49 protein-coding genes, 1 tRNA gene and 4 pseudogenes (2 of these 54 running past the window's edge) are annotated in these 57,671 nt (G+C 64.7%); 34 read left to right on the top strand and 20 right to left on the bottom strand.

All coding sequences use genetic code 11. From position 1 onward, the window contains the following. Both rpoC and rpoB read right to left on the bottom strand, forming a co-directional pair. Window positions 1-2,401: the 5' portion of a DNA-directed RNA polymerase subunit beta' gene (rpoC, locus tag H5J25_RS12765; RefSeq protein ID WP_202091558.1), read on the bottom strand. The gene continues 1,886 nt to the left of window position 1, outside the view; 2,401 of the gene's 4,287 nt are visible here — the first part of the coding sequence; it begins with the start codon at window positions 2,399-2,401; the stop codon falls past the left edge of the window. 155 nt (window positions 2,402-2,556) lie between these two features. After that, a pseudogene (gene rpoB / locus H5J25_RS12760) lies at window positions 2,557-6,710 on the bottom strand (DNA-directed RNA polymerase subunit beta). 400 nt (window positions 6,711-7,110) lie between these two features. Between rpoB and H5J25_RS12755 the strand changes: the two are divergent. From H5J25_RS12755 to H5J25_RS12730, 6 genes are all read left to right on the top strand, one after another. Further along, window positions 7,111-8,256: a hypothetical protein gene (locus tag H5J25_RS12755; RefSeq protein WP_202091556.1), complete on the top strand. Its 1,146-nt coding sequence runs from the start codon at window positions 7,111-7,113 to the stop codon at window positions 8,254-8,256. A 93-nt stretch (window positions 8,257-8,349) separates the two neighbouring features. Then, the gene (locus H5J25_RS12750; protein WP_202091554.1) at window positions 8,350-10,308 is read left to right on the top strand and encodes a CocE/NonD family hydrolase; all 1,959 of its coding nucleotides are present in this window, start codon (window positions 8,350-8,352) and stop codon (window positions 10,306-10,308) included. 59 nt (window positions 10,309-10,367) lie between these two features. Then, window positions 10,368-10,883: a DUF2975 domain-containing protein gene (locus H5J25_RS12745; protein WP_202091552.1), complete on the top strand. Its 516-nt coding sequence runs from the start codon at window positions 10,368-10,370 to the stop codon at window positions 10,881-10,883. Beyond that, complete coding sequence (locus tag H5J25_RS12740; protein ID WP_202091550.1) at window positions 10,883-11,086, top strand: helix-turn-helix domain-containing protein; 204 nt, start codon at window positions 10,883-10,885, stop codon at window positions 11,084-11,086. Before H5J25_RS12745 ends, H5J25_RS12740 begins: the two co-directional genes overlap by 1 nt. A 21-nt stretch (window positions 11,087-11,107) precedes the next feature. Then, entirely contained in the window at window positions 11,108-12,025 is a 918-nt protein-coding gene (locus tag H5J25_RS12735) for a hypothetical protein (protein WP_202091548.1), read from the top strand. After that, window positions 11,944-12,246, top strand: coding sequence for a superinfection immunity protein (locus H5J25_RS12730; protein ID WP_202091546.1), 303 nt, complete (start codon window positions 11,944-11,946; stop codon window positions 12,244-12,246). Before H5J25_RS12735 ends, H5J25_RS12730 begins: the two co-directional genes overlap by 82 nt. Before the next feature lie 171 nt (window positions 12,247-12,417). On the opposite strand, the gene rplL is transcribed toward H5J25_RS12730, so the two are convergent. Both rplL and rplJ read right to left on the bottom strand, forming a co-directional pair. After that, window positions 12,418-12,795: a 50S ribosomal protein L7/L12 gene (rplL, locus tag H5J25_RS12725; RefSeq protein ID WP_202091545.1), complete on the bottom strand. Its 378-nt coding sequence runs from the start codon at window positions 12,793-12,795 to the stop codon at window positions 12,418-12,420. 82 nt (window positions 12,796-12,877) lie between these two features. Continuing rightward, window positions 12,878-13,393 carry a 50S ribosomal protein L10 gene (rplJ, locus tag H5J25_RS12720; RefSeq protein ID WP_202091543.1) on the bottom strand — a complete coding sequence of 172 codons (516 nt, stop codon included), beginning with the start codon at window positions 13,391-13,393 and terminating at the stop codon, window positions 12,878-12,880. Window positions 13,394-13,881: 488 nt separating this feature from the next. Here rplJ and H5J25_RS12715 point away from each other — a divergent pair, with 488 nt between their 5' ends. Beyond that, window positions 13,882-14,892 (top strand): hypothetical protein, encoded by a 1,011-nt coding sequence (locus tag H5J25_RS12715; RefSeq protein ID WP_202091541.1) that lies wholly within the window; start codon window positions 13,882-13,884, stop codon window positions 14,890-14,892. A gap of 77 nt (window positions 14,893-14,969) precedes the next feature. Then, window positions 14,970-15,533, top strand: a complete 564-nt coding sequence (locus H5J25_RS12710) for a DUF1993 domain-containing protein (protein WP_202091539.1) — start codon at window positions 14,970-14,972, stop codon at window positions 15,531-15,533. 137 nt (window positions 15,534-15,670) lie between these two features. Here the strand turns inward: H5J25_RS12710 and rplA are convergent, their stop codons facing one another. The 11 genes and pseudogenes from rplA to H5J25_RS12655 form a co-directional block, all read right to left on the bottom strand. Beyond that, a complete protein-coding gene (gene rplA / locus H5J25_RS12705) occupies window positions 15,671-16,363 on the bottom strand; it encodes a 50S ribosomal protein L1 (protein WP_202091537.1) in 693 nt (230 codons plus the stop codon). A gap of 4 nt (window positions 16,364-16,367) precedes the next feature. Further along, entirely contained in the window at window positions 16,368-16,799 is a 432-nt protein-coding gene (gene rplK, locus H5J25_RS12700) for a 50S ribosomal protein L11 (protein ID WP_202091535.1), read from the bottom strand. A 198-nt stretch (window positions 16,800-16,997) separates the two neighbouring features. Further along, window positions 16,998-17,759, bottom strand: a complete 762-nt coding sequence (locus H5J25_RS12695) for an outer membrane beta-barrel protein (RefSeq protein ID WP_202091533.1) — start codon at window positions 17,757-17,759, stop codon at window positions 16,998-17,000. Window positions 17,760-17,831: 72 nt separating this feature from the next. Beyond that, the gene (locus tag H5J25_RS12690; RefSeq protein WP_202091531.1) at window positions 17,832-18,911 is read right to left on the bottom strand and encodes a helix-turn-helix transcriptional regulator; all 1,080 of its coding nucleotides are present in this window, start codon (window positions 18,909-18,911) and stop codon (window positions 17,832-17,834) included. A gap of 245 nt (window positions 18,912-19,156) precedes the next feature. Beyond that, window positions 19,157-19,888, bottom strand: a complete 732-nt coding sequence (locus H5J25_RS12685) for a DUF2490 domain-containing protein (RefSeq protein WP_202091529.1) — start codon at window positions 19,886-19,888, stop codon at window positions 19,157-19,159. A gap of 165 nt (window positions 19,889-20,053) precedes the next feature. Beyond that, entirely contained in the window at window positions 20,054-20,590 is a 537-nt protein-coding gene (gene nusG, locus H5J25_RS12680) for a transcription termination/antitermination protein NusG (RefSeq protein ID WP_202091527.1), read from the bottom strand. 4 nt (window positions 20,591-20,594) lie between these two features. Continuing rightward, window positions 20,595-20,798: a preprotein translocase subunit SecE gene (gene secE, locus H5J25_RS12675; protein ID WP_202091525.1), complete on the bottom strand. Its 204-nt coding sequence runs from the start codon at window positions 20,796-20,798 to the stop codon at window positions 20,595-20,597. 197 nt (window positions 20,799-20,995) lie between these two features. Next, window positions 20,996-22,951 (bottom strand): acyltransferase family protein, encoded by a 1,956-nt coding sequence (locus H5J25_RS12670; RefSeq protein ID WP_202091523.1) that lies wholly within the window; start codon window positions 22,949-22,951, stop codon window positions 20,996-20,998. A 376-nt stretch (window positions 22,952-23,327) separates the two neighbouring features. Next, window positions 23,328-23,404: transfer RNA gene (locus H5J25_RS12665), tRNA-Trp, on the bottom strand. A 55-nt stretch (window positions 23,405-23,459) separates the two neighbouring features. Next, window positions 23,460-25,817, bottom strand: a complete 2,358-nt coding sequence (locus H5J25_RS12660; RefSeq protein ID WP_202091521.1) for a putative bifunctional diguanylate cyclase/phosphodiesterase — start codon at window positions 25,815-25,817, stop codon at window positions 23,460-23,462. 327 nt (window positions 25,818-26,144) lie between these two features. Then, window positions 26,145-27,909: pseudogene (locus tag H5J25_RS12655) on the bottom strand (fatty acyl-AMP ligase). Window positions 27,910-28,017: 108 nt separating this feature from the next. Between H5J25_RS12655 and H5J25_RS12650 the strand changes: the two are divergent. The 5 genes and pseudogenes from H5J25_RS12650 to H5J25_RS12630 form a co-directional block, all read left to right on the top strand. Next, on the top strand, window positions 28,018-28,560 hold the full coding sequence (locus H5J25_RS12650) for a regulatory protein RecX (RefSeq protein ID WP_202091520.1): 543 nt from the start codon (window positions 28,018-28,020) through the stop codon (window positions 28,558-28,560). 65 nt (window positions 28,561-28,625) lie between these two features. Next, a complete protein-coding gene (locus H5J25_RS12645; RefSeq protein ID WP_202091518.1) occupies window positions 28,626-29,207 on the top strand; it encodes a cold-shock protein in 582 nt (193 codons plus the stop codon). A 2-nt stretch (window positions 29,208-29,209) separates the two neighbouring features. Continuing rightward, window positions 29,210-29,698 carry a DUF192 domain-containing protein gene (locus tag H5J25_RS12640; RefSeq protein WP_202091516.1) on the top strand — a complete coding sequence of 163 codons (489 nt, stop codon included), beginning with the start codon at window positions 29,210-29,212 and terminating at the stop codon, window positions 29,696-29,698. A 68-nt stretch (window positions 29,699-29,766) separates the two neighbouring features. Next, entirely contained in the window at window positions 29,767-30,159 is a 393-nt protein-coding gene (locus H5J25_RS12635; protein ID WP_202091514.1) for an NADH:ubiquinone oxidoreductase subunit NDUFA12, read from the top strand. A 212-nt stretch (window positions 30,160-30,371) separates the two neighbouring features. Further along, window positions 30,372-30,605, top strand: a pseudogene (locus H5J25_RS12630) (DUF2155 domain-containing protein); the annotation flags it as partial. 35 nt (window positions 30,606-30,640) lie between these two features. On the opposite strand, the gene aat reads toward H5J25_RS12630, so the two are convergent. The 3 genes from aat to H5J25_RS12615 form a co-directional block, all read right to left on the bottom strand. Continuing rightward, entirely contained in the window at window positions 30,641-31,405 is a 765-nt protein-coding gene (gene aat / locus H5J25_RS12625) for a leucyl/phenylalanyl-tRNA--protein transferase (protein WP_202091512.1), read from the bottom strand. Further along, window positions 31,405-32,118, bottom strand: coding sequence for a ParA family protein (locus tag H5J25_RS12620; RefSeq protein WP_202091510.1), 714 nt, complete (start codon window positions 32,116-32,118; stop codon window positions 31,405-31,407). The genes aat and H5J25_RS12620 overlap by 1 nt, the downstream gene beginning before the upstream one ends. A 145-nt stretch (window positions 32,119-32,263) precedes the next feature. Next, window positions 32,264-32,653, bottom strand: coding sequence for a hypothetical protein (locus H5J25_RS12615; RefSeq protein ID WP_202091508.1), 390 nt, complete (start codon window positions 32,651-32,653; stop codon window positions 32,264-32,266). 210 nt (window positions 32,654-32,863) lie between these two features. On the opposite strand from H5J25_RS12615, the gene H5J25_RS12610 reads away from it, so the two are divergent. After that, the gene (locus tag H5J25_RS12610; RefSeq protein ID WP_202091506.1) at window positions 32,864-33,265 is read left to right on the top strand and encodes an acyl-CoA thioesterase; all 402 of its coding nucleotides are present in this window, start codon (window positions 32,864-32,866) and stop codon (window positions 33,263-33,265) included. Between the two features lie 71 nt (window positions 33,266-33,336). Here the strand turns inward: H5J25_RS12610 and H5J25_RS12605 are convergent, their stop codons facing one another. Together H5J25_RS12605 and H5J25_RS12600 are read right to left on the bottom strand one after the other, a co-directional pair. Further along, window positions 33,337-34,338, bottom strand: coding sequence for an IS30 family transposase (locus H5J25_RS12605; protein WP_202091504.1), 1,002 nt, complete (start codon window positions 34,336-34,338; stop codon window positions 33,337-33,339). A gap of 152 nt (window positions 34,339-34,490) precedes the next feature. Further along, on the bottom strand, window positions 34,491-34,976 hold the full coding sequence (locus tag H5J25_RS12600) for a DNA-deoxyinosine glycosylase (protein ID WP_202091502.1): 486 nt from the start codon (window positions 34,974-34,976) through the stop codon (window positions 34,491-34,493). 44 nt (window positions 34,977-35,020) lie between these two features. Between H5J25_RS12600 and H5J25_RS12595 the strand changes: the two genes are divergently transcribed. The 20 genes and pseudogenes from H5J25_RS12595 to H5J25_RS12500 form a co-directional block, all read left to right on the top strand. Beyond that, window positions 35,021-35,173 carry a hypothetical protein gene (locus H5J25_RS12595; protein ID WP_202091500.1) on the top strand — a complete coding sequence of 51 codons (153 nt, stop codon included), beginning with the start codon at window positions 35,021-35,023 and terminating at the stop codon, window positions 35,171-35,173. 132 nt (window positions 35,174-35,305) lie between these two features. Continuing rightward, entirely contained in the window at window positions 35,306-36,322 is a 1,017-nt protein-coding gene (locus H5J25_RS12590) for a cysteine synthase A (protein WP_202091498.1), read from the top strand. Further along, a complete protein-coding gene (locus tag H5J25_RS12585) occupies window positions 36,319-36,684 on the top strand; it encodes a hypothetical protein (RefSeq protein ID WP_225883100.1) in 366 nt (121 codons plus the stop codon). The genes H5J25_RS12590 and H5J25_RS12585 overlap by 4 nt, the downstream gene beginning before the upstream one ends. A 474-nt stretch (window positions 36,685-37,158) precedes the next feature. Continuing rightward, the gene (locus H5J25_RS12580) at window positions 37,159-37,659 is read left to right on the top strand and encodes a division/cell wall cluster transcriptional repressor MraZ (protein ID WP_202091495.1); all 501 of its coding nucleotides are present in this window, start codon (window positions 37,159-37,161) and stop codon (window positions 37,657-37,659) included. Then, a complete protein-coding gene (gene rsmH / locus H5J25_RS12575; RefSeq protein WP_225883099.1) occupies window positions 37,656-38,624 on the top strand; it encodes a 16S rRNA (cytosine(1402)-N(4))-methyltransferase RsmH in 969 nt (322 codons plus the stop codon). Before H5J25_RS12580 ends, rsmH begins: the two co-directional genes overlap by 4 nt. Further along, window positions 38,621-39,244 carry a hypothetical protein gene (locus tag H5J25_RS12570; protein ID WP_202091493.1) on the top strand — a complete coding sequence of 208 codons (624 nt, stop codon included), beginning with the start codon at window positions 38,621-38,623 and terminating at the stop codon, window positions 39,242-39,244. The genes rsmH and H5J25_RS12570 overlap by 4 nt, the downstream gene beginning before the upstream one ends. After that, a complete protein-coding gene (locus tag H5J25_RS12565; protein ID WP_202091491.1) occupies window positions 39,241-40,980 on the top strand; it encodes a peptidoglycan D,D-transpeptidase FtsI family protein in 1,740 nt (579 codons plus the stop codon). The genes H5J25_RS12570 and H5J25_RS12565 overlap by 4 nt, the downstream gene beginning before the upstream one ends. Before the next feature lie 10 nt (window positions 40,981-40,990). After that, on the top strand, window positions 40,991-42,406 hold the full coding sequence (locus tag H5J25_RS12560) for a UDP-N-acetylmuramoyl-L-alanyl-D-glutamate--2,6-diaminopimelate ligase (protein ID WP_202091489.1): 1,416 nt from the start codon (window positions 40,991-40,993) through the stop codon (window positions 42,404-42,406). 126 nt (window positions 42,407-42,532) lie between these two features. Continuing rightward, window positions 42,533-43,939, top strand: coding sequence for a UDP-N-acetylmuramoyl-tripeptide--D-alanyl-D-alanine ligase (locus H5J25_RS12555; RefSeq protein ID WP_202091488.1), 1,407 nt, complete (start codon window positions 42,533-42,535; stop codon window positions 43,937-43,939). Continuing rightward, window positions 43,927-44,997 carry a phospho-N-acetylmuramoyl-pentapeptide-transferase gene (gene mraY / locus H5J25_RS12550; protein WP_202091486.1) on the top strand — a complete coding sequence of 357 codons (1,071 nt, stop codon included), beginning with the start codon at window positions 43,927-43,929 and terminating at the stop codon, window positions 44,995-44,997. The genes H5J25_RS12555 and mraY overlap by 13 nt, the downstream gene beginning before the upstream one ends. Then, window positions 44,994-46,376: pseudogene (gene murD / locus H5J25_RS12545) on the top strand (UDP-N-acetylmuramoyl-L-alanine--D-glutamate ligase). Before mraY ends, murD begins: the two are co-directional and overlap by 4 nt. Then, window positions 46,373-47,596: an FtsW/RodA/SpoVE family cell cycle protein gene (locus tag H5J25_RS12540; RefSeq protein WP_202091484.1), complete on the top strand. Its 1,224-nt coding sequence runs from the start codon at window positions 46,373-46,375 to the stop codon at window positions 47,594-47,596. The pseudogene murD and the gene H5J25_RS12540 overlap by 4 nt, the downstream one beginning before the upstream one ends. 10 nt (window positions 47,597-47,606) lie before the next feature. After that, on the top strand, window positions 47,607-48,758 hold the full coding sequence (gene murG, locus H5J25_RS12535; RefSeq protein WP_202091482.1) for an undecaprenyldiphospho-muramoylpentapeptide beta-N-acetylglucosaminyltransferase: 1,152 nt from the start codon (window positions 47,607-47,609) through the stop codon (window positions 48,756-48,758). Window positions 48,759-48,771: 13 nt separating this feature from the next. After that, the gene (gene murC, locus H5J25_RS12530) at window positions 48,772-50,190 is read left to right on the top strand and encodes a UDP-N-acetylmuramate--L-alanine ligase (RefSeq protein ID WP_202091480.1); all 1,419 of its coding nucleotides are present in this window, start codon (window positions 48,772-48,774) and stop codon (window positions 50,188-50,190) included. 196 nt (window positions 50,191-50,386) lie between these two features. Further along, the gene (gene murB / locus H5J25_RS12525; RefSeq protein ID WP_202091478.1) at window positions 50,387-51,295 is read left to right on the top strand and encodes a UDP-N-acetylmuramate dehydrogenase; all 909 of its coding nucleotides are present in this window, start codon (window positions 50,387-50,389) and stop codon (window positions 51,293-51,295) included. A gap of 5 nt (window positions 51,296-51,300) precedes the next feature. Next, window positions 51,301-52,212, top strand: coding sequence for a D-alanine--D-alanine ligase (locus tag H5J25_RS12520; protein WP_404829614.1), 912 nt, complete (start codon window positions 51,301-51,303; stop codon window positions 52,210-52,212). Between the two features lie 148 nt (window positions 52,213-52,360). After that, the gene (locus H5J25_RS12515) at window positions 52,361-53,314 is read left to right on the top strand and encodes a cell division protein FtsQ/DivIB (protein WP_202091474.1); all 954 of its coding nucleotides are present in this window, start codon (window positions 52,361-52,363) and stop codon (window positions 53,312-53,314) included. Window positions 53,315-53,319: 5 nt separating this feature from the next. Then, complete coding sequence (gene ftsA, locus H5J25_RS12510; protein ID WP_202091472.1) at window positions 53,320-54,579, top strand: cell division protein FtsA; 1,260 nt, start codon at window positions 53,320-53,322, stop codon at window positions 54,577-54,579. A 112-nt stretch (window positions 54,580-54,691) separates the two neighbouring features. Continuing rightward, a complete protein-coding gene (ftsZ, locus tag H5J25_RS12505; RefSeq protein ID WP_202091470.1) occupies window positions 54,692-56,191 on the top strand; it encodes a cell division protein FtsZ in 1,500 nt (499 codons plus the stop codon). 272 nt (window positions 56,192-56,463) lie between these two features. Then, a protein-coding gene (locus tag H5J25_RS12500; protein WP_202091468.1) for an SPOR domain-containing protein crosses the window boundary here: on the top strand, window positions 56,464-57,671 show its 5' portion. 955 nt of this gene lie beyond the right edge of the window; only the first 1,208 of its 2,163 coding nucleotides appear in the window; its start codon is at window positions 56,464-56,466; its stop codon lies off the right edge, out of view.

Here is a 57,671-nt window from a genome sequence, read left to right as displayed (position 1 = left end):
CGACCAGACGGCGGGTCAGGTAGCCCGAGTTCGCCGTCTTCAAAGCCGTATCCGCCAGACCCTTACGGGCACCGTGGGTGGAGTTGAAGTATTCGAGGACGGTCAGGCCTTCCTTGAAGTTCGAGATGATCGGCGTTTCGATGATCTCGCCCGACGGCTTGGCCATCAGGCCGCGCATGCCGGCAAGCTGCTTGATCTGCGCCTGCGAACCACGCGCACCGGAATGCGCCATCATGTAGATCGAGTTGATCGGCTTCTCGCGGCCTTCGTTCGGGCCATCGGTGTACTTCTTGACCGACTTGATCTCGTCCATCATCGCGTTCGCCACCTGGTCGCCGCAACGGCTCCAGGCGTCGATCACCTTGTTGTACTTCTCCTGCTGCGTGATCAGGCCGTCCTGATACTGCTGCTCGAAGTCCTTCACGAGCGCCTTGGTCTCGTCGACCAGACCGATCTTCGCGTCCGGGATGATCATGTCGTCCTTGCCGAACGAGATGCCCGCCTTGAACGCGTGCTTGAAGCCGAGCGCCATGATCGCGTCGGCGAACAGCACGGTCTCCTTCTGGCCGGTGTGACGATAGACCTCGTCGATCACGTCGCCCACGTCCTTCTTGGTCAGCAGGCGGTTGACGGTGTCGAACGGAACCTTCGACGACTGCGGCAGGCACTCGCCGAGCAGCATGCGACCGGGGGTGGTCTCATAGCGCTTGAGGTAGGGCTTGCCCGCCTCGTCGGTCTGCGGCACGCGGCTGATGATCTTGGTGTGCAGCGTGACCGCGCCGGCTTCCAGTGCGTGATGAACCTCCTGCATGTCGGAGATCATCATGCCTTCGCCCGGCTCGCCTTCCTTCAGCATCGACAGGTAATACAGGCCCAGCACCATGTCCTGCGACGGCACGATGATCGGCTTGCCGTTCGCCGGCGACAGGATGTTGTTGGTCGACATCATCAGGACGCGCGCTTCCAACTGGGCCTCGAGGCTCAGCGGGACGTGCACGGCCATCTGGTCGCCGTCGAAATCGGCGTTGAACGCCGAGCAGACCAGCGGGTGAAGCTGGATCGCCTTGCCTTCGATCAGAACCGGTTCGAACGCCTGGATGCCCAGACGGTGCAGGGTAGGGGCGCGGTTCAGCATCACGGGATGCTCGCGGATCACCTCGTCCAGGATGTCCCAGACTTCCTTGCGCTCCTTCTCGACCCACTTCTTCGCCTGCTTGAGCGTCATGCTCAGGCCCTTGGCGTCGAGGCGCGCGTAGATGAACGGCTTGAACAGCTCGAGCGCCATCTTCTTCGGCAGGCCGCACTGGTGCAGCTTCAGTTCCGGACCGGTCACGATGACCGAACGGCCCGAATAATCGACGCGCTTGCCGAGAAGGTTCTGGCGGAAGCGGCCCTGCTTGCCCTTCAGCATGTCGGACAGCGACTTCAGCGGACGCTTGTTGGCACCCGTGATCGTGCGACCGCGACGGCCGTTGTCGAACAGCGCATCGACCGCTTCCTGCAACATGCGCTTTTCGTTGCGGACGATGATGTCCGGCGCACGCAGCTCCATCAGGCGCTTCAGGCGGTTGTTGCGGTTGATCACGCGGCGATACAGATCGTTCAGGTCCGACGTCGCGAAGCGGCCGCCATCCAGCGGCACCAGCGGACGCAGTTCCGGCGGGATGACCGGCACGACTTCCAGGATCATCCATTCCGGGCGGTTGCCGGAATCGATGAAGCTTTCCACGACCTTCAGGCGCTTGATGATCTTCTTGGGCTTCAGCTCGGACTTGGTGACCGCCAGTTCTTCCAGCAGCTCCTTGCGCTCGCCCTCCAGATCGAGGTCCTGCAGCATGATGCGCACGGCTTCCGCGCCGATCCCGGCGGTGAAGGCGTCCTCACCATATTCGTCCTGCGCGTCGAGGAGTTCGTCCTCGGTCATCAGCTGGTACTTTTCGAGCGGGGTGATGCCCGGCTCGATCACGATATACGCCTCGAAATACAGCACGCGTTCCAGCTGCTTCAACTGCATGTCGAGCAGCAGGCCAATGCGCGACGGCAGCGACTTCAGGAACCAGATGTGCGCGACCGGCGCGGCCAGCTCGATATGGCCCATACGCTCGCGGCGGACCTTCGACACGGTGACTTCCACGCCGCACTTTTCGCAGACGATGCCCTTGTACTTCATGCGCTTGTACTTGCCGCACAGGCATTCGTAATCCTTGATCGGACCGAAGATGCGCGCGCAGAACAGGCCGTCACGCTCGGGCTTGAACGTGCGATAGTTGATGGTTTCCGGCTTCTTGATCTCGCCGAACGACCACGAACGGATCTTGTCCGGGGACGCGATGCCGATCTGGATCTGGTCGAACGTTTCCGGCTTGGCGACCGGATTGGCGAAGTTGGTCAGTTCGTTCATTCTGATTCTCCAGTTCCCCTGCCGCTTTCGCGAGGGGCCCTTAACTCCCCTCCCGCTTGCGGGAGGGGTTGGGGGAGGGGATGTCTTGGGGGAGTGCCTGACGATCAGACCCTCCCCCGACCCCTCCCGCAAGCGGGAGGGGGGAAGAAAGTGGCTTACTCCGCCGCGATCGCGACGCCGTCGGTGTCGAACTGCTCGACCGTCGTCAGCTCCACGTTCAGGCCCAGCGAGCGCATTTCCTTGACGAGAACGTTGAAGCTCTCCGGAATGCCCGCCTCGAACGTGTCGTCGCCCTTGACGATCGCCTCGTAGACCTTCGTGCGGCCGACCACGTCGTCCGACTTGACCGTCAGCATTTCCTGCAGGGTGTACGCCGCGCCGTAGGCCTGGAGTGCCCAGACCTCCATCTCGCCGAACCGCTGACCGCCGAACTGTGCCTTACCACCCAGCGGCTGCTGCGTGACGAGCGAGTACGGCCCGATCGACCGGGCGTGGATCTTGTCGTCCACGAGGTGATGCAGCTTGAGCATGTAGATGATGCCCACCGTCACCTTGCGGTCGAACTTGTCGCCCGTGCGGCCGTCATACAGGTCCGACTGGCCCGACGTGTCGAGCCCGGCAAGGCTCAGCATGTTGGACACGTCGGCCTCGCGCGCGCCGTCGAACACGGGAGTACCCATCGGCACGCCGGTCTTCAGGTTGGACGCGAGCTCGATGATCTGGTCGCTGCTACGCGCCTCGATCTCCGCCGCATAATGGTCGCCATACACTTCCAGCAGGCGCGACTTGACCGCGTCCGGCATCTCGCCACCCTTGGCGTCCGGATTGGCTTCGCGCCAATCCTCGAGCGCGGTGTGGATCTGCTGCCCGAGGTTGCGGGCAGCCCAGCCGAGATGCGTCTCGAAGATCTGACCGACGTTCATGCGCGACGGCACGCCCAGCGGGTTGAGCACGAGATCGACCGGCGTCCCGTCGGCGAGGAACGGCATGTCCTCCGCCGGCAGGATGCGGCTGATGACGCCCTTGTTGCCGTGACGGCCGGCCATCTTGTCGCCCGGCTGCAGCTTGCGCTTCACCGCGACGAACACCTTGACCATCTTCAGCACGCCTGGCGGCAACTCGTCGCCACGCTCCAGCTTCTCGCGGCGATCCTGGAACTTGTCCACGATCACCTTGACGGCGTCGTCATACTGAACCTTGACCGCTTCCAGATCGCTCTGGACCTTGTCGTCGGCCACCGCGAACTTCCACCATTCGTGGCGATCCACGCTGTCCAGCACGTCGCTGTCGATCACGACGCCCTTTTTCGGGCCATTCTTGGGCACGGCGGTCGCGGTCTGCCCTTCCAGCATCTCGCGCAGCCGGCTCCAGGTCGCACGGTTCAGGATCGAACGTTCGTCGTCCGAATCCTTCTTCAAGCGCTCGATCTCCTCGCGCTCGATCGCCATCGCACGCTCGTCCTTGTCGATGCCGTGGCGGTTAAACACGCGGACCTCGACGACGGTGCCTGCGACGCCCGGCGGCAGGCGCAGCGACGTGTCGCGCACGTCGGACGCCTTTTCACCGAAGATCGCGCGGAGCAGCTTCTCTTCCGGCGTCATCGGGCTTTCGCCCTTCGGCGTGATCTTGCCGGCGAGGATATCGCCCGGCTCGACCTCTGCACCGATATACACGATGCCCGCTTCGTCGAGGTTGCGAAGCGCTTCCTCGCCAACGTTCGGGATGTCGCGCGTGATGTCTTCCGGCCCGAGCTTCGTATCGCGCGCCATGACTTCGAATTCCTCGATATGGATCGAGGTGAAGACGTCGTCCTTCACGATACGCTCGGAAATGAGGATCGAATCCTCATAATTATAGCCATTCCACGGCATGAACGCGACCAGGCTGTTGCGGCCCAGTGCCAGTTCGCCGAACTCCGTCGACGGACCGTCGGCGAGCACGTCGCCCGCACGGATCACGTCGCCCACCTTCACCAGCGGACGCTGGTTGATGCAGGTCGACTGGTTCGAGCGCTGGAACTTCATCAGCGTGTAGATGTCCACGCCCGACTTGCCGGCATCGACCTCACCCGTGGCACGGATGACGATACGCGTCGCATCGACCTGATCGACGATACCCGCACGCTTGGCCGAGATCGCCGCGCCGGAATCCCGGGCGACCGTCTCTTCCATGCCGGTGCCGACGAACGGCGCCTCGGCCTGTACCAACGGCACGGCCTGACGCTGCATGTTCGATCCCATCAGCGCGCGGTTGGCGTCATCGTTTTCCAGGAACGGAATGAGCGATGCCGCGACCGAGACGAGCTGCTTCGGGCTGACGTCCATCAACGTGATGTTGTCCGGGATCGCCATCAGGAATTCGCCCGCCTGACGCGACGAGACGAGGTCCTCGGTGAAGCCGTTGTCGCCCGCCAGATCGGCGTTGGCCTGCGCGATCGTGTGCTTGGCCTCTTCCATCGCCGACAGATACACCACGTCGTCGGTGACCTTGTGGTCCACGACCTTGCGGTACGGCGTCTCGATGAAGCCGTACTTGTTGACGCGGCTGAACGATGCCAGCGAGTTGATCAGACCGATGTTCGGGCCTTCCGGCGTTTCGATCGGGCAGATGCGGCCGTAATGCGTCGGGTGAACGTCGCGGACTTCGAAGCCCGCACGCTCACGCGTCAGACCGCCCGGCCCGAGCGCTGAGACGCGACGCTTGTGCGTCACTTCGGACAGCGGGTTGGTCTGATCCATGAACTGCGACAGCTGCGAGGAGCCGAAGAATTCACGCACCGCGGCAACCGCCGGCTTGGCGTTGATCAGGTCGTTCGGCATCACCGTCGACACGTCGACCGACGACATGCGCTCCTTCACGGCGCGCTCCATGCGGAGCAGGCCGACGCGGTACTGGTTCTCGAGCAATTCGCCCACCGAACGCACGCGGCGGTTGCCGAGATTGTCGATGTCGTCGATCTCGCCCTTGCCGTCCTTCAGGTCGACCAAGGTCTTGATCACGGCGAGGATATCCTCGCTGCGCAGCGTCGTCACGGTATCCTCGGCATCGAGGTCGAGACGCATGTTCAGCTTCACGCGACCGACGGCCGACAGGTCGTACCGGTCCGGATCGAAGAACAGGCCGCTGAACAGCGACTCCGCGGTCTCCAGCGTCGGCGGCTCGCCGGGGCGCATCACGCGGTAGATGTCGGACAGTGCCTGCTCGCGCTCTTCGGCCTTGTCGACCTTCAGCGTGTTGCGGATCCACGCGCCCGTCGCGACGTGATCGATGTCGAGCAGTTCGATCCGGTCGATCCCGGCCTTGTCGAGCAGCTCGAGGTTCTCGGCCGAGACTTCGTCGCCGGCTTCGATATAGATCTGGCCCGTCGTCTCGTTGATCAGGTCGTACGCGCTGTAGCGGCCGAAGATTTCCTCGGTCGGGATCAGCAGGTCGGTCAGGCCGTCCTTCGCCGACTTGTTCGCGGCGCGGGGGAAATCTTCTGGCCCGACGGGAACACGACTTCGCCGGTCTTCGCATCGATGATGTCGAACATCGGCTTCTGGCCACGCCAGTTCTCGGCCTGGAACGGGATGATCCAGCCACCCTGGCCGCGCACGAACGTGACCCGGTTGTAGAAGTGGTTGAGGATTTCCTCGCCGGTCATGCCCAGCGCGTACAGCAATGCCGTCACCGGCAGCTTGCGCTTGCGGTCGATACGGACGTTGACGATGTCCTTGGCGTCGAATTCGAAATCGAGCCACGACCCGCGATACGGGATCACGCGCGCCGCGAACAGATACTTGCCCGATGCGTGCGTCTTGCCGCGGTCATGATCGAACAGGACGCCCGGCGAACGGTGCATCTGGCTGACGATCACGCGTTCCGTGCCGTTGATGATAAAGGTGCCGTTGCCCGTCATCAGGGGCATGTCGCCCATGTAGACGTCCTGCTCCTTGATATCGAGCACCGAGCGGGCATCCGTATCGGCGTCCACCTCGAACACGATCAGGCGCAACGTGACGCGCATCGGCGCCGCATAGGTGATGCCGCGCTGACGGCACTCGTCGGTGTCGAACTTCGGCGGTTCGAGTTCGTAATTGACGAAGTCGAGTTCGGCCGTGCCGGCGAAATCGCGGATCGGGAATACCGACCGCAGCGTCTTTTCCAGCCCGGAGACATAGCCGATCGACGGGTCGGAGCGCAGGAACTGCTCGTAGGATTCGCGCTGAACCTCGATCAGGTTCGGCATCTGCACGACTTCGTGGATGTTGCCGAACACCTTGCGGATGCGACGCTTCAGCGTCCCGCCGTCATATGCCTTGGTTGCCATAGTGGTCTTGCCCTCGGTCTTGGCCCACATGAGGGGCCGAAATTAGGTGCCCGGTTCGCCCGGGCGGGCACGCGGAAACGCAAAAAGCCGCATGTCGTCCGGTGTCGGATAACAGCAGCTTTCAGCGTCCTGGATACCGCCGGATCCCAATTCGATCGACATGCTGCGCGACGGCACGTCATTTCCCGAAACCCGTGGTGAGCGCCGGATATAGGCAAGCTGTTGGATTTAGTCAACGGAAGCGGGGGAAGGACGAAGGCATGGCGCTTGCATCGCACGTCGGCCCGCGCCGGCTTGCCGCGGTCGCGCTGCCGGTCGTATGGCGTTCATATTTCCTGCGATAAGGCGCTTTTGTGCGACATTTGACGATTCCGACCGCCCTGCGGCTCGCCCTTTCACGATGCTCGGCCTGTCCGGCACGGCGCTGGCGCAGAACGAGGCGACGCCGCTGATCCCCAATCTCGACGGTTTCTCGCTGCCCGCAAGCCGCCCGACGACGCTGCCGACTCCGCTCGCGTCGCCGACACCCGTCCCGATCCTGCCGCCGGCCCCCGCACCGACCGTGACGCCGCAGCCGCAAACGCCCCGCGCCACGCCGACGCCGCGCGCGACCGCGACCGCGACGCCGTCTCCGCGCCCCTCGGCCGCAGTGCCGGCTGAGGTCATACCGACGCCGACCCCGGTCCCCACGCCGGCCACCGCTCCTGCGGCAACCCCGACCGCCGCGCCGTCGCCGCTCGCGACTCCAACGCCGGAGGCGACACCGGCCCCGGTCGCTGCGGCACCGACGGATGACCCCGACCGCACCTGGCTGTGGCTGGCACTTGGTCTGGCGGCGCTCGCGGTCGCGGGTTTCGCCGTGTTCCGTCTCCGCTCACGCGAGCGCGACGACGACGAAATCGAGGACGCCTACGAGCCCGTTGATCCGGCGTTCCCGGCTCCGGTCCCCTCGGTGCAGGCTGAGCCGGAACCCGCCCCTCCACCGGCCCCCGCCGCGCCGGTGCCGCCGATCGCCGCCACCGCACCGTCCGCCGGCCCCGAACAACGCGCGCAGATCGACGTCGAGATGCGTCCGCTGCGCGCCGGCACCAACCTGACCGGCGGTGCGGTCGATTACGAGATCACGCTGCGCAATTCGGGCGAGATCGCCGCGAACGACGTCCGCGTTGATATCCGGGTGATGAACGCCAGCAACGATCAGGATGCGATGCTGAAGGCTTTGTTCGGGCATTTCATCGACAAGCCGATCGTCGCCAAGTTCGGTCTGGACGCGGGAGAGTCGCTGTCGCTGGGCGGAATGGCGATGATGCCCAACGAGGCGGTGGTGCCGCTCAACATCGGCGGGCGTCCGTTCTTCGTTCCGGTGTTCACGGTCAACGTCCTGTATCGATGGGGCTCGACCGATCACGGCCAGACCGCCGCTGCCTGGGTGATCGGGATCGAGCGGGAACCCGGCGCGAAGATGGCGCCGTTCCGCCTGGATGCAGGGCCGCGCATGTACGACACGGTCGGCCAGCGACCGCAGGGGCTGACGATCATCCGCTGAGTGTATGGCGATTGATCTTGGGCAGGGTCGCGCGCACTATCCGGTCACATAAATCGATCCAGTCTTCCGTAATCACAGGGAGTTGCCCCAGCTATGAAGATCCTTCTCGCGCCCGCCGCGGCGGCGATGGCCGTTGCCGGCCTCGCGGTATCCGCGCCGGCCCAGCAAGCTCCGACCAAAAGCGCGGATGTCGCGCCTCCGGTCGGCGGCGACATTCCCGCAAAGTTCACTCCGCCCTCCACCGCCAACGATTACACCCGTCGCGAGGTCATGATCCCGATGCGCGACGGAACGAAATTGTTCACCGTCATCGTCGTCGCGAAGAACGTGCAGAATGCGCCGATCGTGCTGACGCGCACGCCCTATGACGCCGGAAGCCGTGCCAAGCGGACGACCAGTTCCAGCATGCTGTCCACGCTGCCGCTCGCGGACGAGATGTTCGTCCGTGGCGGCTATATCCGCGTCTATCAGGACATTCGCGGCAAATACGGATCGGAGGGCGAGTATGTCGTGACGCGCCCCGTCATCGGCCCGCTCAACAAGACCAAGGTCGATCACGTCACCGACGCCTATGACACGATCGACTGGCTGGTGAACAAGGCGAACCTGCCGGAATCGAACGGTCGCGTCGGGATGATCGGTTCGTCCTACGAAGGCTTCACCGTTGCGATGGCGCTGCTGAACCCGCACCCCGCGCTGAAGGTCGCGGTGCCAGAAAGCCCGATGATCGACGGCTGGATGGGGGACGACTGGTTCCATTACGGCGCGTTCCGGCTCGCCAACATCGCCTGGCTCGGCGGGCAGACCGGCTACAAGGCGAAGGGCAGCGTTCCGCCGACCGGCGGCTATGACGATTACGACAATTTCCGCGAGATCGGATCGGCCGGCGCCTGGGCGGACAAGTCGGGCTATTCGCAACTGCCCTATTGGCAGCGCATGGTTTCGCATCCCGCTTATGACGAGTTCTGGCAGGGCCAGGCACTCGACCGTCTGCTCGCCGCGAACCCCTCCAACGTGCCCACGATCTGGGAACAGGGGCTGTGGGACCAGGAGGACATGTACGGCGCGATCACCGCATGGGAGGCGCTGGCGGCCAAGGGCAAGACCGGCAACAACTTCCTCGTTATGGGCCCGTGGCGGCACAGCCAGATCAACCGCGAGGGGCGCAGCCTGGGGCCGTTCCAGTGGCGCGGCGACACGGCCGAACAGTTTCGCGAGGAAATGGTCCTGCCGATGTTCGACCATTATCTGAAGGACGGCCCGGCCTTCACGCTGCCCGCCGCGACGATCTACAATACCGGCGAGAACCATTGGGACCGCTTCACCCAATGGCCGCTGGCATGTGAAAAGGGGTGCCCGTCGCCGCTCAAGCCGATCTACCTCCAGTCCGCCGGTGGTTTAGGCTTCGACCCAAGCGGGGCAGGTGGTGACAGCTACGTGTCCGATCCCGCAAAGCCCGTCCCGCATCTGCCGCGCCCGGTGAACTTCAACGACGGACGCTGGGGCGACTGGCTCGTCAGCGACCAGCGCGGCGTCGATGGCCGTCCCGACGTGATAACCTACGAAACGCCCGTCCTGACCCAGGCCGTCCGCGTTTCCGGCGCGCCGATCGCGGACATCTACGCGAAGACCACGGGGACGGACGGCGACTTCGTGGTGAAGGTGATCGACGTCTATCCGGACGAGAATGCCACCGATCCGAAGATGGGCGGCTATCAATTGCCGATCAGCCTCGACATCTTCCGCGGCCGGTATCGCGACAGCTTCGCCAGGCCGACGGCGATCCCGGCGGGCAAGGTGCAACGCTACAAGTTCCGCCTGCCGACCGTGAACCACGTGTTCAAGCCCGGCCACCGCATCATGGTGCAGGTCCAGTCCAGCCTGTTCCCACTTTACGATCGCAACCCGCAGAAGTTCGTCCCCAACATCTTCCTCGCGAAGAAGACGGATTATACCAAGGCGACCGTGACGATCGAACGCGGCGGCGCGAACGCCAGCGCCGTGTGGTTGCCGGTCGTGCCGGTCGACCAGTCCGCGGTGATGGCGAAGTAACCCTTCCCGATTGACCTTATCGAAAAACGATAATATCGTTTTTCGATAAGGAGTCGGTGATGAAGGATCGCATTCTCGGTATTTCCAGCGTCGTCCTGGCCGGGGCGAACGTGTTGAACTGGGTGTGCGTCGGGCTGGGCATCGCTGCGTTCGTGCTGTCCTACGCCTTCGCGCCTATGGCGCTCGGCCATCTTGCGGGCAAATACCCGAACCAGCCGGTCGAGCCGATCCTAAATACCATCCGCGTGCTTTTCACACTCGGCGTACTCGCAGGGTATCCGATCCATGTCGTCTTCAGCCGGCTTCGCGCGATCGTCGGTTCCGCGCAGGCGGGCGATCCGTTCATCGCCGCAAATGCGAACCGGCTGAAGGCGGTGGGCTGGGCCCTGCTGGCGATCCAGATGCTCGACCTCGTTCTCGGGATCATCACGATTGCGCTGACAAGCCGCCATGTGGACACGGCGGGCTGGTTGCCATCGGTTGGCGGATGGTTTTCCGTGCTGATGGTCTTCGTTCTCGCACGCGTATTCGCCACCGGAACGCAAATGCGCGACGATCTCGAAATGACCGTCTGATGCCCGTCACCGTCAAGCTCGACGCGATGCTCGCCGCGCGGTCGATGACGCTGACGGAGCTTGCCACGACGATCGATATCACGCTGGCGAACCTGTCGATCCTCAAGACCGGCAAGGCGAAGGCGATCCGTTTTTCGACGCTGGAGGCGCTGTGCACCGCGCTGGAATGCCAGCCGGGCGATCTGTTGCAGTTCGAGGACTGAGTTCAAGCAAGGGGAAGACTGATGAAAAATGGTGTTGCCGCCCGGCCGGGCGGTGCGGTGTCGGCGTTCGTCAGTGCGATACGCGGGACGGTACGGGGGATCTACGATACGTATCGGCTGGGCGGGCGCACGATGGTCGCGGCCCCCGCGATCGTCGCGATCGCGATCCTGCCCGAACTTGCGCAGCACGTCGTCGAAATTTCGCTCGGCATGTTCACGTCGATGGCGGACTTTCGCGCGCATTCCGCCGATCCGCTCCGCATGGGCTTCGGCTATGCCAAGGTCGCCGGCCTGCTGATCGCCGTGCTGCTGACTGCGCGCTTCTGGGCGCTGGGATCGCTGCGCGCTGCGGTGTCGATCGGCGCGATGACGATCCTGCGCGTCGTGCTCGCGGTGGCACTGACGACGATTGCGGCCTTCGCGATCGAGGCGCTGGAAGCGCGGGTCGCGTCGCCGATCGCGGTCCTGCTGTCGATCGGCTCGATCCTGCTGCAGGCAGGCCTCACCTTGTACGCCGTCGGAGCATTGCTGGAGGACCGCTCCATGACACTGGCAGAGGTTTTCAGTCGCTATTGGCCGACCGCGATCGTCATGACGATCCTGCTGGCCGCCGCGTTCGGCCCGGCACAGGCGTTGCACATGGCGAACCATAAACTGGCGATCGGGCAGCCGGCGATCATCGTCTGGGGACTGATGGCATTCGACGGCGTCTTCGTCGGGCTGTTCGCCGCCTTGCTCGGTGCGGCGTTGTACGTCGGCCACGCATCGGGCGCGACGTGGCAGGGCTGGGGCGGGGCAGGGGGATCCCCGCGGACATCCGGGGTCGCGTCATATCGCCAAGGCGCGGGAGGCCGATCATGCCGTATAAGGCGCTGGCGATCGTCGCGCTGGTCGTCTTCGTGCTGGCAATCGTCGGCTTGCCGGCGGCGGTGGCGATGATCCGCAACCATCCGGAACGGCGCCTGATCTACAAGCTGACGCCGCTGACGGCGCTGTCGTTCATCCTGTGGGGCGTCCTGCTGGCATGGGCGATCACCGGCATACGCGACGATGCCGTCATGTCGCGCCTGTTCGCGCGCGCGCGACGCAGCCGCTATCTGCCGACGATGATCGGCGGGCTCGTGCTCGTCGGAATGGTCGGCACCGCCCTGACCCTGTGACGGCGATCCCGTCGCGATCCGCTATAACGAAAAAGGGCGACCCCATCGCTGGGGCCGCCCTTTTCTAGCTGCGGCCAGCATGGGCAAAGCCCATGCTCGTCGGACGCGGCATGCCGCGCCGGCCGGCCTTGCGGGAGTGCGGGCCGATATGGCCCGCACTCCCGCTGCGGCTTACTTGATCTCGACAGTCGCGCCGGCTTCTTCCAGCTGCTTCTTGATCTTTTCTGCTTCGTCCTTCGAAATGCCTTCCTTGACGGCCTTCGGGGCGGACTCGACCAGCGTCTTGGCTTCGGTCAGGCCGAGCGAAGTGATCGCGCGGACTTCCTTGATGACGTTGATCTTCTTGCCGCCGTCGCCCGTCAGGATGACGTCGAATTCGGTCTGCTCTTCTGCGGCCGGAGCGGCTGCGCCGCCGCCAGCTGCCGGAGCTGCTGCAACCGCTGCTGCGGCCGAAACGCCCCACTTCTCTTCGAGCATCTTCGAAAGCTCAGCGGCTTCGAGGACGGTCAGTTCGCTCAGGCTGTCTACCAGCGCGTTCAGGTCTGCCATGTGTAGTCTCCATTGTCGGGGCGAGTTCGCCCCCTCGGGTTCAGTTCAATCGAAATAGTCTCGAAAAGCCCTGAGCATGCGCTCAGGCTGCTTCCTTCTCCGCATAGGCGGACAGGACGCGCGCGATCTGCGCTGCCGGAGCCTGCGTGATGGTCGCCAGCTTCGTTGCCGGGGCAACGATGAGGCCGACGATCTTGGCACGCAGTTCATCCAGCGACGGCATCGTCGCGAGCGCCTTGACGCCTTCTACGTCGAGGGCAGTCGCACCCATCGCCCCACCGACGATTTCGAACTTGTCGTTCGTCTTCGCGAAATCGACAGCCACCTTGGCGGCTGCGACCGGGTCGATCGAGGTGGCAAGGCCTACCGGACCGGTGAGCATGTCGCCCAGCGAGAGGTAGTCGGTGCCGTCCAGTGCGATCTTGGCAAGCTTGTTCTTCGAGACCTTGTAGGTCGCCCCTGCGTCACGCATCGCGTTACGCAGCTTGGTCGACTGCGCCACCGTCATGCCGAGGTTGCGGGTGACGACCACCACGCCGACTTCGGCAAACGTCTGGTTCAGTTCGGCGACGAGCTCGGTCTTTTGAGCACGATCCATGCCATTCTCCACGTGTCTGACCCTTCGGCATGCACCGAAAGGCCGGTTGAAACCGGACACGCGCCAAACCGCGCATCCGGGTTGTCCGTCGATTGGGGCATGGGACAGGGACGCCATGTGTGGCGGACCAAAGCAGATCGCGCAGGCGCGATCTTGAATTTCCATTCCCCGTCTAGGCAGGATATTAAGCCGGAAGCCGGCCCCTGCTGTCTCGGACGGTTTTCCGTCCCGGGCGAACCCGAAGCGGAAGAGGGTGCGCCATTACCGTGATCCGCCGGCAAGTCAAGCCGAGCTACGGCGACACGCAGACAGCGCCGCGTTCACATCTTCTTGGTTATCGCAGTCTTATGTTGATTTCGGTTGGCGTATCCGTCAGATGGTATGTCGTTTTCTTACAAATCCCGGGCCATCCGGGACATGATGAGAGGGCGAAGCCGGGGGCGGCTGTAAATCCGTTGCAATGTACGCAGCGGGGCAGGGGGGTCTGAGTGGGGGTTGATGGTTCGAAGCCGACCGGCGCGCGCGGTCGGCGGGGTGTCGCGCATCCGATAGCGGAAGACTGGATAGAGGGTGGTACCAACATGCCGGGTGTCGAACCCGCCGTGTTCGCAATGCCGCCCGGCCTGACGATTCGATACGATCAGCCGGCGACCGAACTGGCCGACTATATCACCGGCTATCATGTCTACACCGCGCGCGGGGAGCATGCGCGAAACCAGGTCAACTGGTTCCTGCCGGGCACCGCGAACGTGCGGATCGCGCTGGACGCTGAACCCTTTTCCGTCGGCATCGGCAGCGGGGTGTTCGATCCCGTCCCCGAAGTCAGCCTGTTCGGACCGACCAAACACGCTATCCGCGCGACCACCAATGGCGGCGTGCTCGTCGGCTTCGGTGTCAGCGCACTCGGCTGGAGCCGGTTGTTCAAGAGCAATGCCGCCGATGTCCGGGACCGCGTCGTGCCGCTGGCACAGGCGATGAAGGGAGATTTCCCCGCCCGCTTGCTCGCCGCACTCTATGCCTGCGACCGCGAGGCGGAAGTCGCGCCGACGCTCGACCGGCTGCTCGCCGCGGAACTTGGCCCGCCGAGCCCGGACGAACCGTTCATCCGAAGCCTGACCGCGCTGATCGCGCGCGACGGCCCGGTCGACATCGCCGCCGCCGCCGCCGAAATCGGGCTCGAACAGCATTCCATGCGGCGCCTGGCCATTCGCCATTTCGGTTTCCCGCCGAAGCTGTTGCTCCGCCGCGCGCGGTTCCTGCGCTCCTTCCTCAGGATCAGCGCCTCACGCGACGTCGCGGACTATTCGCTGCTGGACGACAGCTATTTCGACGTCTCGCATTTCCTGCGCGACGCGAACGCCTTCCTCGGCATGACCCCGCGGCGCTTTGTCAGCCTTAACACGCCCTTCCTCGACGCCAGCCTGCGCGCGCGGCAAGCGGTGCTCGGCACGGCGACGCAGGTCCTGCACGATCCGGATGCGGTTCCACACGTTGGGTAAAGGGGGCAAGCGCGCATGGCCAATCCGCCCGGCGCGGTATATCTTTCGGCAGCGTTCAACCGATGCGAGGGCCAGACATGTCTCCGACGACGTTACTCCTTCCGACCTACAAGCAGATGCTGCGGACGTTGACCGGGTTGCTCGACAAGGCCGAGGCACAGCAGCCGGATAGGGCCGAACAGCTTTTGTCGGCGTCGATCGCCTCGGACATGTATCCACTGGCGACGCAATTACGGTTTGCAGCCTTTCAGGCGCAGGAGGCGGTGTTCAGGCTTCTTGGCGAGCCGGTGCCTGAAGCCTTGCTGGCCGTCGCGGCCGAGGCGCGTGATGCCGGCGATGCGCCCGGTTCGATCGCCGACGCCCGCGTGCGGATCGATCAGGCGCTGGCGTTTCTGGATACGCTGCCCGACGATTGTCTGGACGAGAGTGGCACGACACCGATCACAATCGATGCTCCCGGCCGCGGCATATTCGACCTGACTGGCGCGGAGTACGTGAGGGACTGGGCATTGCCTCAATTCTACTTCCACGTGTTGATGGCCTATGCGATCCTTCGTGGCGAAGGCGTCGACATCGGCAAGGCCGACTATGTGCCGCACATGTTCGCCTATCTTCGTCCGGAAACGGGCATCCCCGCCTGAGAGCCGGGACGCTTAAACTGATCGAGCCCATTCCGAACGAGTTGGTTCGATCTTAGGCCGTCATGCTCTGGTAAAGGGCACAAAAAAAAGGGCCAGGATCGCTCCCGGCCCTCTTCATATTCGCTTGGCTTGACGCCTCAGGCGGCGGCGACTTCGGCCACGTCGACCTTGATGCCTGCGCCCATGGTCGAGCTGACGGCGACCTTGCGGACATACTTGCCCTTGGCGCCCGCCGGCTTCGCCTTGACGATCGCATCGACCAGCGCGTCGAAGTTCGCGCGCAGGTCTTCGGCCGGGAACGATGCCTTGCCGATGCCGCTATGGATGATACCGGCCTTCTCGACGCGATATTCGATCTGGCCGCCCTTGGCTGCCTTTACGGCCTCGCCGACGTTCATCGTCACGGTGCCGAGCTTCGGGTTCGGCATCATGCCCTTCGGACCCAGGATCTTGCCCAGGCGACCGACGACGCCCATCATGTCCGGGGTCGCGATGCAGCGATCGAAATCGATCGTGCCACCCTGGACGAGCTCCATCAGGTCTTCCGCACCGACCACGTCGGCGCCGGCTTCGCGTGCCTCATCGGCCTTCGCACCCTTGGCGAACACGCCGACACGCACCGTCTTGCCGGTGCCCTTGGGCAGCGTCACGACGCCGCGAACCATCTGGTCAGCGTGACGCGGATCGACGCCCAGGTTCAGCGCGACTTCGATCGTCTCGTCGAACTTGCTGGTCGCACCCGAACGGGCGAGGGCGATCGCCTCGTCCACCGAATGCAGCTTCTCGCGGTCGATCGTGATCGCCTTCTGCTTCTTGCTTACGAATGCCATTATATCAGCCCTCCACCACTTCGAGGCCCATCGCGCGGGCGGAACCTTCGATGATGCGGGTCGCCGCTTCGATATCGTTGGCGTTCAGATCCTTCATCTTCGCGGTGGCGATATCCGCCAGCTGCGACCGCTTGATCTTCGCGGCGACGACCTTGCCCGGCTCCTTGGAGCCCGACTTCAGGTTCGCGGCCTTCTTGATCAGATACGATGCCGGCGGCGTCTTCGTCTCGAACGAGAACGAACGGTCGGCATAGACGGTGATCACGGTCGGCAGCGGCGTGCCCTTTTCCTGGTCGCCGGTCGATGCGTTGAACGCCTTGCAGAATTCCATGATGTTCACGCCGCGCTGGCCCAATGCCGGGCCGATCGGGGGCGACGGATTTGCGGAGCCGGCCGGCACCTGCAGCTTGATATAGCCGGTAATTTTTTTAGCCATCTTCACTCACTCTGTCATGGGAACGCCGATATGGCGTCGCCCGGTTCAAGTTTAGCGGTACAGACGGGCACGACCGCGCCCTCCCGCAATTCCACAGCGATAGCGTTGGAAGCGCGCGCCATTAAAGCACGGCGCGCCGAAATGCAATGCCGCGCGCAGCCCCGAATGGGCCACGCGCGGCATGTTTTTTAGCTGCGATCAGAAGGTGAAGCGCAAGCCTGCGCCGAAGCTGTTGGTGCGGATCTTGCCGATGTCGAATCCGGAGACTGCGTCATAGGTGATCCGCGAGCCCTTGGCTTCCCGGTGGCGATAGTCGAGCGTGATACCGACGGTAGGCGACACGGCGATATGGACGCCTGCGCCCAGCTGCCATGCGAAGCGTGCCTTGCCTTCGCCGTCCAGTTCGAACCCGGCAATGCCGATGCCGCCGCCGGCATAGGGGGTCACGACCTTGCCGAGCGGCAGATCGACCCACACGTTGCCGAGTGCGGACAACTGGCGCACCTTCGGACCGTCGGAGAAGGTGAAGCTGTTACCGCTGCCCGGGCACGTCGTGACTTCGAGATAGTCGCAGACGTCGGCGCGATCGGCCGCGGTCAGCGTCGTTGCGGCGCCGTTGACGCGCTCGATCGCGAGACCCGAGATACGGTTGCGCGAGTAAGCGATCTCGATGTCGCTGCGGATCATGCCGAAATCATAGCCGATCGTCCCGCCGAACTGCGCACTCTTCTTCAGATCGGCCTTGAAGTCCGCCCGATCCGTCGCGCCGGTGCCGCCGAACGTGCCGCCTTCGTCGTAATAGCTGATCGTCGTGTCCTGGACGGAGGCGACTGCGCCCGACAGACCGATATAGAAGCCCTTCGTGCTATCTTCGTCGGCTTCCTGTGCGCTGGCGGTCGATGCGCCCGCGAGGAATGCGGCCACGATGCCCGCCGTGATGACCTGATGCTTGAAATTCATTGATATTCTCCCCTGAAATGGCGGGGTCGCTTTACGGGGGTGTGCAAGCGCCCGCATCCCCCGCGCGGGGGATCAGCGCCGCAATCCGGCGACAAGCGCGATAAGGTCGGCTTCCCGCCCGCAGCCGGTTTTCTGGTAAATCGCCTTGATCTGCGATTTCAGCGTTTCGGGCGTCACGCCACGGCCCGCGGCGATCGCTTCGCGTTCCATGCCCGCGATCAACATTCCGGCGACCTGCGCTTCGGCAGGGGAAAGGCCGAACTCCTGTGTGACGCTGTCCACCTCGGCCGCAATGTCCGCACGCGTGTCGCGCAGGATCACGATCGCCTGCGGACAAAAGCTCAGCACCCAGTCGCGACGCGCCAGCGCAAACATGTCCAGCCGTCTGCCTTCCCCGAGCGGGACTCGCGTCGGCGTTCGATCGGTCAGCACCGTGTGCAGAGCCTGCCCGATCCGGCGGATAGTGGCCGGTGTCGTACCGTTCAGCGAGCCGTCCACGATGCGGACATACTGCCCGGCCGCGACGGCCTGCTCGGCACCCGGCGTCATCGCGCCAATATGTCCGAACCCGTCGATCAGGAAGCAATTTGCCGCCATCGCCTCCAGCGTATTCCTGACGAGTTCGATACCCTGGTGCTCGATCGCGCGTTGAAGCCGAACGGCGGCTCTCGCCCCTGCCGATGCACGCGCGAACTCGTCCCGCTGCGCCTGCGTGGTTAGTCCGTCGCGTTCCGTCCGCAACACTGCCAGCCCTACCAACGCGCGATCCTCGGCGATCAGTGCCGTCTGACACCCGTGCGGAATTTCGGCATCGCGACAATAATCGACATAAGTGTCATTCGACAGTCGCCCGATTGCGCGGCGGTAATCCGGTTCGTGCACGATCGAGGATGGGGCGGCTTCCCTGTTGGCGGCGATACGATAATTGATCGATGGCGATGCGCCACCCATCCGCAGGAACTCGATCGTGTCGGTCTCGCTGAAGCCATTGGCCCAGTTGAACGGTATCGCGCTGGTTCCCCCAACGCCAATCAACTGGCCCCGCGCGGATCCGGTCGCATCCGCCATTTCCTGCAATGCCGGAAGCCACTCGCACGGTTCGATCGCCGCCTGCTGGAAGCGCGCGCCCCAATCTATGTTATGCTCACCCATCGAATTCCCCCGGGAATTTCTTTGCAGCACGACACGCCCGGATCAAGCGATTGTCGCGCCTCACCGGAAGAAAAAGGCAATGAACTCAGAGAAGTTTTTTACCGAACTTCTCGGCGTTCTGACACGAAGCCAAGATCGCCCGGCCTGATAGCAAGAAACGGTGGGGATCTATTGGAGGGGTAGTGCCGCGACGTCTTGCAATGACATCGGAAGCGGCAACCATGTCAATGGGATGATGGAGAACGTCAGTCGTGGACGTTCGGCGCCACAAGGCCGCGAAGGTTGATCGTAAGCTGCACGCTGAGCGCGTGATCCATCTGCGGGCGGGCGCCGCCGCGGCCGAACCGGTACTGGTTCAGATATCCGATATCCGCCGACATCGCTTTCCCGATCGGCACCGCAACTCCGACGAGGTTACGCATTCGTTCATAGCCGCTGCGTTGCCCCCAACTCGTCGTGTTCGGCAGAAAGAAGCTTTCGTGGCTGACGAACAGCGCCACGCCCTTCTTGCCGATCTTGTGATTGTAACGGACCAGCTGGCGGATCCGGAATCCGATTTCGCTGCCACGCGGATTGAAGCGTTCGTCGACGCGGAACCGCGTGGTGACGGGGCCGAACGTCGCGACGACCTGCTGTCGGATGCGGTTCTCGTTCGCACCGGTATTGCCGTTATGCGCCCCGACCCAGCGATAGCCGAAGCCAAGCTCGACATTGTCCGCGACCCGGTAGCCGAGCAATCCGCCGAGCTCGCTTTGATACAAACCCTTCTGCCGGTCACTGAACCGCGCGATCTGCTCGAGCGTGATGCGCAATTTATCGGCGAGCGGGACGTTCGTGTTCGCCTGAAGCCATAACTGACCGTCCTCCTGCTGCGCGCGCGCCGGGGCGGCCGACACAATCGCGGCGACCAGGGTGGCGGAGGAAAGGACAGGGCGACAAGCGCCGAGACGCGGGCGACGGGGAATGCGGAAGGTCATGCGCCTATCCTTCGATCGGCCCCCGTTGCGGGGAATGCCCCAGCTTACGCCGAAGTCGATATCTTGAAAGGGTGGCGCATCCGTTTCGACGGTATCGAAAGGCTTATGATCGACCACCAAGGCGGCGGCGCGGGGCGATCTCGCCGACCACGCGCCGCTCGCAAATTACTTGGCGCGTTCGACCTGTTCGAATTCCAGTTCGACCGGCGTCGCACGTCCGAAGATCGACACCGAAACCTTGACGCGGCTGCGGTCGAAATCGAGTTCTTCGACGATGCCGTTGAAGCTCGCGAACGGGCCGTCCAGCACCTTCACCGAATCGCCGATTTCGTAATCGACCTTCATCTTCTGCTTCGGCGCGGCGGCGGCCTCTTCCTTGCTGTTCAGCATGCGCGCGGCTTCCGCCTCGCTGATCGGCTGCGGCTTGCCCATGCTGCCCAGGAAGCCGGTGACCTTCGGCGTGTTCTTCACCAGATGGTACACGTCGTCGTTCATGTTCAGCTTGGCGAGGACGTAGCCCGGCATGAACTTGCGCTCGACCGCGATCTTCTTGCCACGGCGGGCCTCGGTCACGGTCTCGGTGGGGACTTCGATCTGCTCGACCAGCTGTTCGAGACCCATGCGGGTCGCCTCCGACATGATCGAATCGCGGACCTTGCCCTCGAAACCCGAATAGGCGTGAATGATGTACCAGCGCGACATGTTCTCAACCCTTGGCAGCGAGGGACAGCAGCAGCGTGACCAGCGTGTGGAACAGCTTGTCCACGCCGAAGAAGAACACCGCGAGCACGGTCGTCATGATCATGACCATCACGCCGGTCATGATCGTCTCCTTGCGCGACGGCCAGACGACCTTCTTGGTCTCTGCCTGAACCTGGCGGATGAACTCGATCGGGGTCGTTTTCGCCACTGTGCTGTGAATCCGTTTCAAGAAAAAGCCCGGCAACAAAGCAGAGAGCGCCGCCCGGTTCCTGTCGGAACCGGCGCAGTCTCATCCTCGCTGTCGGATGGGCGCTGCATCTAGCGATTCGTACCGTCGAACGCAAGCGACGCGGGTTGCGGCGGCGCCGGGCGGACAATTCGGAGTGTTGGCTGCAAGATCAATTGCTATCGCGCTTCGCGCCACGCAAGCGATCCCAGCCCGAAGCGCCGGCCGAGCAGGATCGAGCCACTTCGACTAAGATGCGTGCCGTCGCGGTAAAGAGACTGGCCATCTATCTGAGTTCTACAGATTTCGTTCGGGCAGACCATTCGATCCAGCCTGATGACTGGCGTGCCCGAGGCCAATATTCGAGGGAACATATCCTGCATCTCGGATTCCCCCGATTGGCGATCGCCAGGGGTCAATGCGCAATCGGGGCGGGCGGATCGTGTCATCAGGCCCATCAACGCACGCTCTTGGCACGACGCTATGCTATACTTTGCCTGGGGCGGAGGCGTGATCAGCACGACTCGTTTGCCGGCCATTCTCAACGCTTTCGTCGTCTGGAGCTGAGCCGCAGCCAATTCCTCGAAAGTTGCTGGCGCCGTTGAACCATTCGACCGCAGGGCCGAGGTCCCGGCCTGCGCATATCTGAGATAGGCTCCGGTCAGAACGACCACGCGAATGCTCGGTGTCTTGATGGCATATTCGAGAACGCTCTTATTGTGCGCGATGCATTCCAAGGCATAGGGCTTCGGGGAGTCGGCATCCACGGGCGCGATATCGAGCAGCGGCGCGCATTGGCCCATGCTGGCTTGAGCGATCGGCTCATCGGTGGAAGCGTCCATACCCGGCGTTATGGCCTGCGACAGAGAATCTCCCCAGATCAACATTTTCGGCGTTTTGCTTTGAACGCAGCCGCCCTTGAACGGGGTTTCTACGCTGTTGCATGCAGCGACCGACAAACCTGTCACAGGTGCCAAATCGAGCGCCGGCCGTCGCGATTGAGCGTACAAGGAGCCAAGCCCCCCGATAATAGCAAGAAGGGAGGTCCCTGCGATCCACATTAGCCGAACATTTCTGGCTGACATGTGGCTGCGACGAAGCGGTTCCTCCACAAAAGAGTATAGCGTCATCGCCAACGTCACGGTCAACACCAGTAAAGACAGGACGAGCCAGAGCGGCAGAGGAAGCGCCAAATAGACATTGCGCGCCAACGCAAATATTGGCCAGTGAACAAGGTAGAGCGAGTAGGAACGATCTCCAAGCCATCCAAGTGATTTCTGTAGGAGCATCGGCCGCCGCGGCGTGATGTCGGCATACAGTATTGCTGCCGTTCCGACCGTAATAGGGAGGGCGAGCAGGTGGGGCGGAATGCCACCCAACCCGGCAAAAGGTATCACGCACAGCAATATCGCGGCGACGAACGCTGCCACACCGCGTGCTGGGATCGCTTTTTTCAAAGGAGGCAGGAGAGCGACGACCGCCCCGATGCCGATCTCCCATGCTCGCGTCGGAAGCAGATAAAAAGCTGCGCCGGGCGAATGCGAATATAGAAGAATGTACGCGGTGAGGCTGCTTACTGTCAGCACCGCGACCATGGATGGCCAAAAGCGAGCTGGTATTAGTCGCAGCAGGATCGGCAGCAAAAAGTAATATTGTTCCTCAACCGCCAAAGACCACATATGCAGGAGCGGTTCCAACTCCGCTGCAGCTTTGAAATAGTTTATCTGCTGCCATAGAACGACATTCGTGGCGAACGCCAGCGCTCCGTAAAACTGTGGCGCAAAGTTAATCCAAGCGCTTGTCGTGAGCAAAAAAATACTAGCAGTGACCGTTACTAGCAGGGTGACGAAAGTTGCCGGAAAAAGGCGCTTCGCACGTCGAAGATAGAAATCGACAATACTGAAGCCACCATCTCGAATGCCTCTGCTGATGATACCAGTAATCAGGTAACCCGAGATGACGAAAAACGTATCGACCCCGAGGAAACCAAAAGGCACCAAGCCGAGATTGGTGTGATACAGGATGACGACAAGCACCGCGTAGCCACGCAACGCTTGGATATCGTGTCGGGTACGACGCTGCCCGCTATCTATCACGTTCAATGTCGACAGCCCCGAAATCACGAAATTGAACAAGAGCCGAGCATGCGGCGGCGCCGGACTTAGGAGGCGAGCGGATTATTGTGAAGCGGATTAATGATGCAGGTGGGTACGGTATGGCCTGAGCTACGACGATGCATAGCGACCGCAAGTGCATCACTTTGCCCTGGTGCCGCGATCGGCTCGTGAATCGAAGGGTCGACAGGAGGCTCTCTAGAAAAGCGTCGGATTTGATCCACCGTTGCATCTATGAATGCAGACTAGGCACCATCCAACTGTCGGTCCCGCTCGTCTCAAACGTCAGATTACCGCGCGATATACGGGTTTTGATTTCGCAGCGGAGGACGTTCCAAAAGTATCAAGCAGCCGACCGTCGGCCGTAGCCGACTATGTCGGCAATATCGTCCTGTTATGGCAGGGGAGCACGGACTCGAACCGTGGGCCTTCGGTTTTGGAGACCGACGCTCTAACCAACTGAGCTACACCCCTATCAAGCGGGGGCCATAAATTCATATTCGGGGCAGGGCAAGACCGTAATGCCGGATCATGCCGCCGCGGCGTCGTCATATCTCCGATTGGCCAGCGCGCGGGCTTCGTCGACGGGGAGGGGGCGGCCGAAATAATAGCCCTGCACCTTGGTGCAGCCGAGATCCTGTACCATGCGGTGTTCGGCCTCGGTCTCGACGCCTTCCGCGGTCGTCGCCATATCGAGGCTCTGCGCGAGTGCGACGACAGCGCGGATGATCGCGATCGCTTCGCGGACGCCCTTCGATGCCTGCGTGACGAAGCTGCGATCGATCTTGATCGAGGAGAATCGCGTCCGGCTGAGATAGCCGAGCGAGGAATAGCCCGTTCCGAAATCGTCGAGGCTCAGGCGCACGCCGAGATCGAGTATCTTCTCCAGCACCTGCACCGCGCACGTGCCCTCCTTCATGAACACGCTTTCGGTCACTTCCAGCTCGAGCCGGTCGGCGGGCAGCCCACTGTTCGACAGCGCGGATGCGACGACGGTGACGAAGTTCGGATTGTGTAGTTGTTCCGGCGAGACGTTGACCGCGACGCGGACCGGGTTGGCCCAGCGCGCCGCTTCCTCGCATGCGGTGCGCAGAACCCACTCGCCGATCGGCGCGATCATCCGCGCATCCTCGGCGAGCGGGATGAACTTTGCCGGCGACACGTTACCAAGTTGCGGATGGCTCCAGCGCAACAGCGCCTCGAACCCCATCAGCCCGCCCGTCCCCGCCGAGACGACCGGCTGATAGTTCAAATGCATCTCCCCATTCGTAAGAGCCTGACGCAGTGCCATTTCCAGCACGCGCCGTTCCTCGGCCGCGACGTGCAATTGTGGCTCGTAGGTGTGGAACGTACCGCCGCCAGCATCCTTCGACCGGTACAAGGCGAGGTCCGCCGACCGGATCAGCGTCTCGGCGGTGCGGCCGTCGCGTGGCCCGATCGCGATGCCGATGCTCGCGCCGATGAAGAGTGTATGCGCGTCGAGTTCGTATGGCCGCGACAATGTCTCGACGATCGACCGCGCGAGCTGTTCGACGCGGTTGTGATCGCTCGCATCGCGCACGACGACGGCGAATTCGTCGCCGCCCAGCCGGCCGATCATCTCGTTATCCGTGATCAACTGGCCCAGCCGTTCCGAAACGCGCCCCAGCAGCCGGTCGCCGATCGGGTGGCCGAGCGTGTCGTTGACCGCCTTGAACCGGTCCAGATCGATCATCATGAACGCGCAGCGGCTGTTCCATTTGTCCGCCTCGGTCATCGCGCGGCCCAGCGTCTCGTGGATCAGCAGGCGGTTGGGCAGGCCGGTCAGCGTATCGAAACGCGCCATCCGGTTGATCTTGTCCGACGATGCGCGTTGTTCCGTGACGTCCGATCCGACGCCGCGAAATCCGATGAACGTGCCGCGATCGTCGTAACGCGGGCTGGCGGAGATCTCCCACCACCGTTCCTCGTCCTTCACCGATACCGGCAGCACGATGTCGCGAAACGCCTCGCGCGCCTTCAGCTTCTCCGCCAGCTCGCGCAGGGCCGGAGTGAAGTTCCCCGAATCCCAGGTCGGGCCCGCCAGCAGTTGCAGGAACGGCATCTGGTTGACAGTGATCGGATCCAGCCCGACCGAATGCGCGAAGCGCGGCGATGCGCGGACGATCCGGCGCTGCGGATCGATTTCCCACAGCCAGTCGGCATTGGTTTCCTCGAATTCGCGCAGCAACAGGCTGACCGTCTCGTCGCGTTCGGCTAGCGCGATCTCGCCGGCGCGGATCAGCACCAGCGCGCGCCCGCGGGCGAAGCAGCCGATCATCAGCAGGGACGAGAACAGCAGGGTCGCGGCGGCGAAGAGCGGCCCATCGACCGACCACAACATGATCGCGATCGACAGTCCCAAAATGCCGAGGAAACTCATCGTCGCGAGCGGCAGCGCAGCCATTGCGATGGCGGAGGCGGACATCAGGATCGATACGACGATCCATAGCCCCAGCGCCGCCGTCGCATCCGTTTTCAGCGCGAAAGTCAGCGGTGGAACCGACCAGATCGCCGCAAGTGCGATTCCGTCCATCACCGTCCCGCGCACGTCGCGCAAATCCGCCGTGGTCTGCGTCCGGTGCCGCGAGGCCAGCCGGCGCAAGGCGACGGCCACGGCCACCGCCGCGGTCAGCCCGCTCCACATGGCCAGCTGCCACAACGGTACCAGCCGCGCGAGGATCAGCGTCACGATCGCCGCGCCGACGACGTTCGCGGCGAGCAGGAACAGCGCCAACTGGCTGCCCGCATGCAACTGCGCCGCGCGGATCGGGCCCCAGTCCGTCGAGTCGGCCGGGTCGTACAGGCCGAGCAAAGCGCGTGCGTCGATACGCCGCGCGGCGAACTGGGATGATGGCTTGGTATTCACGCCTGCCAGCGTAGCGGCGCGGAGGTTAGAATATGGTTATGATCCGGGTGCTTGGTGCGCTGGGGCAGGGAAGTCGTCGGCGCCTGACGCGGCGGTTTGCAGATACGCATGCGCACCCGGAAACACCGCCAACCGTATTGAGGCCGACCGACTCTCGGCGCCGTCGCCAATCACCCCCCGTTCGTCCTGAGCCTGTCGAAGGGCGGAAAGAGCGACAGGTGCTTCGACAAGCTCAGCACGAACGGACGGGCTAAAAGCACGTCGGCGAGCGCATCCAAAGCCCGGCACGCCCATCCTGTCAGCGGACCAAAAGTCCTGAAAACCCCTTCAGGCCGCCAGATCGTACGGCTTGATGTCGCCAGACAGATACAGGTTCCGCGCCTTGGCCCGGCTCAGCTTGCCCGACGACGTCCGGGGCAGGGTGCGCGGCGGGATCAGTTCGATGACGCAGTTCATGCCGGTAACCGAGCGTACGCGCTCGCGGATTTCCTCGCGCAGGCGAACGCGCTCGGCATCGTCGGAACTCCGGCACTGGACCAAGACGGCGGGGGTTTCCTCGCCGCCCGGCGTCGTGATCGCGAAGGCGGCGATATCGCCGGCCTTGAAGCCGGGCAGTTGCTCGACCGCCCATTCGATGTCCTGCGGCCAATGGTTGCGGCCGTTGACGATGATCATGTCCTTCGCCCGGCCGACGATGTAGATATAGCCGTCGCTCAGATACCCCATGTCGCCGGTATCGAGCCAGCCGTCCGCCATGCATGCAGCGGTCGCCGCCTCGTCGCGGAAATATCCGACCATGAGCGACGGGCCGGTGCACCATACCTTGCCGATCGCGCGCTCGGGCAGGGGGGGTGCCGTCCTCCTCGCGAATTTCGATCTTCATGTCGCGCGCGGCCTTGCCGCAATTGACGATCGCGCGGAACCGCTGCGGGCGATCCTGACCGGCGGCGACGCCCGACAATTGCGTTTCCTCGACCAGTTCGACGCGAATGCCTTCGCCCGGCGGCATGATCGACACGGCCAACGTCGCTTCGGCCAAGCCATAGCTCGGCAGGAACGCGCTCGCCTTGAAGCCCGCATCGGCGAATGCATCGACGAAATTCTGCATCACGTCCGGACGGATCATGTCCGCGCCATTCCCCGCGACGCGCCAGCGCGACAGGTCGAACCGGTCCGCCGCCTTGATCTGCGTCGAGATACGGCGCGCGCAGATGTCATAGCCGAAGGTCGGCGAATAGCTGAGCGTCGTGCCTTCGTTGCGGCTGATCAGGTCGAGCCAGGCGAGCGGACGACGGGCGAAGTCCTCCGTCTTCAGATAATCGGTCGATACCTGGTTCGCGACCGGCGAAAGGAAGCAGCCGACCAGACCCATGTCGTGATACCAGGGCAGCCACGACACGCAGCGGTCGCTGTCCATCACGTTCATGCCGTGGCTGTGCGCCGCCAGATTGTTGAGCAGCGCGTGATGCGTGATCGCGACACCATGCGGGAACCGCGTCGATCCGCTGGAATATTGCAGATACGCCACGTCGTCGCCGCGCGCGCGGGGCAGCGCCATGTCGGGCGCGGCGCGCGTCTGGAATTCCGACCAGTCGATCCCTTCGACGCCCGCGATCCGGGCGGCCTCGCCCGCCATTTCGGCGAGTTCGGGCGGATAGACGAGCATCGTCGGGTCGCAGCTGGAAAGCTGAACGCGCAACTGCTCGATATAGGAATCGCGCCCGCCGAACGATGTGGGCAAGGGCAGTGGCACCGGCCAGGCACCGGCATAGACGACGCCGAAGAACAAAGCGGCGAATTCCGGTCCGGTTTCGGCGACCAGGGCGATCCGGTCCTGCGGCGTGACGCCGGCCGCGATCAGACGCTGTGCCGTGAGGATCGCGTCGGCGCGCATCTCGGAAAAAGGATAGGGGCGGGTCAGCGTGCCGCGGGCATCATGGAAATTCAGACCGCGCGCTCCGCTGGCGGCGTAATCAAGCGCGTCGCCCAGCGTTTCGAAATCGGCGAAACGGCGTGGCAACGCATCCGTGGTCGGCGTCGGCGCGATTGCCTTGGCCACCTGATCGTCCTGCTGCAAAACATCCGTCGTCATTACGTCGCGCCCTAAGATGGCGGCGAAAGGTGCCGCTCTTGTGGAGGCATATCGATTAACCAGCCCAAGCGTTCAAAATCCGTTCCGACTGTGGCACAATGATGGCGCATGGCCAGACCCACCGCAAAACGAGAGCGTCGCCCGCCGCCGCCATTGGACGAAGCCGCGATGGAACGGCTTGCGCTCCGCTATGTCGAACGTTTCGCGACGACGCGGGGGCGGCTGGTCGACTATCTCCGCCGCAAGATCCGCGAACGCGGATGGGAGGGTGCCGATGCCGATCCGGCCGCGCTGGCGGAAAAGCTCGCGGACCTCGGCTATATCGACGATCGCGCATTCGGCGAGGCGCGGGCCTCGGCGATGGCGCGGCGCGGGCTCGGGCAGCGCCGCGTGAACGGCGCGCTGCGTCAGGCGGGCATCGGCGAGGACGACGCCGAGGCGCTCGCCTCCGCGATCGAGGACCGCGCAATGGCCGCTGCGCTGACCTTCGCCCGAAAAAAGCGCATCGGGCCATATGCTGTCGAGGCAGCCGATCGTGTCCTCAGGGAGAAACAGATCGGTGCCATGATCCGGGGAGGACACGATTTTTCGCTCGCACGACGTATTGCCGGCATGTCGCCGGGCGAGGATCCCGAAATTTTGTTACAATAAAATTGGTCGAAGATGTGTTTTGCAATTTGTCGGCCATGCTAAGAGGCGCGCGGAGGACGTAACGCATGCGTATCGAAACGCACTTTATTGCTGACGATCGGCACGATCCGGAACCACGTCGATCCGACGGCGGCGTGTCGTCGGACGGGAAAGTGTATTCCGGCGTTCTCAAATGGTTCGACGTTACGCGCGGCTTCGGCTTCGTCGTCAGCGACGATCCTGCCATCGGCGATATCCTGATCCACTTTTCGGTGTTGCAGCCGCACGGTCGGCGCAGCCTGCCGGAGGGCGCGCGCGTGGATTGCTATGCGTCGAAGCGCGACCGTGGTCTCCAAGCGACGGAGATAATTGCGATCGACCTGACCAATGCGGTCGAAATCGTCCCGCGCGCCCGGTCCAGTGACCGCGCCGATACGTCCGCGCTTGCCGGCGACGCCGGGCCATTCGAACCCGTGACGGTTAAATGGTTCAATCGGTTGAAGGGCTATGGTTTTCTCGTGCGTGGCAGCGACAGTGCGGATATATTCGTTCATATGGAAACGCTGCGCCGTGCCGGGGTGATCGAGGTCGAACCCGACCAGCGTCTGCGCGCACGTGTCGTCGACGGGCAGAAAGGCCCGCTGGCGGTCGAGGTCGAAAAGGACTGACGATGGGTTTGCGTATTGTGTATCTCGCCGCCGCACTCGGCCTTTCCGCGCTGACCGGGGCGTGCGCTTCGGGTGATGCGGCACCGGGTGCCGCCGAGGCGAAGGCCACGAAGATCCCCGTCACCGTCCAGAGCACGAATGGATCGCACGTGTTCAAGGCCGAGGTCGCGAAGTCCCCGGCGGAACAGGAGCGTGGCCTGATGTTCCGCACCAACATCCCGAAGGATGAAGGGATGATCTTCACGCCCTATCCGGCGGAGGGCGGCCCGCCGCGCGAGGCGAACTTCTGGATGAAGAACACGCCGAGTGCGCTCGACATCATCTTCATCCGGCCCGACGGCACGATCGCCCGCATCGCCGAAAATGCCGTGCCCTTTTCCGAAGCGCCGATCCCCTCGGGCGAGCCGGTCGCGGCGGTGTTCGAGATCAATGGCGGTCGCGCGAGCGAACTGGGCATAGCCGAGGGCGACAAGGTGACGTGGCCCAACTGATCGCCTCCTGCGCATCGCGGCTATTCATCCCTGTTGAAGCAGGGCGGTTGCGCGGCTAAGCGTTTTTCATGGGCATCAATCTCAATCCTTTCACCTGGTGGAACGGCGCCACCATCGGCACGTGGTTTGGCTTGCGCGGCAAGACCCGCGTCGGCGAAGACGCGCTCGGCAACGTCTATTATCAGGGCGGCAGCGACACCGCGGGCAACCCGCGCCGCTGGGTGATCTATAACGGGTCCAACGATTCCAGCCGCGTTGCGCCGGAATGGTTTAGCTGGTTGCATCATCAGGTCGACGATCTTCCCGATCGCTCTCTTCCCGCCCGGCGCGACTGGCAACGCCCGCCCGAGCCAAATCTGACCGGCACGATGCTCGCTTATCGTCCGGCGGGCGCACTCGAAAAAGGCGGCAAGCGTGCCGCTGCGACCGGCGATTATGAAGCCTGGACGCCTGACGCGTGAACGCACGCCGCTGGCTGGGCGTGACGGCGCTGGCCGCGGGAATCGGCGCGGGCGGTTGGTTCGGTTATGAACAGTGGCAGGCCAGCCGGACGGTAGCGCCGACCGAGCAAAAGGCCGAGATCAAGACCGCGCTGGACGAAGAACCGGTGCAGACCGATATCACGACCGTCGACGTATCGGGCGGGGTGGACCCGTCGTTTGGCGCGACCCCGATGGCGGAACGCGTCGCGGTGCTGGGCGTGCTGAACAAGCGTAACGGCACCTCGCGCGACGTCACGCTGAAGCCGGGCCGCGGCGTTCGCGTGGGCGACGTCGTCGTCCGTCTCCGCGCGTGCGAGCGCACCGCCCCGTGGGAGCAGCAGCCCTATACCGGCGCTTTCGTGCAGGTCGACGTGCAGGGCAGCGACCGGCAGTTCCGCCGCGTCTTCTCCGGCTGGCTGTATAAGGAACGCCCCGGCCTGAACGTCGTGCTTCACCCCATCTACGACGTCTGGGTCAAAAGCTGTGCGATGACTTTCCCCGAAGGTGGCCCCAACTCCGTCAGCGGCGGTGGCGCGAGCGGAGAGGGTGCCGCGCCATCCAAAGCGAAGAAGTCCCCGACCGAATCCAGCGATACCGATCCGGAGACGCCCACCACCCCGGCGATCGCGGCGGACAGCAACGCGATATAACGGTCGCGCGGGATTTCCACCGCGCCCAGCGACGCGAGGTGGTCCGTCATGAACTGGCAATCCAGCAGCGTGAACTCGCCCACCCGCAACCGCGCGACGAGCCAGGCGATCGCAACCTTGGATGCATCGCGCGCCCGGCTGACCATCGATTCCCCGAAGAACGCCCGCCCGAGCGCCAGCCCGTATAGCCCGCCGACCAGCGCGTCGCCGTCCCACACCTCGATCGAATGCGCAAAACCGCGACGATGCAGTTCGATAAAGGCCGTCTCGATCTGGCCGTTGATCCACGTGTCCGGCCGGTCCGACGCGCTTTCGGCACACAGGCGAATGATCCGCTCGAACGCAGCGTCGGCCGTGACGCGGTAGCGATCCTGCGCCAGCGTCTTGCGTAGCGACCGGGACAGATGGAACCCGTCGAGCGGCAGGATCGCGCGCTCCTTCGGCTCCACCCAATACACGCTGTCCGCATCGCGCGCGTCGGCCATCGGGAACACGCCCACCGCATAGGCCCCCAGCACCATATTCGGATCGAGCCGCGCCAAACCCGCGTCCGGCGCGCCGTCGGCTTCCCGCATCAGCGCGCCAGCCGTTTCTCGATCGCCTGCCACAAGTGCGCGAACGCCTGCCCGCCCGGCGATTTCGCGGCGAACGTCCCCACCGGCGCGCGCCGCACGGTCATCGATCCGATCAGACTCGCCATCGGGACGACCGGCCAGTCGGGGTGCAGCGCCAGCGCGTCGGCATGCAGCTTGCGACGGCGGTCCACCATCGAATGCACCGGCATCACTTCCGCCTTGTTCCCCAGGTGCCGCACGACCTCGCCATAAGCACGCTCGGACAGCGGGGAGGGGATTACCGGCACGACGATCAGATCGGCGGCGCGCATCACCTGGTCGCTCGTATCGGTCAGCCCCGGCGGGCAATCGAGCAGGATCCGGTCATAGGATTTCCGTAGCCCGGTCAACAGTTTCTGCAGGCGTTTCTTCTTGTCCATCTGATGGAACAGCAGGTCCAGCCCGCGCAGCGACGCGTCCGCCGGCAACAGGTCGAGCCGATCGACCCCTGTCTTGTGGATCAACCGGGCAGGCTCGACGTCCTTCGAAAACACTGCCTGCGCATGATCCTTCGCCGCCGGATCGCCGAGCAGATAACTGGACGCCGCCTGCGGATCGAGGTCCCATAACAACGTGCGGCGCGCCGACAGGCTCGCCGCGCACCAGGCGAGATTGACCGCCAGCGTCGTCTTTCCGACGCCACCCTTCAGGCTGTAGATCGCGATCGTGGACATGGGGCCATCGTGGCGCACTTAGGTTACGCCTGCAAGGCAGCGCCTCGTGTCACGCGGCGCTTGCCCGCCGCGCACCATGGAAAAGGCCGGCGAGTCTCCCCGCCGGCCGTCTTCGTCTCTGGTCGTCGGCCTCAGGCCCGAAGCGTCATGCCTTGCAGGTCAGCTTGCCCTTGCCCGGCAGGGTCAGCGTGGCGCCCTTCGGCGTGCCGCTCAATTCGTAGCCGCCTTCTGCCGTGAAGGGCTGGCCGGCTTCCGCCGCGACCAGCTTGGTCGGCGTGCCGGTCTTCTCGGTCTTGACCAACACCTGCTTGTCGCCGTCGAAGAAGGTGACGAAGGCGAGGCTGTTGCCGGGGTTGCAGCGGAACGTGACGTCCGCCTTGATCGCGGGCGGCAGTTCGACCGGCGCACGCTTGGCGATTTCCGCTGCCTGCGGATCGGCGGAGACGCTGGAGACGACCTCCGGTTCTTTCTTGTTGTCACAAGCCGTCAGCGCCAGAAGCGCGACAGCGGCGAGGCTGGGGAGAATGATTTTCATATCTTGGGTTGCTTCGCGCACGCGAAAGAATTCGTCAAGCGCCTAGTCCCGCTGCGGGCCACCGGATTGCGCGCCGCAACAAAAACGTCATTTCGTTGCGTAGTGCCAGGCGCGCGACGGGGCGAAGCGTTGCGATGCGGCAACGATAAAATCCGCGGTAAATCTGGAAATTCATCGCCGGGAAGGGTTTGCGCTGCTATAAGACCGGTCGTGAGCCAAGCCATCCCCCATATTTTCCCGATCGGGATCGACCCCGCCGACATCGACTTCATGGGTCATGTCAACAATGCGTCCTACCTGAAATGGGTGCAGGATGCCGTGGTCAGCCACTGGCAGCGATTCGCCCCTGCCGAGGCGATCGCCGCGAACCTGTGGGTCGCGCTCAAGCATGAGATCACGTACCGCAAGCCGACCTTCCTCGACGACGAGGTGATCGCCACCGTCCTGCTCGAAAAAGTGCAGGGCGCACGCGCTTTCTACCAGACAATCATCAAGCGCGGCGAAGAGGTGCTCGCCGAGGTACAATCCAGCTGGTGCTGCGTCGACGCCGTCACGCACCGCCCCGCCCGGATCGCGCAAAGCGTAGCGGACCTGTTCTTCCACAAGGACTGATCGCGACGAGGCGCGCCGAGCGCAACGAAAGCAACGCCAGCCGTCATCCCCGCGAAGGCGGGGATGTGGATTCACGTTTGAAGTGCACCGTTTGAGAGAGCGATGAATGCCTCGGCGGGTGTCTGGAAGTCGAGGCATTTTCTGGGGGTATTGTTGAGGCGCTCGGCATAGGCACGGAGTTGCCGGTGGGTGATCGTGTCGAGGTCGGTCTTGCGGGGCAGGACGCGGCGCAGCCGGCCGATGGTATTTTCGACCCCGCCTTTTTGCCAGGGGCTGCGGACATCGCAGAAGAAGGTGGCGACGCCGAGACGATCGTGCAGGCGATAATGCTCGGCGAACTCGGTGCCGTTATCGAAGCTGATGGTGCGCCGCATGTCGCGGGGGATGGCGCGCAGGTGCGCTGCGATACGGCTGGCGGTCAAGGCGGCTTTGCGGTGCGGTGGCTTGTCGAGAATGGTGAAGCGGGTCTGTCGTTCGTGCAGGACGAGGATGTTGTGACCGTATCGGGCGAACAGCATGTAGTCGGCCTCCCAGTGGCCCGGCTGGTCGCGCCGGTCGGCCTCTGCGGGCCGTTCGGACAGGGGTATACGGTGCTGGATGAAGCTGGCCGGACTGCCGCCGCGGCGTGCATATCGCCCGCGCCTGAACTTCGCGCGGGGCAGCAGGCGGTGCCAATGGTCTTTCTGCGCCGAGCGGTGATAGACGTAGCGATAGATTGACTCATGGCTGATCACGGTGCGACCAGCATCACGCGCCAGCCGGCCGGCGATCTGTTCGGGGGAATGTCCCATCGCAAGGCCTTTCCTCACGATCTCTCGCAGGTCCGGCTGGCGTACCAGCTTGAAGCGACCGTCCCAGCGCCGCCGCCGTGCCGCCAGCGCATGCGCCCGCGCCGGGGCATAGCCCCCATCCCAGACCTTCGTCCGCTGGCTATTGCGCCGCCGCTCGCGACCGATCGTCGTATGATCCCGGCCGATCGCCGCCGCTATCGCACGATCCGACAGCCCGGCGGCATGCAACCGCGCAATCTCGATCCGCTCGTCTAGGCTGAGCTGCCTGTATCTTCGCCCCATCGCACTACCACCCTAGCAGTGGTGCACTTCTTTCGTGAGTCCAGGGGATCCATAATCACGGCGGTATGGAATAGAGCGTCAGGCGTCAGCCAGTATGGATTCCCGCCTGCGCGGGAATGACGGGTTCGGGCTGGGGGAAAGACTCACTCCCCCTACCGCAAATATTCGCCAAGCGCCGCCCAGGCGGGCCGCTTCGCCTCGAACCCGACAGTATGCAGCGGGCTGCTCGAGGGCAGCGGCACCAAAGCGATGCCGACACTGCCCAACTGCCGGCTACCATGTCGATACGCCGTCGCCCCGTTGAACCCGATCGCGCGAAGCCGCGGCAGCGTCGCCGCCAGACCCGCAATATCGTTCTCCGCCATATCCCGGATCGCCGCATCGGTACTGCCCGGCCGCGTCGCGCTTGCCACCACATCCCACAACCCGACGCCCGCCTTCGACAAGACCGCCAACCGCGCGTCATACTCGAGCGATGCGACATCCCGGCCGATCGTCGCGGAGATCAGGCGCCAGAACTGGTTCTGCGGATGCGCATAATAGCGCGCTGCCGCCAGCGACCGATCGCCCGGCAGGCTGCCGAGTATCATCAGTCGCGTGTCCGCATCGACGATCGGTGGAAAGCTTCGCTTAATCATGTTGCCGCACGGATCGTTAAAGCGTCGCGGGCTAATGCGGAAGCATGCTCAAATTCCTCGCCGCCTCGATCCTGATGCTCGCTCTGGTCGATATCGGCGTGACGCGTGGCGAACATGTCCACGGAGTCGTCGGCGTGCTCAAGCAATTGTTCGGCTTCGTGCTGCACATGGGCAACGGATCGCTCTTCAGCTGGTGATGGCAGGCTGGTAATTTCCATCGCCGTCGCGCTCGCGAAAACGCCTGCCAACATCCTCGACCGATAGCTTCTTCTCGGGCGTCCCAAAATTCCTTGGATTGCCGGATCGCGCGCGCGCCCTATCTAGGGGGCATGCATACAGCTTCCGACACGCCCCCTTCGGTCATCCCCAATACGCTCGCGTTGATCGGTAATACCCCACTCGTACGGCTTGCCGGGCCGAGCGAGGCCAGCGGCTGCGACATCTTCGCCAAGTGCGAATTCGCCAATCCCGGTGCCTCGGTGAAGGATCGCGCAGCGCTGTCGATCGTCGAGGATGCGGAGGCGCGTGGTGCGATCCAGCCCGGCGGCACGATCGTCGAGGGCACGGCGGGCAACACGGGCATCGGTCTCGCGCTCGTCGCCAATGCGAAGGGCTACAAGACGATCATCGTCATGCCGGAGACGCAGAGCCGCGAGAAGATGGACACGCTTCGCGCGCTCGGCGCGGAACTCGTATTGGTCCCCGCCGCCGCCTACTCCAATCCCGGCCATTTCGTACACACCTCGCGCCGCATCGCGGAGGAAACGCCGAACGCCATCTGGGCCAACCAGTTCGACAATATCGCCAATCGCCGCGCGCACATCACCGGCACCGCGGAGGAGATCTGGCGCCAGCTCGATGGCCGGGTCGATGGCTTCACCTGCGCGGCGGGCACGGGCGGGACGATCGCCGGGGTCGGGCTCGGCCTGAAGGCGAAGGACGAATCGATCTGCATCGCGCTCAGCGATCCGCACGGCGCCGCGCTGTACGAATATTACGCCAATGGCGAACTCAAGTCGGAAGGTTCCTCGGTCGCCGAAGGGATCGGGCAGGGGCGGATCACCGCCAATCTGGAAGGCGCACCGATCGATACGCAGTTTCGCATTTCGGATGCGGACGGCATGGAATGGGTGACGCGTCTGTTGGCGGAGGAGGGGCTGTGCCTCGGCCTGTCGTCGGGCATCAACGTCGCGGGAGCTGTGCAACTCGGTCGCCATCTCGGGCCGGGCAAGCGAATCGTCACGATCCTGTGCGATACCGGCTTCAGGTATCTCTCAACGCTGTATAATTCGCAGTGGTTGAAGGCGAAGGGCCTGCCGATTCCGCCCTGGTTGGCCCAGGGTTGAGCGGTGGCATCGACAAGACGAGCCGTTTACGTTACATTTATGCCACAGGCATGATGACATCTCAGGACCCAAACCTAGATCGAGCCCAGACCACGCAACGCGTGAAGGTGGGAATGATCGGCCTCGCTGCCGTGCTGCTGCTGATCGGTCTGGCCGCGGCGATCTTCTCGACCGCGAGCCGCGAACGCGCCGTGGCCGGTGGAGCGAACCCTGACGTCGTCGCCAATCTCACGATCGGCAACGACCTGGCGGCGATCGGCGACGGCAGCGAACCCCTTGCCGATCTCGGCGTGACGCCCAGCACCGCGATCACCAATTCCGGCGCGGTCGCGTCGAATGTGAACACGCCTGCAAGACCGTGAGTCGGCAGGCGGATCGACCTGCCCCCTTAACCGTGATTGGCAAGAACATGCCGTTGGCTGATCGCGCGCATCGGTTTAACCCCGCGTTCGTCATGCCCGCGCAGTAGGGATGATAAGCTTCGGGCATACGATGTCTTTTTGAAACTGATAGTTTTTCCACCGATCATAGGTCCCGTGCGACCCCATGCGCGCCAGCCAAAAGCCAATTTCCCCGACTTTCCCCGACCAACCCAAACCATGTTGGGAACGTAAGTAGAACGCCCCATTTCGGTTTCGAAAAATAGCGTTTAATGCGCAACAGATAGGGTGAAATCCCCGGCTTTCCCCGGCATTCCCCTTGTATCCCCGCCGCACCCAAGGTAACCATAGTTACATAGAGGGGCATACTCTTTCGCCTGCGCCAGTCAGGAGCCGGAATGCGATTCAGGGTCGTTTTCGGGAACGATGAGTCATGCCGTCTGATGTGGGGTAAGCGTGGCCGAACGGGTGGATTATCAGGGAGATGGCATTGGCCTTGTCGACGACAAGGGCCGGTGCGCTATTCCTGCTTCCCTTCGCCAAGCGCTTGCCGCGAACAGTCCCCGTGCGGACGGCAAGGATGGCGGCACCGTCATCGTCGGCGTTCACCCCAAGCAGACCTGCCTTCGCGCCTACGACCCCGCTTATGTCGCCATCCTGAAGGCGCAGCTCGACGCGCGCGAGGCGCTGCACACGGGCGAGGACGGCGAACCGAATTATAACTTCAAGCGTCGCGGCGCGAGCGGCGAGGCCGTGCCGTTCGATGGCAGCGGCCGTTTCATCATGCCCGGATTTCCGCGCGATTATGCCGGGATCGAGGAGACTGCGTTCTTCTGGGGCACGATGGACTGGATCGAGATCTGGGATCCAAAGACGCTGATGGCGGCGACCGATGTCGATCCGGTGATGCAGGCGGCGTGCCGCTACCATTGCAAGCAGAAGGGGATCGTCCTGTGATCCCTTCGTCTGCGCCCACTGCCGACGCGCCGCACGTTCCGGTGCTGCTCACCGAAGTCCTCGACGCACTGGCCATCGCCCCCGGCTCGGTACATGTCGACGCGACGTTCGGTGCGGGCGGCTATACGCGTGCGATGCTCGGCGCGGGTGCCAGCGTGTTCGCCTTCGATCGCGATCCTGACGCGATTTTGGCCGGTCGCGCGCTGGAAGCGGACTGTGATGCGCTGACCCTCGTTCCCGCGACCTTTTCGGCGATGGAGGCGGAGCTCGCCGCGCGCGACGCGGTGCCGGTCGATGGCGTGACGATGGATATCGGCGTATCCTCGATGCAGCTCGACCAGGCGGAGCGCGGGTTCAGCTTTCAGGCCGATGGCCCGCTCGACATGCGGATGAGCCAGGAAGGGCCGACCGCGGCGGATTTTGTCAACACCGCGGACGAAAGCGATATCGCCGACGTTCTGTACGAATATGGCGACGAGCCGCGGTCGCGCCGGGTCGCGCAGTTCATCGTCGCGGCGCGCCCGATCACGCGCACGTCCGAGCTGGCGCACGTCGTCCGCCGCGCGCTCGGCTACAAGCCGCACGACAAGAAGGACCCGGCGACGCGGACCTTCCAGGCGCTCCGGATCGAGGTGAATCGCGAACTCGGCGAACTCGCCGATGGTCTTGCGGCCGCCGAACGGGTGCTGAAACCGGGTGGAACGCTGGCCGTCATCACCTTCCATTCGGGAGAAGACCGTCTCGTGAAGCGTTTCCTGAAGGAGCGCAGCGGCGGTTTGCCTTCGGGGTCGCGGCACATGCCGGAAGTGAAGGCAGTCGCCGCACCAAGTTTCGAACAGGTTGCTCGCGCGGTGCGCGCGGGCGAAGAAGAAATCGCGCGTAATCCACGGGCTAGGTCGGCGACGCTTCGGGTGGCGAAGCGGACGTCGGCGGCACCGTGGACCAGTAAGGGAGTATTGAAATGATCGCGCTCGCGTGGAAGATGCTGGTCTGGTTCGGAGTCGGGGTGGCCTTGGCGCTCGGCGTTCTGATCGTACCGCTGCATGTCGCTGCCGAGCGTAAGAAGCTGGATGCGACGACCACTCAGGTCGCCCAGGCCGAACGGGATATCCGCGCGTTGGAAACCGAATTCGAGACCCGCGCCAATATCGCGCAACTGGAAAAGTGGAACGGCGACACGCTGCGTCTCGCGGCACCGGTCGCGGGCCAGTATCTGCGTGACGAAGCGGCCCTGGCTTCGCTCGACTTCCACGCGCCGCTGAGTGCTGGCGGTGCCGATGTCCAGATGGCGGCGGCGATCGTCCCGCAGCAGGCCGTGGCTCCAACAGCGTCTCCGGCGGCGAATCCAACAGCGCCGGTCGCGATGGCCGCGCTCAACAATAGCGTTTCCGCGGCACCTTCGCCAACGTCCGCAACGATCACCCACGCCCCCGCCGTCCGCGCCACGGCCCCGGTCCGCACCGCCGCCGTCGTCGCGCGGCCCCGCGCGCAAGCCGTCGCGATGCTCGACCGCAAGCTGCTGAGCGACACGATGCTCGGCGATCTCACCAGCGGCGCCAGCGCGGAAGCAAGGCGCCTGCGTTGAGCATCGTCGTCGCTCGTCCGATGCCGGGGCGCCGGCCCGCGGGTCAGCGACATGCGCTGATCCAGACGGCACATATGCGCCTGATGATCCTGCTGCTGCTGTTCACGGCGGCGATCATGGTCGTGCTGATCCGGCTCGCCGCGCTGGCCTTTGCGTCGGATACGGGCAGCACGCGTACGGCAATGATCGGTGAGAACTGGTCGCGCGCGGATATCGTCGATCGCAATGGAGAGCCGCTTGCCCGCACGATCGAGGCTTGGGGCATCGGCGTGCACCCCGGCAAGATCCTCGGCGACAAGCGCGACCTCGCCAACCGTCTCGCCGTATTGATGCCCGCACACGACGCGGAGTATTTCTACCAGCGCCTGACGATGGACGTGAATTTCACGTACCTCGAACACCACGCATCCCCGTCGCTAGTAACGCAGGTGCACGCGATCGGCGAACCTGCGCTGACGTTCGAGAAGGAGGCCGAGCGGCTGTATCCGCAATCGACGATGGCCGCCCACGTTCTCGGCTTTCTCGGCCATAATAAAAATGACGCGCGGATCATTGAAGGCCAGGGCGGTATCGAACGTGCGTTCGAGGATCGCCTGACCAATCCAGCCGAACGCGGCACGCCGCTCGCGCTGTCGCTCGATTATCGGGTGCAGGCGGCAATGGAGAGCGAACTCGGCGCTTCCATGACGGCATTCCAGGCCAAGGGTGCGACCGGCGTCGTGCTGGATGTCGCGACTGGAGAGGTGATCGCGATGGCGTCGCTTCCGGTGTTCAATCCGAACAAGGTTGCGGGCGCGGATCGCGAGTCTCTCCGCAACAACGTGACCCAAAGCGTGTACGAGCTCGGTTCTACGTTCAAACCGATTACGATGGCGGCTGCAATGGAGAGCGGCACTGTCACGTCGATGGCGCGACGGTTCGATGCGACGAAGCCGATGAAAGTCGGACGCTTCACGATCCACGACGATCGCGGTCACGAACAGAATCGCTGGCTGAACATCCCCGAAACCCTGATCTATTCGTCGAACATCTCGACTGCGCGGATCGCGAAGGAAATCGGCGTGCCACGGATGCAGGCGATGTTCCGTCGCCTCGGGTTCGACACCAAGCCAGATATCGAACTGCGCGAAAAAGGACGTCCGATCTGGCCGAAATACTGGGGCGATACCACGGTGATGACCACGGCCTATGGCCACGGCATCGCGGTTACGCCGCTGCAGCTCGCCAATGCCTACGCGACCCTCGTAAACGGCGGGATCTGGCGGCCGACGACGTTGCTGAAGGTCGCGCCGGACAAGGCACCGGCCGGGCGGCGCGTCCTGTCGGAAGCGACCAGCGTGCGGATGCGTCAGCTTTTGCGGCTGATCGTGCTGCGCGGTACGGGCCGTAAGGGCGAAGCCCCTGGCTACCGCGTGGGCGGGAAGACCGGCACGGCGGAAGTGCCGGGTGCGGGCGGCTATTCCAAGACGGCCAATGTTTCGACCTTCGCCGCCGCATTCCCAATGGATAATCCTCGTTATGTCGTGGTCACGATGATGGACAGCCCCAAGCGCGTGAAGGAGAACCAGTTTCAGACGACGGCGGCTTACACGGCGGCGCCGGTGGTCAGCAGGGTCGTCACCCGCGTGGGTGCGATGCTCGGCGTGATGCCCGATAACGGCAAGGACGTGGACGAATCCGATCTCCTCCCGCTGCTTTGGCAGGCGCCCGGAGAGACGCGGGCAGACGCGGAATGAAGGCGATACGATGAAATTGGGTACGCTGACCGGAGGACAAGAAACGGCGACGGTCAGCGGCTTCGCGATCGATCACCGCAAGGTCGCGGACGGATGCATTTTCGGCGCATTCGAAGGTGCGAGGGTGAATGGCGAGGATTATATCGCCGCTGCGATCGCCGCCGGCGCCGTTGCAGTCGTCGCTCGCCCGGAGGCTGTCGTAGACGGGGCGGTGCATATCGCGGACGCCAACCCGCGCGCCGCGTTCGCGCGACTGGCCGCGCGGTTCTTTGCGCCGTTTCCCGAGGTCGCGGTGGCGGTGACGGGGACGAACGGTAAAACATCTACGGTCGAGATGACGCGTCAGTTGTGGCGGATGGCCGGTCATCACGCGGCGTCGATCGGTACGCTCGGCGTGACGACGGGGGATGACCGCGTGTCGACCGGGCTGACGACGCCGGACGTGGTGACGTTCCTGTCCAACGCCGCCGGTCTGGCGCGCGAGGGCGTGACACATCTGGCGTTCGAGGCGTCGTCGCATGGGCTTTCGCAATATCGGACCGAAGGCTTGCCCGTCGTCGCGGCGGCCTTCACGAACCTCAGCCGCGATCACCTGGATTATCACGGCACGATGGAGGCGTATTTCGACGTCAAGATGCGGTTGTTTTCCGATGTCGTCGTGGACGGTGGGGCCGCTGTGATATGGGCGGATGATCCGTTGGCGGCGGACGTTGAAGGGATCGCCGCAAAGCGGGGGTTGCGGGTGTTGAGCGTCGGAACGCGGGGGGAGGCTTTAAGGCTGGTATCGCGTGAGCCGACCTTGCTGGGGCAGGGGCTGGTGATCGAGGCGGAGGGCAAGTCCCACACGGTTAACCTGCCGCTGATCGGGGCATATCAGGCTGCGAACGCACTGGTTTCCGCGGGACTCGTGATTGCGACGGGCGGCGAGGTCGCGGCGACGCTGGCGGCGCTGGCGCGGTTGCAGCCAGTACGCGGGCGGCTGGAGCGGGCGGTCATCTGCCGGTCGGGAGCGCCCGTCTACGTCGATTATGCGCACACTCCGGATGCGTTAGAGGCGGCAATATCGGCGTTACAGGCGCATGCGTCGGGAAAGTTGATCGTCATCATCGGCGCAGGCGGCGATCGCGATCAGGGCAAGCGCGCACCGATGGGCGCGATCGCCGCTGCGATGGCCGACGTCGTGATCGTCACCGACGACAATCCGCGCGGGGAAGATGCCGCCGCGATCCGCGCGATGGTGATGGAAGGTGCGCCCGGCGCGACCGAGATCGCATCGCGGCGCGAGGCGATCGGCGCGGCGATCGCGATGGCGGGGCCGACCGACATCGTTCTGATCGCGGGCAAGGGACACGAACAGGGGCAGATTGTGGGCGATCTGGTGCTGCCGTTCGACGACGTATCGGTCACGCGTGAGATGGCGGCATGACGAGTTTTCCGATCGCCAACTACGCCGTTCGTGCTGAGCTTGTCGAAGCACGTGAGCCGGGTACGTCGGTCCTTGGGGCACGCCCTTCGACAGGCTCAGGACGAACGGATTTGGGGTGCTGCGGCAATGACTGACGCTCTCTGGACCTCCGACGCTATCGCAGCGGCGACGGGCGGGGCGGCGTCCGCTGCGTTCGAGGCGGACGGCGTGACGTTCGATTCGCGCGAGGTCGGGCCGGGCGACCTGTTCATCGCGCTGACGGGCGAAGCGACGGACGGCCACCGGTTCCTGACGCAGGCGTTCGAGCGCGGCGCGGCGGGGGCGGTCGTGAGCGAGGATAGCGGGAATCCGCAGGTTCGCGTCGGCGATACGATGGCGGCGCTGGAGGCGCTGGCTGTAGCGTCGCGCGAGCGGACGGCGGCGCGGATCATCGGCGTGACCGGATCGGTCGGCAAGACGAGCACCAAAGAGGCACTGTTCGCGGCGCTGGATCGGCCCGATCCTGGTTCGGCGCACCGGTCGGTCAAAAGCTATAACAATCATACCGGCGTTCCGCTGAGCCTCGCGCGGATGCCCGCCGGGTCGAAATATGGCGTGCTGGAAATGGGCATGAACCATGCCGGCGAACTGGCGCATCTGACGACATTGGTGCGGCCGCATGTCGCATTGGTGACCGCGATCGCGCCCGCACATACGGCGTTCTTCCCCGACGAGTCGGCGATCGCGGACGCCAAGGGCGAGATCTTCGCGGGGCTCGAGCCGGGCGGCGTGGCGATCGTACCCTTCGACAGCCCGCATCGGGACCGGCTGATCGCGGCGGCGCGGCCCCATGCGTCCGAGATCGTGACGTTCGGCCTGCAAGCCGGGGCGGATGTTCGCGCGATCGAATCGATGCGGCTGGCGACGGGAGCGACGTTCGTCACCGCGCGGCTCGGCGAGCGCGAATTGAGTTTCACGATGGCGCAGCCGGGCATGCACTGGGTGTCCAATGCCCTGGCGGTGCTGGCGGCGGTGGATGCGGTCGGCGGCGATCTGGGCATGGCGGGCCTTGCGCTCGCCGAGATGGGCGGGCTTCAGGGGCGCGGCGCGCGCTTCATGGCGCCTGTTGGTGGCGGTGAAGCCTTGGTCATCGACGAAAGCTATAATGCGAATCCCGCATCGATGCGCGCGACGCTGGCGGTGCTGGGCGCCGAGGATGCCACGCGCAAGATCGCCGTGCTGGGCGAGATGCGCGAACTGGGTGACGCGAGCGGCGCGTATCACGCGGCGCTGGCGGAGCCGATCGCGGCGGCAGGGGTATCGCAACTCGTCCTTGTCGGCACCGAGATGCTGCATCTGGCGGAAGCGCTTGAGGGTCGCGTGCAATTCGTCCATGTGGCCGACGCCGCGACCGCCGGTGAACGTCTGGCCGAGATACTGGCCCCGGGCGATGCGGTGCTCATCAAGGGGTCGAACGGCGTGGGGCTGTCCACGCTGGTCGCCCGCCTAAAGACCCCCGCGACCGGGAACGGGACAGCTTCATGCTCTATGTGATCGCCGAACATCTGGGTTTCCCCGGACTGCTGAACCTGATTCGATACCAGTCGGTGCGGACCGGCGGTGCGGTGACGATGGCGCTGGTCATCGGGCTGATCATCGGGCCGCGCTTCATCGGATGGCTGCGCGTGCGGCAGGGCAAGGGCCAGCCGATCCGCGCCGACGGCCCGCAGACCCACCTTGCCAAGCGCGGCACGCCGACGATGGGCGGGCTGATGATCCTGACGAGCATGAGCTTGTCGATCCTGATCTTCATGGACATGCGCAACCCGTTCGTCTGGGCATGTCTGTGCGTGACGCTCGGCTTCGGTGCGATCGGCTTCATGGACGATTACGACAAGGTGCGGAAAGCGAGCACGGCGGGTGTTTCCGGCCGGACCCGGCTGATCCTGGAATTCTTGATCGCAGGCGTCGCAAGCTGGATCATCGTCGGGGAAAATGGAACGCACCTGTATCTGCCGTTCTTCAGCAGCGTGTCGATCGACCTCGGCTATTTCTACATCCTGTTCGCGGCCTTCACGATCGTGTCGTTCGGCAATGCCGTGAACCTAACGGACGGGCTGGACGGGCTGGCGACGATGCCGGTGATCATCGCGTCGGTCGCCTTCATGATCATCGTCTATCTGGCCGGTAACGTGAAGTTCGCAGCGTATCTGGGGATTCCGCATGTGCCGGGCGCGGGCGAACTGGCGATCTTCTGCGGCGCGATCGTAGGCGCGGGGCTGGCGTTCCTGTGGTTCAACGCACCACCTGCTGCGGTCTTCATGGGCGATACGGGCAGCCTCGCGCTTGGCGGCGCGCTGGGCGCGATCTCTGTCGTCGCGCATCACGAGATCGTGCTGGGCATCATCGGCGGCCTGTTCGTGATGGAGGCGCTGAGCGTCATCATCCAGGTGTTCTTCTACAAGCGCACCGGCAAGCGCGTGTTCCGCATGGCGCCGATCCACCACCATTTCGAACAATTGGGCTGGGCCGAGGCGACGGTCGTGATCCGGTTCTGGATCATCGCGTTCGTGCTGGCGCTGGCTGGTCTGTCTACGTTGAAGCTGCGGTGATTTCTTCCGATGCCTGGGCAGGCAAGCGCTTTGCGGTGCTGGGGCTGGCGCGGTCCGGTGCGGCGACTGTGCGTGCGCTGGTGGCCGGCGGGGCGAGCGTAGTGGCGTGGGATTCGGATGCGGGACGGCGGGATGCTTTAGCTCCCTCTCCCCGCAAGCGGGGAGAGGGTTGGGGAGAGGGGCAGTCGGAAGTCCCTTCGCTCGACACTGCCCCTCTACCAACCCTCTCCCCGCAAGCGGGGAGAGGGCTTTAGAAGTTGGTGATCCGGAAGTGATCGACCTCGCTGGCTTCCACGCGCTGGTCGTGTCGCCGGGGGTGCCGTTGAACCGGCATCCGGTGGCGGCGAAGGCTCGGGCGGCGGGGGTGCCGATCATTGGGGATATCGAACTGTTCGCGCAGGCGCAGACCGGATTGCCTGCGCACAAGGTGGTCGGCGTCACGGGGACGAACGGTAAGTCGACGACGGTGTCGTTGATCCACCATATCCTGCGCACCGCGGAGGTGCCGTCGCGGCTGGGCGGGAATATCGGGTTGCCGATCCTGGAGCAGGAGCCGCTGCCGGAGGGTGGCGTCTATGTGCTGGAACTGTCGAGCTATCAGATCGACCTGACGCAGACGTTGGATTGCGATGTCGCGGTGTTGCTGAACGTGACGCCGGATCATCTCGACCGGTATGACGGGCTGGCGGATTATGCGGCGTCGAAGGCGCGGCTGATCGCGATGCAGTCGGCCGAGATGCTTGCCGTGCTGGATGGCGCCGCGCTGGCGGAGTTCGCCATTCTGGACGATTGGGAAAGCCCGACGGTCGAGATCATCGGCGACGTGGCGGTCGGCGATCAAAGCGAGTGGCCGAACTTGCAGGGACCGCATAACCGGTCGAACGTGCAGGCGGCGGTTGCGGTGGCGCGTCGGCTGGGCGTTGCGGAGGACGTGATCGCAGCGGCGTTGCGCACCTTCACCGGTTTGCCGCACCGGATGGAACTGGTCGCGACCAGGAACAATGTCGCGTTCGTCAACGACAGCAAGGCGACCAATCCGGAAGCCGTCGCGCCGGCGCTGGCGGCGTTCGACCGGGTCCACTGGATCCTTGGCGGGCAATCGAAGAGCGACGATCTCGACGCCTGCGCGCCGAGTTTCGGGCATGTCGTGCGCGCCTATACGATCGGGTCTTCGGGGGCGAAGTTCGCCGACATCCTCAAGGATCATATGCCGGTCGAGCAGAGCGGCACGCTGTCCGCGGCGGTCACCAGCGCCGCGGGCGCAGGCGCAGCCGGGCGAGACGGTGCTGCTGTCGCCGGCCTGCGCGTCGTTCGACCAGTTTCGCGATTTCGAGGATCGCGGCGACCAGTTCCGGCAGGCGGTGGAGGCCTTGGCATGACCGATGTTCGCGCGCCCCAGAAAGCCGGCCTGATCAGCCGGATGAAGAATCGCGGTGGGCGGGGCGACCGATCCGCGCTCGGCATGTGGTTCTGGGATATCGACCGCGTTCTGCTGTTGCTGACGATGTTGCTGATCGCGGTCGGGCTGGTCGCGGTCGGCGCGGCGAGCCCATCGGCGGCGCAGCGTTATTCGGACGACAAGCATCATATCCCTGCTTTGTATTATCTGTGGTGGCAGCTGGGCTGGGTCGGCGTGTCGCTGCCCGTCCTGTTCGTGACGTCGATGTTGCCGGTGCCGATGGCGCGGCGGATGGCGTTGATCGGAACGGCGGTCTGCCTGGCGATGCTGATCGCGGTGCCGTTCATCGGCGTGACGCGCAACGGTGCGACGCGCTGGCTGGATTTCGGCCTGTCGCTGTTGCAGCCGTCCGAATTCCTGAAACCGTGTTTCATTGTCACGACCGCGTGGCTGTTGTCCTTGCGCGCGCAGGACAGTGAACTGCCCGTCGTCGTCATCACCGGTGCCTTGACCGCGTTCGTCGCGATGCTGCTGATGCTGCAACCCGATTTCGGCCAGACGGTGGTGTTCTGTTCGGTGTGGATCGCGTTGCTGATGATATCGGGCACGCCGGTGAAGATCATGGCGGCGCTGATCGGGTGCGTGCCGATCGGGCTGGTCGCGGCGTATCTGTTCTACGACACGGCGCGGGTGCGCATCGATGCGTTCCTGTTCCCGGGCGTGGGCGAGGGGGCGTCGGACAATTTCCAGACCAATGCGGCGCACAATGCGATCACCGCGGGCGGATGGCGCGGGACCGGGCCGGGCGGCGGGACGATGAAGTTCCGCCTACCGGAGGGCCATACCGATTACATCTATTCGGTGATCGGCGAGGAGTTCGGGCTGATCGCGTGCGCGGTGATCGCCATCCTGTTCCTGGCGGTGGTGGTGCGCGTGTTCGTGAAGCTGCTGGACGAGCAGGACGAGTTCCGTCTGTACGCGGCGGCGGGGCTGGCGACCCAATTCGGGGCACAGGCGCTGATCAGCATGGCGGTAAATACGGGCATGGCGCCGAGCAAGGGCATGACGTTGCCGTTCATTTCTTACGGCGGATCTTCGTTGATCGCGCTGTCGATCGGGATGGGATTGCTGCTTGCATTCACGCGGCGGAACCCGTTCGTATCGCGCTCCCCCTATATCGCGCGGTGGAGCGGCGAATGAGGTTCGTTCGATGAGTGGACAGAAGCATTACGTACTCGCGGCGGGCGGCACCGGCGGGCACATGGTGCCGGCGGCGTCGCTGGCAGCGGAGCTGGGGCGGCGCGGTCATCATGTATCGCTGATCAGCGACGATCGCGGCGTGCGGTTTCCGGGGCTGTTCGACAAGGTGCAGACCCATGTTCTGCCGGCCGGGCGGCTGGCGGGCGGGCCGATCGGCTGGGCGAAGGCGGCACGCGCGATGATCGCGGGGCGCGCGCAGGCGATCGAGCTGTATCGTCACCAGAAGCCTGCGGCGGTGATCGGCTTCGGCGGATATCCCGCGCTGCCCGCGCTGCTGGCGGCGTTCAAGGCGGGCATACCGACCGCCGTGCACGAACAGAATGCGGTGCTGGGGCGGGTCAACCGGCTCGTCGCTGGGCGGGTGGATGCGATCGCGACCTCCTATGCCAATGTCGCGCGACTAAAGGAGAAGTATCGCGGCAAGGCGCATCTGGTCGGCAATCCGGTGCGGGATGCGGTGCTGGCGCTGCGATCGCAGCCCTATCCGCTGCTGGAGGAAGACGGGATCTTTCGCGTGCTGGTCACGGGCGGCAGCCAGGGCGCGAGCGTGCTGAGCCAGGTCGTGCCGGATGGCCTGTCGCTGTTGCCGATCGCGTTCCGGCGGCGGTTGCAGGTGACTCATCAGGCGCGGATCGAGGATATCGATGCGGCGCGGGCCAAATATGCCGACCTGTCGATCGCGGCGGAACTGGCGACCTATCTGCCGGATATGCCGGAGCAATTGGCCTGGGCGCATCTGGTGATCGCGCGGGCGGGGGCGTCGACGCTGGCGGAACTGACCTGTGCCGGACGGCCCGCGATCCTGGTGCCGCTGCCATCCGCGACCGACGATCACCAGACGGCGAACGCGAAGGAGATGACCGACGCGGGCGGCGCGCGGACGATCGCGCAAACCGCCTTCACGCCGGTCGAACTCGCCAAGCAGATGCAGCGGCTGGGGCTCGACCCGGCGGCGCTGCAGAATGCCGCGGGGCGCGCGCGCAGTTGCGGACGGCCGGATGCGGCGCGCGATCTGGCGGATCTGGTGGAAAACCTGGACGCGCCGCTGGGCGACATGCCGATCGGCGTGTCGCTGCCCAATAGAAAGCCGAGCTTCGCATGACGGGACTGAACAGATGAGGGGTGTCGCAACCGATATCGGGACGATCCATTTCGTCGGCATCGGCGGGATCGGCATGTCCGGCATCGCTGAGGTGATGAAGAACCTCGGCTATGACGTGCAGGGGTCGGACGTAGCGGAGGGCTATGTCGTGCAGGGATTGCGCGACAAGGGCATCCGCGTCGCGATCGGCCATGCTGCGGAGAATGTCGGCGATGCGGCGGTGGTGGTCACCTCGACCGCGATCGTGCGCTCCAATCCGGAAGTCGAGATCGCGCTGGAGCGGCGCATCCCGGTGGTGCGGCGCGCGGAGATGCTGGCCGAACTGATGCGGCTGAAATCGACCGTCGCGGTGGCGGGGACGCACGGCAAGACGACGACGACGAGCATGATCGCGGCGCTGCTGGACGCGGGCGGGGTGGATCCGACCGTCATCAACGGCGGGATTATCAACAGCTACGGCTCCAACGCGCGGCTGGGCGCGAGCGACTGGATGGTGGTCGAGGCGGACGAAAGCGATGGCAGCTTCCTGCGGCTGGACGGGACGATCGCGGTCGTCACGAATATCGACCCCGAGCATCTGGACCATTACGGATCGTTCGATGCGGTGAAGGATGCGTTCGTCGAGTTCGTCGAGAACGTGCCCTTTTACGGCGCGGCGTTGCTGTGCCTCGATCATCCCGAGGTGCAGGCGATCATTCCGCGCGTGCGCGACCGACGCGTCGTGACGTACGGGTTCGCCGCGCAGGCGGACGTGCGCGGCGTGAACGTGACGCCGATCCCGGGCGGCAACCGGTTCGAGTGCTTGGTGCGCAGCCGCGACGGCACGGTCCGCTCGATCGAGGGGATCGAATTGCCGATGCCCGGCCGGCACAACGTGCAGAACGCGCTGTCGGCGATCGGCGTCGCGCTGGAGATGGGGATTCCCGACGACACGATCCGCACCGGTTTCGCCAAGTTCGGCGGCGTGAAGCGGCGCTTCACCAAGGTGGGTGAAGTGGCCCTCGAAAATGGGGGGCGCGCGACGATCATCGACGATTACGGACACCACCCGGTCGAGATCAAGGCAGTGCTGGCGGCGGCGCGCGAGGGCGTGGAGAACCGCGTGATCGCGGTGGTGCAGCCGCATCGTTTTACCCGGCTGGGCAATCTGATGGAGGAATTCCAGCAGGCGTTCAACGACGCCGACATGGTGCTGGTGACGCCGGTCTATGCCGCGGGTGAACAGCCGATCGAGGGCGTTTCTGCGGAGGCTCTGGTCGAGGGATTGAAGCGGCGCGGGCACCGGTCGGCGATGACGGTGGCGGATGCGGGCGCGCTGGCCGAAACGCTGGCGGGCGTGGTGCAGTCGGGCGACATGGTCGTGTGCCTGGGCGCGGGCGACATCACGAAATGGGCCGCGGGCCTGGCTGATGCGATCGAGGCCGCGCGGTGAACGACGGCGCGCCTTCTTCTTCCCCCTCCCCTTAAGGGGAGGGGCCGGGGGTGGGGGGCTTGCCTCATTCTGCTGCGTCGGCATCTGCGGAACGGCCCCACCCCAACCCAGTGCCGGGTCGGTCAGGCTCCCAGCCTGACCTGAATAGCCCGGGGGCTATTCACCCGGCACTCCTAAAGGGGAGGGGCTTAGAGAGGTGCGTGGCCGGTTAACGGCGAATGCGCCGCTGGCGCCGCTCGTCTGGTTCAAATCGGGCGGGGCGGCGGAGTGGTTATTCGAACCGAAGGACGAGGACGACCTTAGCGCGTTCCTACGCGGTCTGGATCCGGCCGTGCCGGTCATGGCGCTGGGGCTGGGATCGAACCTGATCGTGCGCGACGGCGGGGTGCCGGGCGTGGTCGTGCGGCTGGGCAAGGCGTTCGCACAGGTCGATCGGCTGGACGAAGTGACCTTGCGCTGCGGCGGCGGGGCATCAGGAATACTGGTATCGTCCAAGGCGCGGGACGCGGGCATTGGCGCGTTCGAATTCCTGCGATCGATCCCCGGCACGGTCGGCGGTTTCGTGCGGATGAACGGCGGCGCGTATGGGCGCGAGGTGAAGGACGTTCTGGTCGAGTGCGACGTCGTGTTGCGATCGGGCGACTGTGTCACGTTGGACGTCGGGGCGCTCGGCTACACGTATCGCCACAGTGCGCTGCCCGACGGCGCGATCGTGGTCTGCGCGACGTTCCGGGGGCATGCCGAGGACCCGGCGACGATCCAGGCGGAGATGGATCGAATCTCGTCCGAGCGCGAAGCGTCGCAACCGTTGCGGTCGCGCACCGGCGGATCGACGTTCAAGAATCCGGACGGGCACAAGGCCTGGGCCTTGGTCGATGCGGCGGGATGCCGGGGGCTGACGCGTGGCGATGCGCAGGTATCGGAGAAACATTGTAACTTTTTGCTCAACCTTGGATCGGCGACGAGTGCCGAGATCGAGGCGCTGGGCGAGGACGTCCGGGCGCGGGTGCGGGCGCAATCCGGGGTGGAACTGGAATGGGAAATCCAGCGCGTCGGCCGGGCGGCCGATGATGCGGCCCCCGACCATATCGAGGTGAAGACGTGAGCAAGCTGCATATCGCCGTGCTGATGGGGGGCTGGTCCGCCGAGCGTGAGGTTTCGCTGCTGTCGGGCGCGGGCGTCGCGGATGCGCTGGAATCGCTCGACCACCGGGTGACGCGCGTCGACATGGACCGCGACGTCGCCACGCGGCTGAAGGAGATCGCGCCGGATATCGTCTTCAACGCGCTGCACGGTACGCCGGGCGAGGACGGGTCGGTGCAGGGTCTGCTCGACCTGATGGGTCTGAAATACACGCATAGCGGCCTCGCGACCTCGGTCATCGCGATCGACAAGGTGCTGACGAAACAGGCGCTGGTGCCGCACGGCATCCCGATGCCCGGCGGGCGGATCGTGAAGACCGAAACGCTGTTCGAGGCCGATCCGCTGCCGCGCCCGTATGTGCTGAAGCCGGTCAACGAAGGATCGTCGGTCGGCGTCGCGATCGTCACGGATCAGGGGAACTATGGCAATCCGATCGCCGCAGCATCGGTGGGGCCGTGGCAGGAATTCGACGAACTGCTGGCCGAACCCTTCATCCGGGGGCGCGAACTGACCACGGCGGTGCTGGGCAACGAAGCGCTGGGCGTGACCGAGTTGAAGCCCAAGAGCGGCTTTTACGATTATGAATCCAAATATACCGACGGCCTGACCGAACATATCTATCCCGCCGACGTGCCGGACGAGATTACCGAAGCGTGCAAGGCGCTGGCGGTGGAAGCGCACCGGTTGCTGGGGTGCAAGGGATGTTCGCGGGCGGATTTCCGGTGGGATGACGAGCGCGGTGTGGACGGATTGTTCCTGCTGGAGGTGAACACGCAGCCGGGCATGACGGCGCTGAGCCTGGTGCCGGAACAGGCGCGGCACAACGGAATGAGCTATCCCGAACTGGTGCAGCGGATCGTGGACGAGGCTCTGGCGTGATGGGGGTGATTGCACTCCTTCGGTTGTCGTCATCCCCGCGCAGGCGGGGATCCATAGTGGCTGGCGTTGGTGGTCGATCACGACTGGCGGGGCTTATGGATCCCCGCCTTCGCGGGGACGACGGCGTTCGGGGCGGAGTGCGCGAGCGATGAGCAGCCGTACGCTCAAGCGGAGCACGCCGGGACGGCCGGTGCAGAAGCGCAAGGCGGCGCGCGTGTCGATGATCGACCGGATCATCGCCGCCCTGCCGATCAGCGAAGTCGCTTTGCACCGGATCGCGACCTGGACGATTACCGGCGCGGTGATCGCTGGCCTCGGAACGCTGGCGGTATGGGCGGGGGTTCCCGCCGCGATCGGCACGGCGCTGGCCGAAGGCGTCGGACGCGCGGGTTTCCGTGTCGAGCAGATCGAGGTGACGGGGCTGAGCCGGATGGACCGGATGTCGGTCTATGCCGTCGCGCTGGACCAGAAATCGCGTGCGATGCCGTTGGTCAGCTTGCAGGACACGCGCGCCAAGCTGCTGCAATATGGCTGGATCGAAGACGCGCACGTCTCGCGCCGGCTGCCCGACACTCTGCTGGTGCACATCGTCGAGCGGAAGCCGACGGCGGTGTGGCAGGATCATGGGCAATTGTCGCTGATCGGGTCGAACGGCGTGTGGCTGGAACGCGTCAGCGCGGATGCGATGCCCGATCTGCCGCTGGTTATCGGGCCGGGTGCGAATACGCAGGAAGCGGCGTACCAGAAGCTGCTGACTGCGGCTCCCGCACTGCGGCCGAGCGTCAAGGCGGCGACCTGGGTCGGCAACCGGCGCTGGAACCTGACGTTCGAAAGCGGCGAGACTTTGGCCCTGCCGGAGGGCGAAGGTGCGGCGGCGCGGGCACTGGTGAAGTTCGCCGAACTGGACGGCGTGAAGCCGTTGCTGGGCAAAGGCTGGCTGCGGTTCGACATGCGCGACCCGAGCCGGTTGGTCGCGCGGCGCCCGGGCGAAGCGGAAGGACGCGCGATAACGGACCCGAACGACAAGGATTCCGCTACGAAACCGGCTGTGATAGAGGCGAAGAAGACGATCGTCCGTAGTGGCGCTTCGGGGCAGGGGTAACAGGCATGGCGAAGGTAGCACCAGAGGGGCTGATCACGGCGCTCGACATCGGGTCGTCCAAGGTTTCGGCGATGATCGCGCAAAAGGGCGATGGCGGCGAATTGATCGTGCTCGGCACGGGGCAGCGCGAGAGCCGGGGCGTCAAGCGCGGCTATATCGCCGATGCGGACGCGACCGAGGCGGCGGTGCGCGAGGCGGTCGAGCAGGCGGAACGGATCGCGGGCGTCAACATCCAGAACGTGTGGGTCAGCTTTTCCGCTGGCGGGTTGGTGAGCGACGTCGCGTCGATCGAGTTCGAACTGGGCGGTCACCGCGTCGAGCAATCCGATATCGACGCGTTGCTGCATGCCGGGCGGGAATCGATCGATCCCGCGGGCCGGATGGTGCTGCACGCGCAGCCGGCCTTGTACACGCTGGACGGGCTGACGGGGGTGAAGAAGCCGCTGGGCCTGCATGCCGACCGGCTGGGCGTGCACATCCACGTCGTCGCGGCGGACGGATCGCCGGTGCGCAACCTGGGGCTGTGCGTCGCCAATGCGCATCTGGAAGTGAAGTCGATCATCGCCGCACCGGTCGCGACCGGCATGGCATGCCTGAGCGACGAGGAACGCGAACTGGGCGTCGCGCTGATCGAGATGGGCGCGGGGATCACCAACGTTTCGCTGTTCGCCGGTGGCATGCTGGTCGGGCTGACCTCGATCCCGTACGGCGCGCAGGACATTACCGACGATATCGCCAGCGCATTCGGCACGAGCCGCGCGCAGGCGGAGCGGCTGAAATGCTTCTACGGTTCCGCCAACGCATCGCCACGCGACAATCACGACATGATCGATGTCGCGCCGATAAGCGAGGACGGCCAGGCCGAGGGTAGCCGCATCACGCGCGCGCAATTGATCGCGGTGATCCGCCAGCGGCTCGATCATCTGATCGGCGAAGTGCAGAAGGCGCTGACGGAGTTGAAGTTTTCCGGGCCGGTCGGGCGTCAGGTGGTGCTGACCGGTGGCGGCGCGGAATTGAAGGGCGTGGCGGATTATGCGCAACAGGCGCTCGGCCGGTCGGTGCGCGTCGGGCGTCCGCGCGGGCTGACCGCCCTGCCGGATGCGCATTCGGGCCCCGCCTTCGCGACGCTGGCAGGACTGGCTTTCTATGCCGCGTCCGATCCGGTCGATCTCCGCTCGCTGTCGACCAAGCATCAGACGGTGCATCGGCCGAAGGGCCTGGGTGCGATCCGCCGGCTGATCGCGATGGCACGGGCGAATTATTGAAGAATTACGACATCCCGTTGCTTTCGCGCTGGCACGTGCATGAGTGTTGGTGCAGAACGACTATCATGAAACCTATCGCGCCGGGGTGTGGGCGCGCGTTGGAGACCTTAGCATGAGCATCGAATTTCTCGCCCCGGAAGTCGACGAATTGACCCCGCGCATCGCGGTGATCGGCGTGGGCGGCGCGGGCGGCAACGCGATCGCCAACATGATCCGCGCCGAGGTTCAGGGTGTCGATTTCCTTGTCGCGAACACCGACGCGCAGGCGTTGAAGCAGTCGAGCGCGTCGCAGCGCATCCAGCTTGGCGCGAAGATCACGCAGGGGCTTGGCGCCGGTAGTCGGCCCGAGATCGGCCGCGCCGCCGCCGAGGAAACGATCGACCAGCTCGCCAAGACGCTGGAGGGCAGCCACATGGTCTTCATCGCCGCCGGCATGGGTGGCGGTACGGGCACGGGCGCCGCTCCGGTCATCGCCAAGGCCGCGCGCGACATGGGCATCCTGACCGTCGGCGTGGTGACCAAGCCGTTCGCGTTCGAGGGCAGCCGCCGCGCCAAGAGCGCAGAGGCGGGCATCGAGGAACTGCAGAAGTTCGTCGACACGCTGATCGTCATTCCGAACCAGAACCTGTTCCTGGTCGCCAATGCGAACACTACCTTCAAGGAGGCGTTCCAGATGGCGGACGAGGTGCTGCAGCAGGGCGTGCGCGGCATCACCGACCTGATGGTCATGCCCGGCCTGATCAACCTGGATTTCGCCGACGTCCGTTCCGTGATGCAGGAAATGGGCAAGGCGATGATGGGCACCGGCGAAGCGACCGGCGACAATCGCGCGATCGAGGCGGCGTCGAAGGCGATCGCCAACCCGCTGCTCGACGGCGTGTCGATGAAGGGTGCGAAGGGCGTCATCGTCTCGATCACCGGCGGCGACGATATGCGCCTGCTGGAAGTCGACGAGGCCGCGAACCACATCCGTGAGCTGGTCGACGAAGATGCGAACATCATCTGGGGTTCGGCGTTCAATCCTGAGCTGGAAGGCAAGATCCGCGTGTCGGTCGTCGCGACCGGTATAGAGGCTACGGCGCGTCCGCCGGAAGCGATGCCGTCGTCGCGCGCGTTCAGCTTCGGTTCGCCGCGCAAGCCCGAAGAGCCGGCACCCGTCGCGGTTGCGCCTTTGGTCGAGCCCGCGCCGACAATGGAAGATGCGTCGGGTTCCGCGCCCGAGCCGGAAACCGTCGCGCAGCCGGCGATGCAGGACGATACGGACGAGCTGGTGCTGGGCAGCGATGTCGAGGCACCGCCAGTCACGACCGCACCTGCGCCCGCGATGAAGACGCCGATCACGTTCGGGGACGAACCTGCTGCGCCTGCGCAGGACGTGGGTGATGGCGGTGCGCGTCGCCGCTGGTTGTCGCCGGGTGCCGCCGCCGATGCCGCGACGCCGGAAGCGCCGGCCGAGCCGGTCGCGCCCGCACCGCGCGTCAAGCTGGGCGGGACGTTGTTCGAACGCATGTCGGGTGCGACGCGCGGCGCCGCACGCGATGACGAGGGCGAGCAGGGCGACAAGGGTGCCCTGGATATCCCGCGTTTCCTGCATCGCCAGAACAATCAGTGATTCGAGTGGGATCGGCGGGATTTCCGCCGATCCCTTCGCGATCGCGCCGGGGTTTCGCGGTCGAGATCGGTCGCGGTTGAATGGGCAAGGTTTGCGGGACGCGGGCGTCGTGCTGCGCCGCTGTCGCCCGACCCGAACTGTGCGAGGATTGGTTGCTTGACCGCTACGCCCGTTGCGGCGCCTGTTTGTCGCCGATGTACGTCGTCTGGTCGCGCAGGGATCGCGTCGGACATTGCCGGTTCAGCCAAGCTGGCGTCTAGGCTTTACCGCTCATGAAACAGAAAGTCCTGACGTCTGCCGCCGCGATCGCCATCGGCATGGTCGTATCCATTCCCGCCGCCGACGCGCAAGTGCCGTACGTCCAGCAGATTTCGCCGGCGGATCAGCTGGCCAGCGAAATGCGCTCGCTCGCGGCGAACCCGACGGACGTGCTGGCGATGGTGCGCGCGGGCGAACTGACGCTGAAGCTGGACGATACGACGGCGGCGGCGGGCTTCTTCGCGCGGGCGGAACGGATCGATCCGAACAATGCGCGGATCAAGGCGGGCAAGGGGGTTATACTGCTCCGCGCCGGGCGTCCGGGCGAGGCGCTGCGCCGGTTCGTCGAGGCGGAACAGCTGCGCGGCGACGTGCGGACTTTCGCGGCGGACCGCGGTCTCGCCTACGATCTGATCGGCGAGCAGGAGCGGGCGCAGCGTGATTATAGGCTGGCGCTGAAATCGGGCAGTCTGAGTGCGGTGGGGATCGACGAGACGACGCGCCGCTACGCGCTGTCGCTGGGAATTTCGGGCAAGAAGGACCAGGCGCTGGCGCAGATCGATCCGCTGCTGCGGCGCAGCGACCGGGGTGCGTGGCGCGCGCGCGCCTTCATCCTGGCGATGACCGGCGACGGGCGCGGGGCGGAGAAGATCGCGCAGAGCATGATGCCGGGCGGGCTGAGCCAGGGGCTGCAACCGTTCTTCGAGAAGCTGCCGACGTTGCGCCCGGCCGATCGCGCGTTCGCGGTGCATTTCGGCGAGGTCCGGACGACGCCGATGCGGCTGGCGGATGCGCGGATGGCGCCTGCGCTCGGCGTGTTGCCGCCGGATCCGGACAAGCCCGTCGCGCTCGCTTCGGTGACGCCGCAGCCGGCGGCGGATACGTCCGGCAGGAACAACAAGCGCGATCGCAAGCGGAACAAGCGGGACAAGGTGAACGTCGCGGTAGCGCAGGCGGCACCCGTTCCGCTGCCGCCGCCGCCCGCCTATCAGGGGGCGGCGGTGGCGATGGTGCAGCCCTTGCCCAACCGCCCGACCTATTCCGCGCCCGTGAATACGGCGCCGTCCTATTCCGCCCCGACGCAAGTCGCGCCCGCACGGACGAATCCGTCGGTTGCGCTGGCGTCGAACCGGGGCAGCCTGCCGAGTGCATTGCCGGTTCCACGTCGCGAGGTGCAACCCAATCGCGCGGCGGCGGAGACGGATGTTCGCGTCGCGGCGGG

Origin of the sequence: Sphingomonas aliaeris, assembly GCF_016743815.1 — a bacterium.
Lineage (GTDB): Bacteria > Pseudomonadota > Alphaproteobacteria > Sphingomonadales > Sphingomonadaceae > Sphingomonas > Sphingomonas aliaeris.
Note: the sequence above shows the minus strand (reverse complement) of the source record. Positions and strands in the feature narration are given on the sequence as shown.

Bases quoted from the DNA above. Each gene is read 5' to 3' on its own strand.
- H5J25_RS12755 (WP_202091556.1), top strand. From the start codon at position 7,111: ATGCTCGGCCTGTCCGGCACGGCGCTGGCGCAGAACGAGGCGACGCCG.
- H5J25_RS12750 (WP_202091554.1), top strand. From the start codon at position 8,350: ATGAAGATCCTTCTCGCGCCCGCCGCGGCGGCGATGGCCGTTGCCGGC.
- H5J25_RS12745 (WP_202091552.1), top strand. From the start codon at position 10,368: ATGAAGGATCGCATTCTCGGTATTTCCAGCGTCGTCCTGGCCGGGGCG.
- H5J25_RS12740 (WP_202091550.1), top strand. From the start codon at position 10,883: ATGCCCGTCACCGTCAAGCTCGACGCGATGCTCGCCGCGCGGTCGATG.
- H5J25_RS12735 (WP_202091548.1), top strand. From the start codon at position 11,108: ATGAAAAATGGTGTTGCCGCCCGGCCGGGCGGTGCGGTGTCGGCGTTC.
- H5J25_RS12730 (WP_202091546.1), top strand. From the start codon at position 11,944: ATGCCGTATAAGGCGCTGGCGATCGTCGCGCTGGTCGTCTTCGTGCTG.
- rplL (WP_202091545.1), bottom strand. From the start codon at position 12,795: ATGGCAGACCTGAACGCGCTGGTAGACAGCCTGAGCGAACTGACCGTC.
- rplJ (WP_202091543.1), bottom strand. From the start codon at position 13,393: ATGGATCGTGCTCAAAAGACCGAGCTCGTCGCCGAACTGAACCAGACG.
- H5J25_RS12710 (WP_202091539.1), top strand. From the start codon at position 14,970: ATGTCTCCGACGACGTTACTCCTTCCGACCTACAAGCAGATGCTGCGG.
- rplA (WP_202091537.1), bottom strand. From the start codon at position 16,363: ATGGCATTCGTAAGCAAGAAGCAGAAGGCGATCACGATCGACCGCGAG.
- rplK (WP_202091535.1), bottom strand. From the start codon at position 16,799: ATGGCTAAAAAAATTACCGGCTATATCAAGCTGCAGGTGCCGGCCGGC.
- H5J25_RS12695 (WP_202091533.1), bottom strand. From the start codon at position 17,759: ATGAATTTCAAGCATCAGGTCATCACGGCGGGCATCGTGGCCGCATTC.
- H5J25_RS12690 (WP_202091531.1), bottom strand. From the start codon at position 18,911: ATGGGTGAGCATAACATAGATTGGGGCGCGCGCTTCCAGCAGGCGGCG.
- H5J25_RS12685 (WP_202091529.1), bottom strand. From the start codon at position 19,888: ATGACCTTCCGCATTCCCCGTCGCCCGCGTCTCGGCGCTTGTCGCCCT.
- nusG (WP_202091527.1), bottom strand. From the start codon at position 20,590: ATGTCGCGCTGGTACATCATTCACGCCTATTCGGGTTTCGAGGGCAAG.
- H5J25_RS12650 (WP_202091520.1), top strand. From the start codon at position 28,018: ATGGCCAGACCCACCGCAAAACGAGAGCGTCGCCCGCCGCCGCCATTG.
- H5J25_RS12645 (WP_202091518.1), top strand. From the start codon at position 28,626: ATGCGTATCGAAACGCACTTTATTGCTGACGATCGGCACGATCCGGAA.
- H5J25_RS12640 (WP_202091516.1), top strand. From the start codon at position 29,210: ATGGGTTTGCGTATTGTGTATCTCGCCGCCGCACTCGGCCTTTCCGCG.
- H5J25_RS12635 (WP_202091514.1), top strand. From the start codon at position 29,767: ATGGGCATCAATCTCAATCCTTTCACCTGGTGGAACGGCGCCACCATC.
- aat (WP_202091512.1), bottom strand. From the start codon at position 31,405: ATGCGGGAAGCCGACGGCGCGCCGGACGCGGGTTTGGCGCGGCTCGAT.
- H5J25_RS12620 (WP_202091510.1), bottom strand. From the start codon at position 32,118: ATGTCCACGATCGCGATCTACAGCCTGAAGGGTGGCGTCGGAAAGACG.
- H5J25_RS12615 (WP_202091508.1), bottom strand. From the start codon at position 32,653: ATGAAAATCATTCTCCCCAGCCTCGCCGCTGTCGCGCTTCTGGCGCTG.
- H5J25_RS12605 (WP_202091504.1), bottom strand. From the start codon at position 34,338: ATGGGGCGAAGATACAGGCAGCTCAGCCTAGACGAGCGGATCGAGATT.
- H5J25_RS12600 (WP_202091502.1), bottom strand. From the start codon at position 34,976: ATGATTAAGCGAAGCTTTCCACCGATCGTCGATGCGGACACGCGACTG.
- H5J25_RS12595 (WP_202091500.1), top strand. From the start codon at position 35,021: ATGCTCAAATTCCTCGCCGCCTCGATCCTGATGCTCGCTCTGGTCGAT.
- H5J25_RS12590 (WP_202091498.1), top strand. From the start codon at position 35,306: ATGCATACAGCTTCCGACACGCCCCCTTCGGTCATCCCCAATACGCTC.
- H5J25_RS12570 (WP_202091493.1), top strand. From the start codon at position 38,621: ATGATCGCGCTCGCGTGGAAGATGCTGGTCTGGTTCGGAGTCGGGGTG.
- H5J25_RS12560 (WP_202091489.1), top strand. From the start codon at position 40,991: ATGAAATTGGGTACGCTGACCGGAGGACAAGAAACGGCGACGGTCAGC.
- H5J25_RS12555 (WP_202091488.1), top strand. From the start codon at position 42,533: ATGACTGACGCTCTCTGGACCTCCGACGCTATCGCAGCGGCGACGGGC.
- mraY (WP_202091486.1), top strand. From the start codon at position 43,927: ATGCTCTATGTGATCGCCGAACATCTGGGTTTCCCCGGACTGCTGAAC.
- H5J25_RS12540 (WP_202091484.1), top strand. From the start codon at position 46,373: ATGACCGATGTTCGCGCGCCCCAGAAAGCCGGCCTGATCAGCCGGATG.
- murG (WP_202091482.1), top strand. From the start codon at position 47,607: ATGAGTGGACAGAAGCATTACGTACTCGCGGCGGGCGGCACCGGCGGG.
- murC (WP_202091480.1), top strand. From the start codon at position 48,772: ATGAGGGGTGTCGCAACCGATATCGGGACGATCCATTTCGTCGGCATC.
- H5J25_RS12515 (WP_202091474.1), top strand. From the start codon at position 52,361: ATGAGCAGCCGTACGCTCAAGCGGAGCACGCCGGGACGGCCGGTGCAG.
- ftsA (WP_202091472.1), top strand. From the start codon at position 53,320: ATGGCGAAGGTAGCACCAGAGGGGCTGATCACGGCGCTCGACATCGGG.
- ftsZ (WP_202091470.1), top strand. From the start codon at position 54,692: ATGAGCATCGAATTTCTCGCCCCGGAAGTCGACGAATTGACCCCGCGC.